Source organism: Xenorhabdus sp. PB62.4, assembly GCF_014467285.1.
In the GTDB taxonomy this organism is placed as follows: Bacteria; Pseudomonadota; Gammaproteobacteria; order Enterobacterales; family Enterobacteriaceae; genus Xenorhabdus.
This window is the reverse complement of sequence record NZ_NKHR01000004.1, coordinates 21,037-78,707: the sequence shown is the minus strand read 5'-3', so window position 1 is coordinate 78,707 and position 57,671 is coordinate 21,037. Positions and strand designations below refer to the sequence as shown.

The following is a 57,671-nucleotide window of genomic DNA, read 5'->3' as shown; positions in this document are numbered from 1 at the left end:
CCTACCCGTACCGGCATGCCTGTTGTTTGGCTCAAACGGGAAAAGTTACTGGAAGTAATGACATTCCTGAAAAAGTTGCCTAAACCTTATGTCATGCTGTTTGACTTGCATGGCGTTGATGAGCGTCAGCGCTCTCACCGGCACGGCTTGCCTGCTGCCGACTTTTCAGTGTTTTATCACTTGATCTCCATTGAGCGTAACCGCGACATCATGTTGAAAGTCGCGCTTGCTGAACAAGACCTGAATATCCCAACAGTGACGTCAATTTTTCCGAATGCCAATTGGTATGAGCGTGAAACTTGGGAAATGTTTGGCATTACCTTCAAAGGCCATCCAAATTTGCGGCGCATCTTAATGCCGCCAACATGGGAAGGTCACCCGTTACGCAAGGAATATTCTGCTCGTGCCACGGAGTTCGATCCTTTCATGCTGACCAAGCAGAAAGAAGATCTGGAAATGGAAGCGCTGACTTTCAAACCAGAAGAGTGGGGCATGAAGCGGGGTACCGATAATGAGGATTTTATGTTCCTCAACCTCGGCCCTAACCATCCTTCTGCTCACGGTGCATTCCGCATTATTCTGCAACTTGATGGCGAAGAAATCGTCGATTGCGTTCCCGATATTGGCTACCACCACCGTGGTGCTGAAAAAATGGGTGAACGTCAATCATGGCACAGCTATATCCCTTATACCGACCGGGTTGAATATCTGGGGGGATGCGTCAACGAAATGCCTTATGTACTGGCAGTTGAGAAACTAGCAGGCATTGAGGTGCCGGATCGTGTGAAAACCATCCGTGTTATGCTGTCCGAGTTGTTCCGCATCAATAGCCACCTGCTGTATATCAGTACCTTTATCCAAGACGTTGGTGCGATGACTCCCGTCTTCTTTGCCTTTACTGACCGACAGAAAGTTTACGATGTGGTTGAAGCAATCACAGGTTTCCGCATGCATCCGGCATGGTTCCGTATTGGCGGAGTTGCCCATGACCTGCCACGCGGCTGGGATAAACTTCTGCGTGAATTACTGGACTGGTTACCGAAACGTTTGAACTCCTATGTTAAAGCCGCGCTGAAAAACAGCGTATTGAAAGGACGCTCTGTGGGTGTTGCTTCCTATAATTCGAAACAGGCTTTGGACTGGGGTGTGACTGGCGCGGGTCTGCGTGCAACCGGTATCAGTTTTGACGTGCGTAAATGGCGTCCGTATTCCGGTTATGAAAACTTTGATTTCGAAGTACCGACCGGTTACAACGGCGATTGCTATGACCGTGTGATGCTGAAAGTGGAAGAAATTCGTCAGAGTATGCGCATCCTTGAACAGTGTCTGAAAAATATGCCAGAAGGCCCATTCAAGGCTGATCATCCGCTGACTACCCCACCACCAAGAGAGCGCACTTTGCAGCACATCGAAACCATGATTAACCACTTCTTGCAGGTGTCATGGGGACCGGTCATGCCTGCCAATGAATCATTCCAGATGATCGAAGCGACTAAGGGTATTAACAGTTATTACCTGACCAGTGATGGTAGCACCATGAGTTACCGTACCCGTATCCGCACACCAAGTTTTGCTCACTTGCAGCAAATTCCGTCGGTGATCCGCGGCAGTCTGGTTTCTGACCTTATCGTCTATCTGGGCAGTATCGATTTTGTTATGTCTGATGTGGATCGCTAACGATGCAAAGTGAATTTAACGCAAACAAGCAAGCACGCCTTGATGTGGTTAACGTAACGGACGCTCAGACACCGGATAAATTTGTGCTGAGTGCTGAAGAACGTGATGCTATCGAGCAAGAAAAACACCACTACGAAGATCCGCGTGCGGCGTCAATTGAAGCACTGAAAATTGTGCAAAAACACCGTGGCTGGGTACCGGATGGTGCCATTTATGCCATTGCTGAGGTGTTAGGCATTCCAGCCAGTGATGTGGAAGGTGTGGCGACATTTTACAGCCAGATTTACCGTCAGCCAGTAGGTCGCCACATTATCCGTTATTGTGACAGCGTGGTATGTCACATCACGGGCTATCAGGGCGTTCAGGCAGCGATAGAATCGCACCTGAACATTCGTCCGGGGCAAACCACGGCAGATGGGCGTTTTACTCTGTTGCCAACCTGCTGCTTGGGTAATTGTGACAAAGGGCCGACCATGATGATCGATGAGGACACCCATAGTTACGTGAAACCAGAAGAAATTGAAAAATTACTGGAGCAGTATCCATGACAACGCATTCAGGAGTGAAAGAAATTATCCGCGGAGCGGAAACTCATCCCCTGACATGGCGGTTGCGTGATGACCAACAACCTGTCTGGTTGGATGAATACCGAAGCAAAAATGGTTATAAGGGAGCTGAAAGAGCACTGAAGGGCATGGCTCCTGATGACATTATTGCCTTGGTAAAAGATGCTGGCTTAAAAGGTCGTGGTGGTGCGGGTTTCTCTACCGGCTTGAAATGGAGCCTGATGCCAAAAGACGAAAGCATGAACATCCGTTACCTGCTGTGTAATGCGGATGAAATGGAACCCGGCACTTACAAAGACCGCCTGCTGATGGAGCAACTGCCGCACTTGCTGGTGGAAGGGATGTTAATCAGTGCATTTGCGCTGAAAGCCTATCGTGGCTACATCTTCCTGCGGGGTGAGTATGTCGAGGCGGCTGTTCATTTACACAAAGCGATTGAAGAGGCAAAAACGGCTGGCCTGCTTGGCAAGAATATTTTGGGCAGTGGCTTTGATTTTGAACTGTTTGTTCATACCGGTGCGGGACGTTATATCTGCGGGGAAGAAACCGCATTGATTAACTCCCTTGAAGGGCGCCGTGCAAACCCTCGCTCAAAACCTCCGTTCCCTGCGACATCCGGTGTGTGGGGTAAACCAACGTGTGTCAATAACGTCGAGACGCTGTGTAATGTTCCGGCCATTCTCGAACATGGGAAAGAGTGGTACATCGGTCTGAGTGAAGGCAAAAGTAAAGATGCCGGCACCAAACTGATGGGCTTTTCTGGCCGGGTCAAAAATCCGGGGTTGTGGGAGCTGCCTTTTGGTACGACGGCTCGTGAAATTCTCGAAGATTACGCGGGGGGAATGCGGGATGGCCTGAAATTCAAAGCATGGCAACCGGGTGGTGCCGGAACCGACTTTCTGACAGAAAATCACCTTGATTTGCCTATGGATTTCGAAAGCATCGCTAAAGCGGGCAGTCGGTTAGGAACTGCGCTGGCGATGGCCGTGGATCATGAGATCAACATGGTTTCCCTGACTCGCAATCTTGAAGAATTCTTTGCCCGTGAATCTTGTGGCTGGTGCACACCATGTCGTGATGGCTTGCCGTGGAGTGTAAAAATCCTCCGTGCCATTGAGAATGGTAAAGGCCAACAGGGCGATATCGAAACATTGGAACAACTCTGCCGCTTCCTTGGCCCGGGTAAAACTTTCTGTGCCCACGCCCCCGGAGCGGTAGAGCCTTTGCAAAGCGCTATCAAATACTTCCGTGAAGAGTTTGAAGCGGGGATCGTCACTAAAGACTACGGCAATACCAGCCTGATTGCGGGCATTCAACCAAACCTGCTTAAGCAACGTTGGTAAAGCTGGCTTTGCAAGCAAAAACAGTGCTAAAGCAGAATTTTGATTAACGCCTGCCACGGCAGGCCATTGGGAAGCATGCTGACTATGGCTACGATACATGTAGACGGCAAAGATTATGATGTAAACGGGGCTGATAACCTGTTGCAAGCCTGCCTCTCATTGGGGCTTGATATACCTTATTTTTGCTGGCATCCAGCGCTGGGAAGCGTTGGCGCTTGCCGCCAGTGTGCGGTCAAGCAATATCAGAACGCGGAAGATACGCGCGGTCGTCTGGTGATGTCTTGTATGACACCTGCATCAGATGGCGCGTATATCTCCATTGATGATGAAGAAGCAAAACAATTCCGCGCAAGTGTTGTTGAATGGTTGATGACCAACCACCCTCATGACTGTCCTGTTTGTGAGGAAGGTGGCAACTGTCACTTGCAGGATATGACGGTAATGACAGGGCACTCATTCCGTAAATACCGTTTTACCAAACGTACTCACCAAAACCAGGAACTGGGGCCATTCATTGCTCATGAAATGAACCGCTGTATCGCCTGCTATCGTTGCGTTCGCTACTACAAAGATTATGCGGATGGGACGGACTTTGGCGTTTATGGCGCTCATGACAACGTCTATTTTGGCCGTCCTGAAAGTGGCACGTTGGAAAGTGAATTTTCTGGTAACCTTGTCGAAATTTGCCCGACAGGGGTATTTACCGATAAAACCCATTCAGAACGCTATAACCGTAAGTGGGATATGCAGTTTGCGCCAAGTATCTGCCAGCAATGCAGTATCGGCTGTAATACCAGTCCCGGTGAACGTTACGGTGAATTGCGCCGAATCGAAAACCGTTATAACGGCACTGTTAACCACTACTTTATGTGTGACCGCGGACGCTTTGGCTACGGTTATGTCAATCGTGACGACCGTCCTCGCCAGCCGCAACAATTGCGTGGCGATCAATGGATCTCACTGAATGCCGAGCAGGTTATGCAGGGGGGTGCAGATATCTTGCGTCAGGCAAAAAATGCCATTGGTATCGGTTCACCGCGCGCCAGCATTGAAAGTAACTTTGCCTTGCGTGAATTAGTCGGAGCGGAAAACTTCTACAGCGGCATTTCAGCGGAAGAACAACATCGCCTTGATATGATGCTGGAAATTCTCCAACAAGGTGGAGTTCACACCCCATCATTACGTGATATTGAGGGGTACGATGCCGTATTGGTATTAGGGGAAGATCTGACTCAAACTGCTGCCCGCATGGCATTATCTGTGCGTCAGGCAGTGAAGGGCAAGGCTCGCGAAATGGCCGCCGCCCAGAAAGTGGCAGACTGGCAAATCGCTGCTGTTATGAATATTGGTCAACACGCCAAATATCCTCTGTTCTTGACCAGTGTCGATGAGACCAGACTGGATGATGTTGCAGCATGGAGTTACCGTGCGCCTGTTGATGATCAGGCCCGTTTTGGTTTTGCGGTGGCACACGCATTGAACAACATTGCTCCTGCTGTCAATGACCTGCCGGATGAGCTGAAAGCAAAAGTAGAAATCATTGCCCAAGCACTGCGCGAAGCGAAAAAGCCGTTGATTATCAGTGGCAGCAACCCGGGTAGTGATACTTTGATTCAGGCTGCCGCCAATATCGCATGGGCACTGAAAGATAAAGGTGCCAATGTTGGGCTTTCCTATGTTGCGGCTTACGCCAATAGCCTGGGTCTGGCGATGATGGAAGCGCAGCCATTGGATGCTGCTTTACAGCGTATTGGCAGAGGGGATTCAGATACCGTTATTGTGATGGAGAACGATCTCTATCGTCACGCACCTGCGGATAAAATCGATAGCGCACTTGATAGCCTGAAAAATTTGATCGTCGTTGATCATCAACGCACCGCTATTATGGATAAGGCACATTTGATTCTGTCGGCGTCCAGCTTCGCTGAAAGTGATGGTACGTTGGTGAATCAGGAAGGTCGTGCACAGCGCTATTTCCAAGTCTATGAACCTGCGTTCTATGACAAATCTATCGTTATGCTGGAAAGCTGGCGCTGGATGCACTCTCTGTATACCACGTATACACAATGCCAGACTGACTGGACACAACTTGACCACGTCATTGAAGCTTGTGTCAAAGCCATGCCGCAGTTTAAAGGCATTGTTAATGCAGCACCGGATGCTACTTTCCGTATTCGTGGGCAAAAATTGGCCCGCTCACCTCATCGTTACAGTGGTCGTACCGCGATGCTGGCTGATGTCAGTGTTCACGAGCAACGTCAACCACAGGATATCGATACAGCATTTGCCTTCTCAATGGAAGGAAACAACAGCCCATATGCACCTCGCCAGCAAATCCCGTTTGCATGGGCACCGGGTTGGAACTCACCACAGGCATGGAATAAATTCCAGGCCGAAGTCGGCGGCAAACTGCGTTTCGGTGATCCGGGAGTTCGTTTGATTGAAGCGATTGATGGTGGGTTGAACTACTTTGACAGCATTCCAACTGCATTCACTGCACAAAAAAATCAATGGCATGTTGCGCCTTACTTCCATCTGTTCGGCAGCGATGAGTTATCACAGCGTTCTGATGTTATACAGGAGCGCATTCCTGAGCCGTATGTGATGATCAATCATAAAGATGCGGAGCATTTGAATGTGACAGAAGGAACCGTGATGGAATTTGATTGTGAAGGACAGCAACTGCGCTTGGCAGTGCGCTTGAGTGGCAATCTGGCTCAGGGGCAAGTGGGTCTGCCGCTAGGTATGCCGGGTATTCCACCGATTCTGGCTGGCAAGTCAATCAATAACTTACGGGAGGCTGCATAATGAGTTGGCTTACTCCCGATGTGATTGAAATCCTAATAGCTGTTCTGAAAGCCGCTGTCATTCTGTTGGTGGTGGTTATCTGCGGGGCATTCATGAGCTTCTTTGAACGCCGCATTCTTGGTCTGTTCCAGAACCGTTACGGGCCGAACCGTGTGGGTTGGGGTGGTTCATTACAGCTCGTTGCAGATATGATCAAAATGTTCTTTAAAGAAGACTGGGCACCACGCTTCTCTGATCGGGCTATTTTCACCTTAGCCCCGGTCATTGCGTTTTGTTCACTGCTTCTGGCCTTTGCGATCGTGCCAATAAGCCCAACGTGGATGGTAGCAGACCTGAATATCGGTATCCTGTTCTTCATGATGATGGCCGGTCTGGCAGTTTATTCCGTGCTGTTTGCAGGTTGGGCGAGTAATAACAAATATTCCCTGTTGGGTGCGATGCGCGCATCAGCACAGACATTGAGTTATGAAGTCTTCCTTGGCCTGTCCATGATGGGGGTTGTGGCACAAGCCGGCTCCTTTAACATGGTGGATATTGTTAACTCACAGCAACATGTGTGGAATATCATTCCCCAATTCTTTGGTTTCTTGACTTTTGCCATTGCAGGCGTGGCGGTTTGTCACCGCCACCCTTTTGACCAGCCGGAAGCCGAGCAAGAATTGGCTGATGGTTATCACATCGAATATTCCGGCATGAAGTTCGGCTTGTTCTTTGTCGGGGAATATATCGCTATCGTGACGGTATCTGCCTTAATCGTCACACTGTTCTTTGGTGGCTGGAATGGGCCTCTCTTGCCTCCGTTTATCTGGTTTACGCTGAAAACGGCATTTTTCATGATGATGTTCATCCTGATCCGTGCTTCATTGCCGCGCCCTCGTTATGACCAGGTGATGTCGTTTGGCTGGAAAGTCTGTCTGCCGTTAACGTTACTTAATATGCTGGCGACTGCCGCAGTGATTTTATACAACGCTCAATAAAGGGGTGATTGAACCATGACATTGAAAGAGTTAGTGGTCGGTTTCGCCACCCAGGTACGCAGTATTTGGATGATAGGGCTTCATGCCTTCCATAAACGCGAAACAAAAATGTATCCGGAAGAGCCGGTTTATCTGCCACCCCGTTACCGTGGGCGCATCGTTCTGACGCGTGATCCAGACGGTGAAGAGCGTTGTGTTGCCTGTAACTTGTGTGCGGCGGTGTGCCCTGTAGGGTGTATTTCCCTGCAAAAAGCCGAGCATAAAGATGGTCGTTGGTATCCTGAATTCTTCCGCGTTAACTTCTCTCGTTGCATCTTCTGCGGCTTGTGTGAAGAAGCGTGCCCAACTACCGCTATCCAGTTGACGCCGGATTTTGAGTTGGGTGAATTCAAGCGTCAGGATCTGGTGTATGAAAAAGAAGACCTGCTCATTTCAGGGCCGGGCAAATATCCTGACTATAACTTTTACCGTAAGACAGGTATGGCGATTGACGGCAAAGATAAAGGTGAAGGCGACAACGAAGCCAAGCCTATCGACGTTAAAAGCCTGTTGCCATAAGGAGCGATATTCATGGAATTTACATTTTATGTCGCAGGGCTGGTTGCTATTCTCGCAACACTCAGAGTGGTAACCCATACCAATCCGGTACATGCGCTGTTGTACCTGGTTATCTCCTTGCTGGCACTGTCTGTTGTGTTTTTTTCACTGGGTGCTTATTTCGCTGGTGCACTGGAGATCATCGTTTACGCGGGTGCGATCATGGTGTTGTTCGTTTTCGTTGTAATGATGCTGAATTTAGGGAAATCGGTTGTCGAGCAGGAGCGGGCATGGTTACAGCCCCGGGCTTGGATCGGCCCGTCTATTCTCTCTATCGTACTGCTGATTGTGTTGAGTTATGCCATCAGTACGCTGCCATCTGCTGAAATTAGCGGTGAAGTGGTCAGTGCTAAAGAAGTGGGCATCAGCTTGTTTGGCCCTTATGTTCTGGCCGTTGAGCTGGCATCTTTGCTGCTTCTGGCGGGAATGGTGGTGGCTTACCACGTTGGCCGTGAAAATAGACAAGGTGAAGTGCTCAGCAATCGAGTGGAGGACCAACAATGATAGCGTTACACCATGGTCTTATTCTGGCGGCTATTTTATTTACGTTGGGCTTCGCTTGCCTGATTATCCGCCGCAACCTGTTATTCATGCTGATCGGGCTGGAAATTATGATCAATGCTTCAGCGCTGGCATTTGTGGTTGCCGGCAGCTACTGGCTCCAGCCTGATGGTCAGGTAATGTACATTTTGGCCATTACTCTGGCAGCAGCCGAGGCGAGTATCGGTTTGGCACTGTTACTACAGTTGCACCGTCGTCGCCAGAACCTGAATATTGATACAGTCAGTGAGATGCGCGGATGAACTTACTCTATTTAACAATTCTGTTGCCACTGCTGGGGTTTTTGCTATTAGCATTCTCCCGTGGCCGCTGGTCTGAAAATCTGTCAGCCACTATTGGGATCGGTTCTGTTGGGCTGGCAGCTCTGGTTACGCTTTGGGCAGGGATCGATTTCTTTTCCCAAAATAGCCTTTCCCAGAATGAAGCAGGGGGGCTGGTTTACAGCCAGACATTGTGGAACTGGATGGACGTGGATAATTTCAGCATCCCCGTGAATCTGGTACTGGATGGGCTGTCACTGACTATGTTGGGTGTGGTGACCGGCATTGGTTTCTTGATCCACATTTACGCCTCATGGTACATGCGTGGTGAAGAGGGTTATTCTCGCTTCTTCGCGTATACCAACCTGTTTATCGCCAGCATGGTGGTATTGGTGCTGGCAGATAACATGCTGTTAATGTATCTCGGTTGGGAAGGGGTAGGTCTGTGCAGTTACCTGCTGATCGGTTTCTACTACAAAACCCCGGCCAATGGTGCTGCGGCAATGAAAGCCTTCATCGTGACCCGTGTGGGTGACGTGTTCCTTGCCATTGGGATGTTTATCCTTTACGACCAATTGGGGACGTTGAGTTTCCGCGAACTGGCGGTATTGGCTCCACAACATATTGAAGCAGGTTCCACGGCGATCACTTGGGCAACCCTGATGATTCTGGGTGGTGCTGTCGGTAAATCAGCGCAATTGCCATTGCAAACATGGTTGGCAGATGCGATGGCTGGCCCGACCCCCGTTTCTGCACTGATCCATGCGGCTACGATGGTAACCGCGGGTGTTTATCTGATTGCCCGCAGCCATGCCTTGTTCTTAATGGCACCAGATGTTCTGCATTTGGTCGGTGTGATTGGTGCAGTGACTTTGTTACTGGCTGGTTTCGCTGCGCTGGTACAGACGGATATCAAACGGGTACTGGCTTATTCAACCATGAGCCAGATTGGTTACATGTTTTTGGCGCTGGGAGTACAAGCCTGGGATGCCGCTATCTTCCACTTAATGACCCACGCATTCTTTAAGGCATTGCTGTTCCTGGCTTCCGGCTCTGTGATTCTGGCCTGCCACCATGAACAGAACATCTTCAAAATGGGTGGCTTGAGCAAGCGCATTCCGTTTGTTTATGTCTGTTTCCTTGTCGGTGGATCGGCACTGTCGGCATTGCCATTGTTAACCGCAGGTTTCTACAGTAAAGATGAAATCTTGTGGGGCGCACTGGCAAATGGTCATATGAACCTGATGCTGGCAGGGTTGGCTGGGGCATTGATGACCTCCTTGTACACCTTCCGCATGATCTTCATTGTGTTCCACGGTGAAGAAAATACCCATGCTCATCCAGTTAAAGGCATTACCCACACTTTACCATTGTCAGTATTGTTGGTGCTGTCCACCTTTGTTGGCGCGTTAATTGCGCTACCTCTGACGGGCGTTTTGCCAGAAAGCAATGCAGGACATGATGGCAAAGTGACACTGGAAATTGTTTCTGGCGTCGTTGCCGTTGTCGGTATTTTGCTGGCGGCAGCGCTGTATCTTGGCAAACGCAATGTGGTCAATGCCACTGCAAACAGTGCGCCGGGGCGTTTCTTTTCCACATGGTGGTTCCATGCTTGGGGATTTGATGCGCTGTATGACTGGGTATTCGTGAAACCATTCAAAGGTATTACCCGCTTGTTGCAGAATGATCCTTTGAACTCACTGATGAACATTCCAGCCATATTATCCCGTTGGGGTAATAAAGGGCTGCGTTGGAGTGAGAACGGACAAGTCCGTTGGTACGCTACCTCTATGGGGTTGGGTGCAGTGCTGGTTTTAGCTCTGCTGCTTTTGGTTTAATTAAGGGACACATTGCGCCATGCTATTACCTTGGCTAATTCTACTGCCCTTCATCGGAGGCCTGCTGTGCTGGCAGGCGGAGCGCTTCGGCACTCGTATGCCGCGTTGGATAGCGCTTCTGGCGATGGGGCTGACGTTGTTACTTTCCCTGCAACTGTGGTTACAGGGCGGTTATACACTCACCAACCCTCAGGGTATTCCACAGTGGCAATCAGAGTTCCTGCTTCCGTGGATCCCACGTTTTGGCATTAGCATTCATCTGGCACTGGATGGTCTGTCCTTGCTGATGGTGGTATTGACTGCATTACTGGGGTTGATGGCTATCCTCTGTTCGTGGAATGAAAACCAGCCATACCAAGGGTTCTTCCACCTGAACTTGTTGTGGATACTCGGTGGTGTGATGGGGGTCTTCCTTGCCATCGACCTGTTCCTGTTCTTCTTCTTCTGGGAAGTGATGCTGGTACCGATGTACTTCTTGATCGCACTTTGGGGTCATAGAGGTTCAGAAGGTAAAACTCGTATCACGGCGGCAACGAAATTCTTCATCTATACCCAAGCCAGTGGTCTGGTGATGTTGATTTCGATTCTGGCGTTGGCCTTCATTCACCATGATGCAACGGGTGAATGGTCATTCAACTATGAAAAACTGTTGAATACGCCGATGTCATATACCATCCAATATTTGTTGATGTTGGGCTTCTTCATTGCATTCGCAGTGAAAATGCCGGTTGTTCCTTTGCACGGTTGGTTGCCGGATGCCCATAGTCAGGCTCCAACAGCGGGTTCAGTTGACCTCGCGGGGATCTTGTTGAAAACCGCGGCATATGGTCTGTTACGTTTCAGTTTACCCCTGTTTCCACAAGCTTCTGCGGATTTTGCGCCGATTGCGATGTGGTTGGGTGTCATTGGCATCTTCTACGGTGCATGGATGGCCTTTAGTCAGACTGACATCAAACGCCTGATTGCTTATACCAGTGTTTCCCATATGGGATTCGTACTTATCGCTATCTATACCGGTAGCCAACTGGCTTATCAGGGAGCGGTAATTCAGATGATTGCACATGGCCTATCGGCTGCCGGTCTGTTCATTCTGTGTGGTCAGTTATATGAACGCCTGCATACTCGTGACATGCGTCAAATGGGCGGTCTATGGGGAAGAATTCAACTTCTGCCTGCGATATCCCTGTTTTTCGCGGTAGCGACGTTGGGTATGCCGGGAACCGGTAACTTCGTCGGTGAATTCATGATCCTGTTTGGTAGCTTCAGCAAATTCACTCTGATTACTACGGTATCCGTATTTGGTTTGGTTTTTGCGTCTGTTTACGCGCTGTATCTGATGCAGAAAGCTTATTACGGAACGCCGAAAACCGATAAACCCTTGCCGCAGATGGATGCTCGTGAAATCTCCATTTTGCTGCTGCTGGTTGTCTTGCTGGTGATTTTGGGTGTTTACCCGCAGCCAGTCCTTGATACCTCTGCCGCAGCGATGAGTAACATCCAGAATTGGTATTCAGCTTCACTTTTAACTACAAGGCCGTAATTCGCCATGACAATAACTTCTGAACAATTGATCGCACTGTTGCCGCTATTAATCGTCGGATTGACGGTGGTGGTTGTGATGCTGTCCATTGCGTGGCGACGCGATCATTTCACCAATGTCGCCTTGACGGTAATTGGTCTTAATCTGGCTCTGCTTTCTCTCTATTTTGTGGGACAGCAGGAGCCAATGGATGTCACGCCCCTGATTCATGTAGATCGTTTTGCGATGTTCTATACAGCACTTGTGCTGATTGCGAGCCTTGCAACGGCGACATTTGCCTACTCATGGCTGGAGAACTACCCCGATAATAAAGAAGAGTTTTATCTGCTGGTGCTGATTGCTGCTGTCGGAGGAATTCTGCTCTCTTCGGCTAATCATATGGCGTCACTGTTTATCGGGATTGAACTGATTACCCTGCCACTGTTTGGTTTAGTGGGCTATGCGTACCGCCAGAAGCGTTCTCTGGAAGCAAGTATCAAATACATGCTGCTGTCTGCGGCAGCATCTTCGTTCTTGCTCTTCGGTATCGCGCTGCTGTATGCAGAATCTGGTGACTTATCCTTCGCATCACTGGGTAAGAGCCTGAGTGACAGCAAGCTGCATGAGCCTCTGGTTCTGGCAGGGTTGGGCATGATGATTGTGGGATTGGGCTTTAAACTTTCCCTTGTGCCTTTCCAACTGTGGACGCCGGATGTTTATCAAGGTGCGCCAGCACCGGTATCGACCTTTCTGGCGACGGCAAGCAAGGTTGCTATCTTTGCTGTGGTTATGCGTTTATTCCTTGAAGCACCAGTGACGGATAGCGCAACTCTGCGTATTGCGCTGACGGTAATTGCTATTGCCTCTATCCTGTTTGGTAACTTGCTGGCTCTGACACAAAGCAATATCAAGCGACTGCTGGGTTACTCATCCATTGCACATCTGGGCTATTTACTGGTGGTGCTGGTTGCCATCAAAGATCACGCATTGGCAGAAGAGACGGCGGGTGTCTATTTGGTGGGGTATCTGCTTGCCAGTATCGGGGCATTTGGTGTTGTCAGCCTGATGTCCAGCCCGTACAGAGGGCCGGATGCGGATTCACTTTTCTCATATCGTGGCTTGTTCTGGCATAAGCCAATCCTGTCAGCCGTTATGACTATCATGATGTTGTCACTGGCAGGGATACCATTAACCTTTGGTTTTATCGGTAAATTCTACGTTATCGCGACGGGTGTTGAAGCAAGGTTGTGGTGGTTGACTGGCGCAGTTGTTTTGGGTAGTGCGATTGGACTTTACTACTACCTACGTGTGATGGTGAGTTTGTACCTGCCGGCACCGAAAGCGCTGAACCGCGATACACCACATAACTGGGCATTTACCTCTGGCGGGATTGTTGTATTGCTTACCGGATTACTGGTACTGATCCTCGGTGTATGGCCACAACCGTTAATTGATATTGTTCAGCTAGCGAAAAGCGGTTTGTAAGATAATAATCTGAAAATGAAACTTTAAAGACTCAGTCATGGTTGGCTGGGTCTTTTTTTTGAGGTTTGTTGTTTACTTTCCAATGATGATACGAACCAAAATAAATAAAAGAAAAAAGATAAGTAAGTAAAAAATAGATTTGCAAAATCCGTAAAAAGCACATGGACTTCGCGTACCATTGACAAATTGCTGCATCCCTTTTTCTTGAAGACGAGAAGATAATCTGCGAAATATCCATGTATAAATGAGGATATAAACAGGCCAAATAATGAGAATAATTTTAGCAAGTTCTTTTCCTCCGATAAGATAAAGTATCAGAGGGATCGTGAAAAATATTATAAGCGCACAATTGTCTAATTTACGCAATTCACTGAGTATTTTCTTATCATGTTTTTTTATTTTATATCTGGACAAAATAATTACGCCAAATGGATTTAAATTAACGTGAATCTTGAATGAGTAATTTAACTAACTAATTGTTATAAAACCAGATTTTAAGCACATTTTTGTGATGTTCATAATTTTTCTGATTTTCATTCTATCATAGAAATTTCCTTCATCACCATTCGATATATCCCTCTGTAAGTACAGTTGCTTTTATTTTTATGTTAAGGTGACTCGTTATGTGAATTGAGTTAATTATGATCACAAGATACCTGCACGGTATATAGCCCTTGATTGGGTTTATATGTAACCTATAGAAATCTCTACAAAAATTGCTTATTAGAGTAAATAGGAGATAGTGTCGAACATTAATTTTGAAGGATAATTATGAGTCAAGATAATACTGGTCAGGTAAAGACTAAAACTTCCATTAACCCACCAGTTTTTTTCTTCTCGGCGTTTTTAGTCATTGCACTGGTGACATTCGCTGGTTTGAAACCCAAACTTGCCGACCGATGGTTTAAGGCCTTACAGCAGGACATATTTGTTAATGCCAGTTGGTTTTATATCCTTGCTGTTGCTTTAATTTTACTTGCGGTCACCTATCTGGGGTTGTCCAGATACGGCAATATAAAACTCGGCCCCGACCATGCTGAACCCGATTTCAGTTATTTTTCTTGGTTTGCCATGCTGTTCTCTGCGGGCATGGGGATCGGGCTTATGTTTTTTGGCGTGGCTGAACCTGTCATGCATTATTTATCCCCTCCGGTGGGAACGCCTGAAAGCATTGCTGCTGCCAAACAAGCGATGAAATTGACTTTCTTTCATTGGGGGCTTCATGCCTGGGCAATTTATGCGATTGTGGCCTTAATTCTGGCATTTTTTAGTTATCGGCACGGTTTACCTTTAACACTGCGCTCTGCTTTGTATCCGATTATCGGCGATAAAATTTATGGGCCGATTGGTCATGCCGTGGATATCTTTGCTGTGATTGGCACTGTATTTGGTGTTGCCACCTCTTTGGGGTATGGCGTTCTTCAAGTCAATGCGGGCCTTAACCATCTGTTTGATTTACCTATTAATGAAACAGTGCAGGTGGTATTGATTATTCTGATTACTGCACTGGCTACCCTTTCCGTTGTTTCCGGTCTGGATAAAGGCATTCGCATTTTATCTGAATTGAATTTGGGTTTAGCGGTTTTATTATTGGTTCTGGTCGTGGTTTTGGGACCAACCGTGCTCTTGCTGAAATCCTTTGTGGAAAACACGGGGGGTTACCTTTCGGAAATTGTCAGCAAAACGTTTAACCTTTATGCCTATGAGCCCAAATCCAGTAATTGGTTAGGCGGCTGGACATTGCTGTACTGGGGATGGTGGTTATCGTGGTCTCCATTCGTTGGCATGTTTATTGCGAGGGTTTCCCGCGGCCGGACAATCAGAGAATTTGTGACAGGTGTTTTGTTTGTACCCAGTGGATTCACGCTGATGTGGATGACGGCATTTGGTAATAGCGCCATCGATCTGATTGCCAATAAAGGAGCAAAGGAGTTAGCCCATATCGTGCAGACAGATGTCTCTCTGGCGCTATTTAACTTTTTGGAACATTTCCCGTTTCCTGCTGTTTTGTCATTCATTGCTATGGTCATGGTGGTCATGTTTTTTGTTACCTCAGCGGATTCAGGCGCAATGGTGGTTGATACACTGGCTTCTGGTGGGGCGAGTCATACACCTGTCTGGCAAAGGATCTTTTGGGCAGGGCTAATGGGGGTTGTTGCCATTGCATTATTGGTTGCAGGGGGCTTGTCAGCCTTGCAGACTGTCACGATCGCCAGTGCGCTTCCTTTCTCGGCCATTTTATTGATATCCATCTATGGCTTACTCAAAGCTTTACGGATTGACGCATACAAGAAAGATAGCCAGCAAATGACCACAATCGCGCCGCCAGCCAGCCGCAATCCAATTCCGTGGCAACGGAGATTGAGAAACATCGTCTATTATCCTAAATGCTCGCAGGTGAAACGTTTTATGAATGAAATCATCCAAAAAGCAATGGAAATGGTAGCCGAAGAGTTGGAGAAGCAGAACAAAATTGTTGTGATCAATGATGAAATGGATGATCGCATTCATTTTGAAGTGGACTTTGGCGAAAACCTCAATTTTGTGTATGAAGTGCGTCTAAGGGGTTATATCCAACCTGCATTCGCCTTGGCTGGCTTTGAAGATGATGAAAGAAGCGAGGAGCAGAAATATTATCGTGCGGAAGTTTACCTTAAAGAAGGTGGGCAGGATTACGATTTAATGGGCTGGACTCAAGAGCAGATCATTCATGATATTTTGGATCAATACGAAAAACACATTCACTTTTTGCATTTGGTTCGTTAACAAAATCGATCATTAACAAAAAAGCCAGCAATCCCCAGGCGATTCCGTTTGGGGATTTTTTTATCCGATGCTTTATTAAGCATCAGCTTTTAGGATGGGAAAATATCAAAATGTGATTTGCTCCGTATTACTGTGCTTTTTATCGCCTTCCATCGGTTCAGTGACTATTCTTTTTATACATTGGGCTATTTCGCTGAGGGAAACTGAGTGCTGAAAACTTTACTGACTTCTGACGTTATCCAATGGGTTTCCTGTGCAAAAGATTGGCGTGAAGCTATTGCGATCGCATGCCAGCCACTGATTGATAACGGCGCGATTGAACCGAGCTATGTTGAAGCCATTTACCGTTCCCATGAAGAAATTGGCCCGTATTATGTCGTTGGCCCGGGTATTGCGATCCCACATGCAAGGCCCGAACAAGGGGCTAATCGCCTTGCTTTAAGTTTAACCGTATTTCATCAAGGTGTTGCGTTCGGCTCTGAAAATAATGATCCCATTAAATTATTAATCGTATTCGCGACAACAAACAGCAACAGCCACATTGAAGTGTTGGCTGAGCTGGCTGAACTTTTTGATGACCAACAAGAAATCAATCAATTAATGTATTCCGGTAGCCGGGATGAAATTTTTTCGATCGTTCAAGGTTACTGACCCATATCTACCCACATGGCGGGCAATATCATGAAAATTACAGTCGTTTGCGGTAATGGTTTAGGCACGAGCTTGATAATGGAAATGAGCATCAAAAATATCCTGCAAGAATTAGGTGTAGAAGCCAGTGTTGAACATGTTGATTTAGGCTCAGCCAAAGGAACCGTGAGTGATATTTTTGTTGGCACGAAAGATATTGCTGAGCAACTGATTATTCAGAATGCAGATAGAAAAATCATTGCGCTGGAAAATATGCTGGATAAATCTGCAATGAGAGTGCGTTTATCTGCGGCATTGGCTGAAATGGGCAAATTGTAATTGGAGGCGAGTATGGGTTTCTTCCGCTTTCTGATGAACGATGTGTTGTCAGAGCCTGCTGTTCTGGTCGGATTGATCGCCCTGATTGGTTTAGCCGTTCAGAAAAAAACGATAACAGAGTGTATCACCGGAACAGTAAAAACGATTCTGGGATTTGTCATATTAGGTGCCGGTGCGGGGTTAGTTGTTAATGCGTTGGGAGGATTCGCGACTATCTTCCAACATGCTTTTGGGATTCAGGGGGTAATACCCAACAATGAAGCGATTGTATCGATCGCTCAGAAAAGTTTTGGCAGAGAAATGGCGTTGATCATGTTCTTTGCCATGATTATCAATATCCTGATTGCTCGTTTCACACCGTGGAAATTTATTTTCCTGACGGGTCACCATACCTTATTTATGTCGATGATGGTGGCCGTTATCCTTTCCGTAGCCGGAATAAAGGGGATAACGCTAGTCGTTATCGGTTCGCTTGTCGTTGGGATTTCAATGGTCTTTTTTCCTGCCATTATCCACCCTTACATGAAAAAGGTTACAGGGGCTGATGATGTGGCTCTTGGGCATTTCTCGACGCTCTCTTATGTTTTGGCGGGTTTTATCGGCAGTAAACTGGGGAATAAAGCGCATTCCACAGAAGAAATGAACGTACCGAAAAGTTTATTGTTTCTGCGTGATTCGCCTGTTGCGATCTCTTTTACCATGGCGATTATCTTTATCATCACTTGCCTGTTTGCGGGTGACGATTTGGTCCGGCAAGTCAGTGGTGGGAAAAATAGCTTCATGTTTGCGGTGATGCAATCCATCACATTTGCGGCAGGAGTTTATATCATCTTACAAGGTGTCAGAATGGTGATTGCCGAGATTGTGCCTGCATTTAAGGGGATCTCTGATAAATTGGTGCCAAATGCCAGGCCCGCATTAGATTGCCCGGTCGTTTTTCCTTATGCACCTAATGCCGTCCTGATTGGTTTCTTGAGTAGCTTTGCCGCCGGTATTATTGGCATGTTTATTCTCTACATACTGAACATGACGGTCATTATTCCGGGTGTCGTGCCGCATTTCTTTGTTGGTGCAACCGCCGGAGTTTTTGGCAATGCGATGGGAGGGAAAAGAGGGGCGATACTAGGGGCTTTTACACAAGGCATGTTAATCACTTTTCTGCCCGTATTCCTGTTACCGGTATTAGGAAACATCGGCATTGCCAACACTACATTTAGCGATGCTGATTTTGGGATGGTAGGAATTTTATTAGGCATTATTGTGACTCACTGAAATTCGGGAAAACATCTTGTTTTTGCAGTTCAGTTTGTCAGGAAAACCAGAAGTATCTCTGGTTTTCCTGAAGTGTTATGACGACTTATCCCAATAGATTTTTAGTCTTTTTTGCTGGCATAAGGGCGAACATATTTCATAATACACTCAAGTTTTTCGCAAGTTTCCTGCCATTCTCTTTCTGGTTTTTTTGATTGAATAGGTCAGATATAAGCTGACGCAGCGAATCAGGAGAGAGAAAGTCCGTGTGCATGAAGAAATCCTATAAAAATGGCAGTAACGTAATAAGTCAAAGAATGGATGGGGTACATCTACACCTTATTCGGGTGTAAGTGCCTATTTGGGTTTAAGTGCCAATGCTCTTCTGAACCAAGGTGATTTTTCCAAAGAGACTGATAAAGCAGGCAACGTTTCAGTAATTCATCATGGGTGCCGCTATCACAAAGACGGTTTTGTTCTGAATAAGAGAATCAAACGCTTCTTGTACCAATCGCTCATTTTCGGGGTCCAGAGAAGCGGTTGCTTCGTCCAGAAATAAGACGGGAAACTGTTTCAGAATAGCGCGGGTACCCGCTTGCGTGACAGCTCAAATTTATGATTGCCAATATAATATGATTAACGGTTTGCAGCGCCGCGCTGTTTCCACCAATATCTGGAAAACGTTCGTATGACTACGGCTGAAGATTTATTGAAGAAAGGGATGAGTGTCATTGAAGTCGCTGTCGCAGTGGGTTATTCTAGCCCAAGTCATTTTTCCAAGCGTTTCCGGCAACATTATTTGATCAATCCCAAAGCATGGCAGGCGAAATATGCTGTCAGCCATACATCACTGGCAGAAAATATTGTAGCGAAAAGTCAGTAAAAGTTTTAGTGATGACAATGGATTATTGATTGATAGAGTCGGGTAAGCATAGATAGAGGAAAAATGATTCAGGATGGAAAAAACTGAGTCAGAATATTCTGACTTATTTTAAATAAACATCAAAATGAAGGGAATAATATGGCAAAAGGAAATTTTCTGACAGTTGGTGATAAAACAACGTGTGGCGGTGCAATTCTTACCGGAACCGACAACATTAAATTTTATGGAAAACAAGCAGCTATTGAAGGTTCTACTGTGACTTGTGGCAGATACTCAGGAAATTATGCCATTGTCGGAGGTGTTGCCTCTTTTCTGGATAAAGGAACAAAATTGGCGGGAACGTTGGATAGTCGGACAACCTGTCCTTGTCATGCCGGTCTTATACATTCCATTCCTGATAGTTATGAAAGTTAGGTAATTCAATTTGATAGCTTCTGTTTACTCCACTTTGACGTCACTTGAAATTTCTGGTGATAAGTTTGTGGCAACAGTGGAATACCATGTTCAAGATCATTTTGGTCTTGATGGTGATGATATTTTGAATTTGACTTATAAACAGTTCCGAATTTTTAGAGTTTGGTTTGTTCTACAGAGATGGGATAGATTGAAATTTAAGCCATTTATTACTGATATGAATGTAACGGAGGTTATAGAAGGTCAAAAATGATGAAAAACATTAACACTAAGAGGAAGTTATTGTTTTTTATAACCGTTATTAGTGTTTTTTCTGTTCTTTATTTTTTTATTAAGAACAGTGGAAATAATTGGTGTTCATAGCTTAACCCCAGGAAGTGGATATAGAGTTGTCTTAGTGAAAAACTTCCCATTGACCAGCTGGGGAAAAGTACATTGGTGGAATAAAAACAAAGAGCTGCTAAAGGAAAAGTATGATGTTCCATGCTCTTCTGAAGATGGAAGTTATGATATTGTTTTCGTTGATATAGGAAATGGATATAAGGTTGATCGTGGAACAGATGAAGATTCCGATCTTCTTTGTTTTGATGATATGAATGTAGACGCTAATTGTGTTGAAAAGAAATTTGTTTTTGAAATCTCAATGTCAGAAAATTTGGATCTTGAATATCATTGAAAATGATTTTTTCTAATTACTCTATATTGAATTTATGTTTGGCTGAAAATCTATCGGGTATATAGGCGGGTCAAAACAAGAGGATAAACCTCAGATGCTGTACCCGCCAATTCTTAATTTTATTGCATTTGTTAGTATAATATCTTTCTTATTTTTGAATAGTAAGATGATATTATTTGGTGAAAGAATTTTGATTATTCTTGAAGTGCTGATTCTATGCGCTTAAATGAAGCCAAAAATGCCTTTAAATAAGGTGGAAAGGTCAGGTTATTTTATGTATTGTTAATCAATATATTGGATAAGCCAAAGGTAAGTAGTATGGAAAGCTATAAAAAATATACAATGGATAAAGCTGATTTGATATTACGTCCTATTATTGGTGGAGAATTGATATTACTAAATTACGTCGGATTTGCACAAGAAAGCAGGTTTGAATTTTTGAGCAAGATAGACAATTGGGATAAGATGGAGGATTCAGAAATACTGGATCTAATTAATTTCAGGAAATACCTTTCGGGTGATATTTTTATCATCAATGAAGATTCCTATACAAAAGATCACGTTTATCTAATGGATGCCAATCATATTGATGATTTTGTTGGGAATTACTTAAAGTTAAATTCAAGTTGTTTTTTTGATGGCGATACTTTTTTCATATCTTCTTCCAATAAAATTATGATTGAATTTCAACATGATGGTTATGTTTTTTTACATAAATTACCAATCATGTTGAATAAACACAGTAATTTATTAATTTCAAATAAAGCAGCATGTTATATTTGATCTTTCATATCATTCAGGATTTGGATAGTTAATTTTATTTTCGTAAGCTTAAGTCTGATATAAAAATGTTACTATAGTGGCAATTTTATCGTGAATTTACTATATTATTGTCATAATAGTAACAGAGGCTATTCTCATGTTTTCTCTCTATACTGCCTATGATGTGCAGCATGAATTAAAAGATTTTATCAAGCGGCAACGTAAGCAACAAAAAATGTCCGTCGAAGATTTAGCTGAGCGTTCCGGCGTGCCCTATAGCACCATTAGGAAATTTGAGCGTACAGGTAATATCTCATTACGGCAGTTTCTTATGTTATTGGAAGCAATTGGTGAGTTACAGCCACTTCATGAACTCACTAAAGAGCGTAAGAGAGAACCCACCACGATTGCTGAGGTATTGAAAAATGCTTAATACTTCGCTGAATGTTAAAAGAAGATTTTCTGATGGAAGCTGTCGTTTTCAATCGATTGCCAATGAGTTGGGAATTGATAAATCATTAGTGACGGCCATTGCTCAGCATATGGAACAGAAATGGTTGGATCTAAAAATTTGACACAATAGTATCAATAATGGCGAAAAATCGTTAAAAATTGTCATTATAGTAACAGTGTTGTGAAAGCTGAGCGTATTGGAGGATTGTTTTTACAGGGGAAACCTCCGTCATAACCATTTCCTGACAAACTCTTCCAACAGCATCGGGCGGTCAAAATAGTACCCCTGTAAATAATCAACAGAATAGTTTTTGAGTTGATTTAGCTATTTCTGATTTTCAATGCCTTCTGCCATAATTTCTAAATTTAATTGCAGAGCAAGGTCAATGATATTCTCTACGAGTTCCTTGATAGGTAGTTTAGTTTTGTTATATCAGCAACATACCAGCCACCGCCTCGTTGTTTAATGTGGTACATAGCTGCATCAGCTTCTGACAAAAGTTGTTCCGCTGTTAAGTCACCGTTGGATAAGGCAATACCAATACTGAGAGTGATACGCAGGTGCTGGCCGTTAGGGAGAAGAATGGGGGTATCCATGGCATGAATGATATTTTTTGCAACGCGTTCTGCATCTTTCAAATCAGCGGAAGGCAGTAAGATAGCGAACTCATCCCCGCCAAGTCGGGCGACGGTATCTGTTTTCCTTACCCTTCTTTTTAAAGTGGCTGCTATAGTGACAAGAACGTGATCACCGGCTACATGCCCATAGATATCGTTGACATATTTAAGCCTATTGCCATCAATAAACAAGATTGCTGCACTTTCGCGCATGAATTTATCATTCATGACGGTTGAAAGTACGCGCTCAAAGGTGGCCCGGTTTGGTAAGCCGGTCAGGGAATCATGTTGTGCCTGCCAGGTTAAAACCGCTTTTTCTGTTTGTAAATGATGTTGCCACTCTTCCAATTCTTCGAGCAGGTGGTTAAAAACCTGGCTTAATTCATGCAGTTCAGCAATGTGGGCAGAAGGCACTCGCTGTGAAAACGCTCTCCGCTGACGGACGTCATGGGCGACGAGGGTAATATTCTGCAATGCCCTGACAATACCATCGTGCATGCGTAAGGAGAGGTAAAGGGAAATCACGGCACTGAACAGTAGGCAGGCGAACAGCACCAACAATGCCTGATAAATAAATTGGATGATATGGTCGCTGTTGCCAACTAACCAGACTGATCCTACTTTTTGTTGATGATGATAGATTGGCAGGATAAGAGGTTCAGGGAAAAGCCAATGTTCGACCAACATCTTAAAGTTACCCGTGCTGGATTCCTGATTTGCTTGCCAACTGGCCAATACTTGCTGTTTGGCATCAAAAATTTTGGCCTCGGTAAAACCATTATGAACCGCTATCATTTCTAATATTTCTGTTGCGGCAGTTTTATCCTGAAAAACCACGGCAGCTTGTGCTGTATGGGCGATGGTTGTGGAGAGCAGTTTCAGGTTGTTTTCGGCATATTTTTGCATGGCAAGCAGTGCCAATAAAGATAGGAATAATCCCACGACCGACAATATGATGAATGTAATGGTCAGGTGGATCCTGTGAAAGGCCTGGCGTAAGGTAGGGCGTGATGACATCAGTGAATAGCGCTTTTTCATACAGATTATTCCACCTTACGCGCCAATTGCAGGACATTCGGATTTATGCGCACTCCGCTGCGCGCCAGAATATCAAGGTTAAGGCCGAATGTTGCCTGAGTACTGGTTATGTTGAGGCAAAATGCGCTACCGGTTTCACAGTGTGGGTTATTTTCAGCAATCGTAAGCAGGGGTTTGTTATTTTTCTTGCTAATCACTTGCTGTTGAAGCTTCGGATCGACCAGACCATAATAAATAATGTCACATTTTTCTATTAATTGTCCTACGTTGAAATTCAGCGTTTCTATTTGTAATTCTGTGTAATCAGAAATCATATTAATGTGAGTTAACACGCTAATGTAATTGGACGGGGGGACCAGACATAAATGCAGCGTCGTCGGTGTAGCAGGCCAGTGTGTATAGCTGATGATTCCAGAAACTACCCGTGCAACATTTTCATTGATCTTCTCATTGACCTCAGGCATAGCCATTGCTACTGAATGACATATTACGTTAATTAAGAACAAGGTCGTCAGCACCCGTAGAAATAATCTGGAAATACAATGTCTAAAAATAATACGTCTAAAAATAATACGTCTAAAAACAATACGTCTAAAAACAATACGCTTACAAAGATGATGCGTCCTTTCAATCACTTGCATAACAAGTTCCAGTATTTGCCTTTCATATAGTCTAAATAATCGTGTTGAGATTATTAATAAAGTAAGAGCCTGCCCCATCATGGCATTAGTAGCACCAGTTGAGACAGGCTGTAAAATCTATTGCTAACCAAATACTGTATTTGGAGTTAATTTAATAACTAAAAGGTATAATATCTTTGGTTATTAATAGGTTGCTATCTCTATGTTGATAGTTTTTCATTGATACCCATTATATGTCCATGATTGTCATAAGTGATACTGGAAACTTTGCTTTGCCTTAAGACATCTAATAATTTTTGTTCCAAAGTAAGACTTTTTGCCACTTCTGCATGGGTTAGGGCAGGGCGATGATGGCTAAAAAAACCTCATAAACGATAAGTGCTTTCATAATTTTTGATGGTTCGTATAATTCTTTTTTTATTATGTTGTTAATGGGGAAAGATGTGAATCAAACTGCTGATGTCATCGCGGGGGTATGCGAATATCTCAATGCCGGAAATGTTAGTGAAACCGGCATTCAATCATTCTCCTTCACATTGCCGGCTGGCAGTAGCGTTCACTGGCTGGCATGGCTCTCTGTCCAGCCCCATTATCCGCAGTTTTATTGGCAACACCGGGATGGCCATGAAGAGGTTGTCGCATGTGGGAAAATTCGTTTGTTCAACAATATTGCTGGTGCCGAAAAATTTCTACAGCAATATCACCAAGTTTCGCAAATGCGGCTGTGGGGGCTGAATGCGTGGGATAAGATGGATTCTGAACATTGTCACCACCGTTATTTTTGTCATGACAATGTATGGCAGGATAAGCACAAAAATCAGGATAACCACGAAAATATCGCGGGTGGAGAAAGCTATCTGTTTTTGCCGAGGCTGGAATTGCGTCGCCATCGCGGTGAAAATCGGTTATACATTAACGTCGATGGAAAAGCCGATATTAAAAATGCCTGCCGGTTTCTCCGCCAACTTCTTCCGCACCAACCTTTCCTGCCACTACAAACGACCGTTTTAGAGGCAAAACATGTGCCTGAAAGTAAGCAGTGGCATATTCTGTTGGAACAAGCACTAGAGGCCATCACCAAGAGTAAAATGGAAAAAGTGGTCATTGCACGAAAAACTGAACTGACGTTAAATTCTCCATTGCAGGCTGCCCAATTTATGGCTGCCAGTCGTGAAGTAAACCATCGTTGTTATCATTTCATGCTTGCATTTAGTGCCAACCATGCTTTTCTTGCTTCGACACCTGAGCGGCTTTACTACCGAAATCAATTGCAGTTTTGTACCGAAGCATTGGCAGGGACCGTTGCAAATTCTGAAGATGATCAGGAAGCCGCTAAATTGGCGCAATGGTTATTGGACGATAAAAAAAACCAGCATGAAAATTTGATTGTTGTTGATGATATTTGTCAGCGCCTGCAAGGTGGCATTGCTTCAGTGGATGTCACTCCGCCTGATGTGATCCGTTTAAGAAAAGTCCAACATCTGCGCAGGCACATCCGTGGCGTATTGAGCCATGTATGTGATAGTGATTGCCTGCGTCGTTTGCAGCCAACAGCCGCCGTTGCAGGTTTACCCCGTGAAGCAGCCCGGCAATTTCTGTCAGACAATGAACCTTTCAATCGTGGCTGGTACGCTGGATCTGCGGGGTATTTATGTTTGGAACAGAGTGAATTTGCCGTTTCGTTACGTTGCGCGCATATTTATGACAATCTGCTGTCGTTATATGCAGGGGCGGGTATTGTTGCTGGTTCTGATCCGGAACAGGAATGGCTCGAAATAGAAAACAAGGCTGCTGGATTACGTACATTGTTGGTCAATTGAAATCCATCGGGCACATCGACAAATCTTGGATTTATTTTAACCAACTGGGGCCAGGTTCTTAGTAAAAGAATTTGGTTTCCAACGTTATTGTAATCACTGATTTAATCAATTAAGAAATAAATTATTTGATATCCAATCATTCAGGAAATATTTTTCTGATGGTTTTTAAATCAAATAATGGGTTTGTTTTTATATATAGAGTTCTTTCTTCTTATTAATACTTGATTGAATTAAAAGGAATAAATTAATTTTGAAGGTATTTTGTAAAACATGTGAAATATAACTATGTAAATTATTCCGGTTTGGAAAATAAACCATAGTCAAAATCTATAGAATGATAATAATTATTAGTTTGCTAATTATATATTATTTTTTAATTTCTTAATTTTTAGCATGATATTCATTGATTTCATCTATATATAATGTCATTTAGTAAACATTTAGAAAAATTACAGAATAAAACTCCAAATCAATATATAATTCAGTTTATTGTGTTGATCTATATCAGATAACCGCTATTATGATCTCGTCTTATCCGAAATGTGCGAACAAACCTTACAAGGCCACGTAAGGGGCTAAAGCCTGTTTTATTTGGATGCAAGACAATTGCTGTAGGTGCGTGATGTATCGCATTGAAACGGTCTATCAAGTAAGTGAACTTATTTCCATATCGTCTGTAATCAGTCGAGGGGATTTTTTGGTATATTGACTAATGGGGTTTAATTTAAATGAAATCTAAGCTGCTTATTTCTTCTCTTTTTGTATCTTCATTATTTTCTGCAACCGCAAATGCAGCTAATGGGACAATTAAATTTGAAGGAGAAGTAATACAGAATGCTTGTAAGGTTCATGGTGACTCTGCGGATCAAACTGTTGAGATGGGCGTCGTTAGTGCAGATGCCTTTAAAAAGGTAAATGACACTGCTGCACCAACAAGCTTCCAGATTAAATTGGTTGATTGTCCGGCAGATATGAAAGAAAAGAATGTCACTATTAAGTTTGATGGCCCAAGTGATAGTGATAACAGAGATCTTTTATCTTTGACTAAAGTAGATAACGCTGCAACGGGTGTCGCTATTGGCATTTATGAAGCTGATACTCAAGCTCGGGTTTCTGTCGCGGGAGCTTCTGAGCAAAATCTCCTTCATAAAGGCGCTGATCAAGAATTAAGATTTATTGCTAAGTATGTTGCTACTAAAGAAAAAGTAGGCCCGGGCTCTGCTAATGCAGTGACTAACTTTACAGTAGCTTATAATTAATAGTCCGATATTCTTAATATTATATCCACAATATTTCAAGCTGCAGAACTGTCAATCAATCTGCAACCTGAAAAATGAAGAGTATAAAACCTAGCAAGGATGCTCGGTTATTTAATTGAATATGACTAATCATGATTGGGCGGAGAAAATACCGTGTCGTGTTATCGTTTGTTTTTTTATGTTTTTTTATATTTTCTTGGTTGTAATGTTGCAATGGCAGGCGTCATTGTTGGTGGAACCCGAGTTGTTTATTTAAGTGATAAAAAAGAAGTTTCTATTTCTATTAATAATCCTGAAAAAGAAGCTGGTTATCTTATTCAAAGCTGGATACAAGATGAGAATGATAAAACAAAAACGCCTTTTATTGTGACACCGCCTTTATTTCAACTTCCGGCAAATAATGAAAATATTTTACGTATTGTCAAAGTTGACAATCAATTGCCAATGGATAGGGAATCTGTATTTTGGCTTAATGTTAAGTCTATTCCTGAAACGAAAAGCTCTGATCCAACCGTAAACCAGTTGCAGATTGTCGTTAACTCACGTTTAAAGCTGTTTTATCGCCCCGTGGAACTGAAAGAAAAGGCAGCAACGGCTTATAAAGAAATAAAATTCAGGCAAGAAAATGGTTTATTATTGGCCAAAAATCCGACACCTTATTTTATCTCTTTTTCATCTCTTAATGTGGATAACCATGATATCAAACATGCAGGCATGATTAAGCCGTTCAGCCAATCAAGTTGGCCTTTGTCATTCAAAAATGCCAAAAAAGTAAGCTGGAAAGTTATCAATGATTATGGCGGCATAACGCAGGCTGAGTTTGCTGATCTTTAGTATTTGTTAATGACCTATTCATATTATTAGAAAATCAAATATGTCAAAAAATATCAATCGTAACCCTGCGAGAATATTATATTGTGATAGGAAAGGTAAATTTTTACTTTTCATATTGGTAATAGCCGGGAATTTTCTTTGTTATTTCACTGCGTATGCGGAACATAAATTTAATATCCATGCTCTGAAAATGGGTGGAAACTTGCCTGATGATGTTGATCTCTCAATTTTTCAATCTGGTTTCCAGCCATCTGGTATTTATTGGGTGAATATCTTTCTGAATAAAAAAGAGGTAAGTGAAGAACATATTGATTTTATTTTACAAGATGGCAAGTTACAGCCAAAAATCACACTCAGGCAATGGAAGGATATGGGAATTAAGGTTGATTCTTTTCCTGAATTAGCTGAATTATCCCCGGATACAGTGATTACAGATATCGGTAAATACATTCCTTCGGCCAGTACAGATTTTGATTTTAATCGACAGAGGTTGAATATCAGTATTCCTCAGGCAGCATTGAATTATCGTTACAGAGATTATGTTTCCCCTGAATTGTGGGATCAGGGATTAACTACGTTGTTGATTAATTACAGTTATAGTGGTTCGATAAATTGGCAGGATCAACGCAATTCAACACAGAATAATTATCTGAATTTAAGATCAGGAATTAATTGGGGAGCCTGGCGTTTACGTAATAATTTGACTTATTCTGATCCAAACCAGAACTGGAAAAGCCTCAGCACATATTTGCAGCGTGATATTCATCCTCTTAAGGGACAATTGACGATAGGTGATAGTTTCACCTCTGGCGATCTGTTTGATAATGTTGAGTTTCGTGGGTTTTTACTTACTTCTGATGAGAATATGTTGCCGGATAGCCAGAGAGGTTTTGCACCTATTGTACGGGGTATTGCGCAAAGTAATGCACAAGTGACAATTAAACAAAATGGTTATGTCATTTACCAGACTTATGTTCCTTCTGGGGCATTTGAAATTAGCGATCTTTATCCAACCGTTTCCAGTGGTGATCTGGAAGTTATCATCAAAGAGGCTGATGGTCGGGAGCGCAAGTTTATTCAGGCAATTACAACCGCACCTATTATGTTACGGGAGGGAAATGTCAGGTATTCGCTGGCAATGGGACGTTATCGCTCTGCCGGTAGTCACAGTCGCAAACCTCATTTTTCTCAGGGTACGTTGACCTATGGCCTTCACAATAGGTTCACTGCTTACGGTGGTACTATTTTATCCCCTGATTATCAATCTGCTTTATTAGGTTCTGGTGTGGATTTGGGAAATATCGGGGCGGTTTCTTTTGATATTACCCATGCCAAAGCTGAATTGGCATCCGGCAAACAGTCCTCCGGGCAATCCTATCGCTTGCGGTATGAGAAAGATTTTTCACGGACCGGGACACATTTGACGTTGACGAGTTATCGCTATTCAACAGAAAGGTTTTATGATTTTGCTGATGCTAATCGCTTTGAGGATGCCCGCCGATTGTTTGCGCGTTTTAATCCCAGAAGTAAGTTGCAGCTACAATTTAACCAAACATTAGGCAATTTGGGTGAGATTTATGTTATGGCGTTGCAGCAGGATTATTGGCAACAAAATGGTCGTGAGCGTTCACTGAATGCGGCTTATCACGTTAGTTATCAAGGGATCAATTATGGTCTGAATTATTCTTATAATTTGCGGCCACATGCTGATGAGCATGATCAAATATTCGCATTCAGTATCCATGTGCCTTTTGATCGTTTGCTGAAAAACAGTTGGGCCAATTATAGTGTCAATCTCAACAGGAATGACCGCATTTCCCAGCAAGTCAGCCTGAATGGGACAGCGCTTGAAGATAATAACTTGTTCTACAGTCTGCAACAGAGCTATGTCAACAAAGGGGAAGGCGGGAGTGGCAATATTCATGGGGAATATAAGGGAGCCTATGGTCGGATTAATGCTGGCTATAACTATCAATATGCGAACAAACAGCAACATGATAACAAACAACTAAACTACGGCATTCATGGAGGCATTGTCGTTCACCCTTATGGAGTGACCTTATCGCAAGAATTCGGTGATGCTGCGGTATTGGTTCAGGCAGAAGGGGCAAAAGGCATCAAAGTTACTAACAATACTGCGGTAGCCACAGACTGGAATGGTTATGCGGTTGTACCGTATGTGAGCAGTTATCGTAAAAACCGGGTTGCACTGGAACCACACTCATTTGCCGATGATGTCGATATTGATGTGAATACACAATCGGTCGTGCCAACAAAAGGCGCTCTTGTGCTCGCCCGCTTTCAGACACGAATGGGAAATAGAGCATTGATGTACCTGACTTATCGTGGCAGGCCAGTACCTTTTGGCGCTAAGGTCACTTTGGGAAAATCAAATGAAGGTGGTGAAAACAATAGCGCGATTGTCAGCAATGAAGGGCAGGTTTATCTCACGGCACTGCCGGATAGTGGCAGGTTACGGGTCAAATGGAGAGCATTGGATACCAAAATCTGTATGGTCAATTACACGTTGCCAAAAGAAAGACCTCAATCTGGCGTGTACACCTTGAACATGAATTGCGAGTAGGATCAGGCTTATCTATGTTTATCACCCATAAAACATACGTCCATAAAACATACGCCCATAAAAAATATCGGTTGCTATTGGCAATCAGCAGTATGCTGATAATTCTGTCAACTAATGCTTACAGCCACGCAAATTCCTGTCGTTTTGATATTAAATCTGTAGCCGAAAGCATTCCCATCAGTGAAGGCCAATTCCTGGTGAATCGGGAAATTAGAATTGGTGAAGTTATTGGCGCTTATCCCGTCAGGCAAGTGAACAGGAATGAATTCCATTGTGATGACTCGGAGAAGATAGAATGGGAGTTCACGGGATACCCCTTTAGCTTGACGAATAGCAGCGGGGGTATTCATGATTCGGGCGTACCCGGTATAGGAATCAGGTTCAATGACCAACCGAATGAAACCAAGATAGAGTTTGTGAAAACAAAATCTGAAACGGGTTCTGGCATGATAAAAAACGGTGTGATCACAGCACGTCTGGCCGGAACAGCTATATATTCCTATTCTCTCAGTAAAATACGCTTTATTACGCCCGCGTGTTCTCTGCAAGAAAAGAATATTCGTATTTCAATGGGCAAGATAGGAAGCTCGCAGTTTTCAGGGGCTAACAGCACGGCGGGAGAGCGTCATTTTGATATTGATTTGGCATGCAATGCCAATGTCCCTATTGAATTGGTCTGGAGCCCGATTATTCAGGGCAACGCGGGTGATATTCTGGGACTTGACTACGACAGAAACTCAGCAAGTGGGATTGGCCTTCAGGTTTTGTATCAGGATCAACCTATCGTATTCAACACATCAGTCAAATTAGGTAACAGTATGAATGGAATTTACTCTATTCCTTTCAAGGCGCGTTATATCCAGACCGATAACCACATTACGGCGGGTAAGGCCAATGCAACTGCAACATTGAATCTCATCTATCCTTAAATCTTCCCAATCAGAAAACCAGTCATAATTTTTTTTTATGACTGGTTTTATCTTTCTTATTACGCAATTGCATTTTTTAATGCGGAAATCTCTTTCCCTGTTGCCAACTAAATGACAATTCCTTGAACTAAGATAAGGAAATCGTTTTTACAGGCATTAGTATTAAAGAATACTTATATAATATCTCTTAATTATTACATTTTTTGAAAAGACGTTCTTGAGCATCATATGTCAAACAGCGCACTGAACCGCCGTTGGGCGGAACTTTTATTGGAAGCATTGACCCGCCACGGATTACGTCATGTTTGTATCGCCCCTGGTTCCCGTTCAACACCATTGACATTGGCCGCTGCAAAAAATCACAAGTTGATCCACCATACGCATTTCGATGAACGTGGGTTGGGGCATTTGGCTCTGGGATTGGCAAAAGCAAGTAAAGAACTCGTAGCCGTGATTGTCACATCGGGAACAGCGGTGGCTAATTTGTATCCTTCCTTGATTGAAGCTGGATTGACGGGAGAACGATTGGTGTTTCTCACTGCGGATCGACCGCCAGAATTGATCGATTGTGGCGCGAATCAGGCGATTCGTCAGATAGGTATTTTTGCTTCCCATCCTGACCAAACCCTTGCATTGCCACGCCCAACTACAGAAATTCCCGCTAATTGGCTGGTTTCTGCTATCGATAATGGGATGTCAAATCTGAAACAAGGGGTATTGCATATTAATTGCCCGTTTGCTGAACCCTTGTATGGTAATGATATGACGGCATATCAGGATTGGCAGCAAACGTTGGGGAAATGGTGGCAGGGACATGAACCTTGGCTGACCCAGACAGAGATGCTCACTACAGCGAAGGTAGCAGATTGGGATCACTGGCGACAAAAGAAAGGAATTGTACTGGCTGGCAGGATGAGCGCTGAAGAGGGCGAACTTGTCGCGCAGTGGGCAAAAGAAATGGGCTGGCCATTGATTGGCGATGTGCTGTCCCAAACAGGGCAACCTTTACCGTGCGCTGATTTGTGGTTGAATCATCAACGAGCACGGGAGATTTTGTCTCAGGGGCAATTGGTGATTCAATTTGGTGCCAGCCTGACAGGAAAACGGCTGTTGCAATGGCAGAGTCACTGCCAACCGGAACAGTATTGGATTGTTGATCCGGTTGCAGGCCGGCTTGATCCGGCAAATCACCAAGGCCGTAAATTTAATTGCCATGTGGCTGATTGGTTGCGGGAGCATCCGGCATATTGCCGAACATTTTGGGCTGATGAATTAAATTTATGGTCAAAAAAAGCGCTTAAATGTGTTGAAACAAAATTAGCAGGAAAATTCAGTGAGGCGGCAGTGGCGCATCAACTGCATCAATTATTACCGGAGCAGGGACAGTTATTTGTCGGCAATAGTTTGGTTGTCCGCCTGATTGATGCCCTGGGGCAGCTACCCGCGGGTTACCCTGTTTACAGTAACCGTGGTGCGAGTGGGATTGATGGATTAATCGCGACCGCAGCAGGGGTACAACGGGCAGCCAACAAACCGACACTGGCAATTGTCGGCGATCTCTCCGCTCTCTATGATCTGAATAGCCTGGCCTTATTGCGCCATCTTTCCACTCCCATGCTGTTAATTATCGTGAATAATAATGGCGGGCAGATTTTTTCATTGCTACCAACACCACAGGAAGAACACCAGCGTTTCTATTGTATGCCGCAAAATGTTAATTTTGACCATGCTGCTGCCATGTTTGGCCTGAACTATGCTGCGCCAGAAAATTGGTCGGAATTAAAGCAATACGCTGAGCAGGCATGGAAGAGTGAGGGAGCAACATTGATTGAATTAAAAGTAGCGGGCAGTGATGGAGCACTGAATTTACAAGCGCTGCTGGAACAGGTGGCTATGCTGTGAAACTGAATTGTCAGACGTTTCATTCAGATAACCCGGGAACATGGCTGGTTTGGTTGCATGGTCTATTGGGCAAAGGTGACGATTGGTTGCCTACAGTGGATGCTTGTGAGCACTACCCTTCATTGGTTATTGATCTACCGGGCCACGGTCATTCTGCCGGCATTACGGTGGCGGGAGGTTTTACTGAAATGGAGGAATTGCTGAGTGCAACCTTATCTGAGTATCAGATTGATGATTATTGCCTGATGGGTTACTCGTTGGGAGGACGCATTGCTATGTATCATGCGACTCACGGTAACCATAAAGGGTTGAGGGGATTGCTGGTGGAAGGGGGAAACCCCGGTTTACTTTCCCAAAAGGATCGCGATGTGAGATTGCAGCATGATCAGCACTGGGCACAACGTTTTCGTCAGGAACCGATAGAGGCTGTTTTGGCGGATTGGTATCAACAACCGGTATTCGCTGATTTAACGACGGCACAACGTAAGCAGCTTATTCATCGTCGCAGTAAAAACAGAGGAAAAAACATTGCCGGCATGCTGGAAAATACTTCTTTGGGTATTCAACCTTACTTGATTCCTGATTTACAGCAAATGACAATACCTTTCTCCTATTTGTGTGGGGAAAATGATCATAAATTTCAGAGCATAGCCAGACAATATACATTGCCATTAAAAATCATCCCACAGGTTGGACATAATGCCCATTATGGCAATCCTGCGGCTTTTTCTGCCGCAGTGAACCATTTTTTATCACTCTTTGGTTAAGGAAATTCAATAATGCGTTATCCAAGCGAAGAAAAACTATACGCTCCGGTTGAATGGCAAGATTGTTCTCAAGGGCTTGAAGATATTCTCTACCATAAATCTACAGATGGGATTGCTAAAATTACAATTAATCGCCCGCAGGTACGCAATGCGTTCCGTCCTCTGACTGTCAAAGAGATGATGCAGGCGCTGGCAGATGCCCGTTATGATGATGAAATTGGCACTGTCATTCTGACGGGAATGGGAGAAAAGGCTTTTTGTGCCGGAGGGGATCAGAAAATTCGTGGTGATTACGGTGGTTATCAAGATGACAGCGGGGTACATCACCTGAACGTATTGGATTTTCAGCGCCAGATCCGCACCTGTCCAAAACCAGTTGTTGCTATGGTCGCAGGTTATGCCATTGGTGGTGGGCATGTGCTGCATTTGATGTGTGATCTGACTATTGCCGCGGATAATGCCATTTTCGGCCAAACCGGCCCTAAAGTCGGCTCCTTTGATGGCGGTTGGGGCGCATCTTATATGGCGCGGATCGTAGGCCAGAAAAAAGCCCGCGAAATTTGGTTCCTTTGCCGTCAGTACAATGCCGAGGAAGCATTAAATATGGGGCTGGTTAACACGGTTGTGCCTTATGCCGAGTTGGAAAAAGAGACAGTGCGCTGGTGCCGTGAAATGCTTGAAAACAGCCCAATGGCATTGCGTTGCCTGAAAGCGGCACTGAATGCCGATTGTGATGGTCAGGCTGGTTTGCAGGAATTGGCGGGGAACGCCACCATGTTGTTCTACATGACGGAAGAAGGGCAAGAAGGGCGCAATGCCTTCAACGAAAAACGCCACCCTGATTTCGGTAAATTCAAGCGTAATCCATAATGCGTAAAGCGACTTTATATCGATTCAGCCTGCCAATGGAGGCAGGCGTTATCTTGCGTTATCAACGCCTAAAGACCCGTGATGGGTTTTTGGTTCATTTACAGGAAAACGGGCGGGATGGTTGGGGGGAAATATCCCCGTTACCAGAATTTAGCCATGAAACCCTCGAACAGGCGAAAACCGCAGTCGTAGACTGGTTGCAACAATGGTGCCTAAATCGGTGCCTGAATCAGAGCCAAAGTTCTCAGCCAGAAGAAAGCGCACTTCCATCCGTTGCTTTTGGTCTCAGTTGTGCATTAGCTGAATTGCGGGGAGAATTACCAGAAGAAGCCGATTATCGTAAGGCGCCGTTATGCACAGGCGATCCCGACGATGTGATTCTACGACTGGGAAATATGGCAGGGCAAAAGATTGCCAAAGTCAAGGTTGGCTTATATGAAGCGGTCCGTGATGGCATGGTAGTGAATGTGATGCTGGAAGCGGTTCCCGAACTTCAGCTACGGTTGGATGCTAATCGCAGTTGGACACCGGCCAAAGCAGAGGGTTTTGCTAAATATGTCAGTCCCGATTATCGCCAGAGGATTGCTTTCCTCGAAGAGCCTTGCAAAACCCGTGAAGAATCTTTGGCGTTTGCCCGTGAAACCGGTATCGCTATTGCGTGGGATGAAAGTGTACGGGAAGACGATTTCATCGTGGAGGCACAAGAAGGTGTTTCTGCCATCATCATTAAACCGACATTGGTAGGTAGTATCGCCCGCTGTCGGCAGCTGATCTCTGAAGCGCATCAGCTCGGTTTAGACGCGGTGATTAGCTCCAGTATTGAAACCAGTTTTGGTTTGACGCAGTTGGCTCGTCTGGCGCATTGGCTGACACCAGATACACTTCCGGGTTTAGATACATTGGATCTGATCCAATCACAACTCATTCGTTGTTGGCCTGATAGCGCAATGCCTTGTGTGACGCTGGATAAGCTGGAAACAGTGTGGAGCCATGAATGTCAGTCATAGAATGGACTCGGTGGCCGTGGCAGCATTGGGCGGTTATCCATCCCCAAAAGCAAGCTATTCAGTTACATGATGAGCAATTAAACTGGCAGCAATTAACCAAGAAAATCAATGCCATTGCTACCCATTTCCACCAGCAGGGGCTTTCTGAAAGCAGTGGTGTGATCCTGAGGGGAAAGAACAGTGGCGGGCTTCTTTTGTGTTATCTGGCCGCCTTACAATGTGGGGCAAGGGTATTGCCCCTTAATCCTCAACTCCCCGATCGGTTGTTGGCAGAATTATTGCCTCACCTCAACATCTCTTATGGCGTAGATTTTACAGGCTCACCTTCTCCGGTTATTCAGGTCAAGGAACTCGATTGGCAACAAAAACGGTCATCCATATCCGAACAACCGATATTATGGGAAACCGTATCATGGAAAATTGAACGCCCCGCCAGCATGATTCTGACCTCAGGATCGTCCGGATTACCCAAAGCCGCAGTACATTCCATCGGCGCTCATCTTGCCAGCGCACAAGGTATTCTTTCCTGCATGGATTTTCAGCCAGATGATAGCTGGTTACTTTCTCTACCCTTATTTCATGTTTCCGGTCAGGGAATTCTTTGGCGTTGGTTGCAGAAAGGGGCAAAACTGGTGTTGCGGGACTTACATCCATTTGAGCGTGCGCTATCTGGTTGTACCCATGCCTCACTTGTACCGACTCAGCTTTGGCGTTTATTGGAACAGCCTCTTAAGCATCCATTAACATTAAAAGAAGTCCTGTTGGGAGGTGCTGTGATACCAACAACCCTGACCCAACGGGCTGAACAGTTGGGCATTCGTTGTTGGTGTGGTTATGGGCTGACAGAAATGGCTTCAACTGTCTGCGCAAAACGAGCTGATGGTTTGTCTGGTGTCGGGAATCCGCTTCCGGGAAAATCTATTCGTCTGGTGGATGAAGAAATACAGATCCGTGCCGACAGTATCGCAAGTGGTTATTGGTTTGATGGAAAATTGAATCCACTGACAAATAAAAAAGGATGGTTTTCTACTCGTGACAGAGGCGTATTTGAGCAGGGAGAGTTACGGATCCTGGGACGTCTCGACAACCAGTTTTTCAGTGGCGGTGAAGGCATCCAGCCAGAAGATATTGAGAAGATCATTAATCAACATTCAAAGATAGAGCAAAGCTTTGTTGTTCCCATTCCTGATGTTGAATTTGGTCATCGCCCTGTGGCTGTTATTGAAACAAAATATCCTGAACTGATAGAAACTCTGAGTGATTGGCTTTCGGATAAATTCGCTGCTTTCCAAATCCCTGTAGCTTACTATTTGTTGCCGTCACAGTTAAAAGATGGCGGGATAAAAATTTCACGCCAACAGGTTAAACAATGGGTAGCGGAAAAAATCACTATCTTCAATAATACAAATAATAAATAGTCGCAATGTTTACATATCTTGATAAATCTAGAGATTTCATTGCTTCCGCTATCTGTAGGCGTCTCTCTGATTTCAGTAAAATATCTTAAGTGGTATTGGCATTCACCAATTGAGAAGAGAGAAGAAAAATATGAAAGGTCTTATTGCTATCAGCGCAGCCAGTTTGCTCTTTTTGACTGGTGCAGCAAACGCTATTTCCATGGATGTACAAATGGGAAAGCACAACACCAGTACATCTGTAGGGATTGGTGATAAAAATGCGGGTCTATCTTTTAATGGCAACTGGACTCGCAGTGACCATAATGGTCAACTTGGTAGTTTAGGCGCCGCTTTTGGCTTACCTGTTGGGCCATTTACGGCAAGTGTTGGTGGCAAGGCACTCTATCTGTCGCCAAAAGAGGGTAAAGATGGGGCTGCATTGGCTGGTGGCGTTGGCCTCAGTTGGGCGGTAATACCTTCTTTGTCCCTGTATGGTGAGGCGTATGGTGCTCCATCAAGCTTAACGTCGGGAGTGGACTCTTACACTGAGGCCGCAGGGGGAGCGCGTGTTACGCTCATTAAGCCATTGACTGTTGATGTAGGTTATCGTGTCATTGATATAAAAGGAAAAAATGGTAACCGTAGTAATAAAGTCTCTGATGGTTTTTACATTGGGGCAGGTTTAAGCTTCTAAATCAGTATCATCAAGATTATCCGCCTCTGCTATATCGAGGCGGATAATCTTAAACAGGATAGAAATTATCCGACTTGGGGCAGTATTCCTGCCACAATGCCAATTTGAATTGCAATGATCGCAATCCCACTCAAGAAGACAAGGACTAAAGCCGGTTTCCCTCCCCTGACACGATATCCTCCCTCATTTTCCTGACGACTGCGCCAAACCAGCAGGCAAGGTAATAACAGTGCCAGAATGGAAAGGGCAACGGCAGCATACGTCAGTGCCATAACAAAATTAGGGTAATACAGAGCGCATAACAATGGAGGAACAAACGTTATCAATCCTGTTTGTAACCGCCCTTTCGCATGATTGTTGCGTTTCAGAAGGTCAGCAAGATAATCAAACAGACCTAAAGCAACCCCAAGAAATGAAGTCGCCAGAGCGAGATCCGCGAAAAGATGGACGGCAAGGACGATTTTGGGTGACACGACAACTTCTTTGACTGCTGCCAATAGGCCATTCAGCCCAGACTGCTGTGCAAGAATATCAACAAAGGTATTTGAAGAAATTGCACCAAGAGTCACTAATTGCCACAGGATATAGGCGCTCAGAGGAATAGCACTACCGATGATAAAGATCTTCCGTAGTTTGTTGGTATCTCCCCCCATATAGGCAACAATGCTTGGTATACTTCCGTGAAAGCCGAATGAAGTAAAAATGACCGGAATGGCGGATAGTATTAGCCCTTGTTCAACAGGCATGGACATCAGGTTGATTTTATCAACATGGGGCATCATCACACCAAGTACAACTACCAGAAAAACGATTTTGGCGGTAAACAGTAAGCGGTTAATTAAATCGACAGAGTGGGTACCGATACAGACGACTCCGCCAGCAATAATGGTAAAAATAATAATTCCGGCAGAGATAGAAATCGGCTTATCTAACCAAGAAGAAAGACTGGCTGACAGTAATTCTCCTGCACCACTAATATAAGCTGTTGTCAGGGCATACATCAGGAAAAGCATACTGAAACCCGTTAATGCTTTCCCGCCAACACCAAGATAGCGTTTTGCGATGGTTCCCAAGCCAGTATTAAACTTATTATATTGATAAACTTCTACGAGCAGGAGCGCGGTATAACTCATTAATGCCCAAAGGGCGACCAGCATAACAAATATGGTTCCAAACCCCACACCTGCTGCTGCCAATGGCATTGCCAGCATCCCTGCTCCAATCGTCGTTCCTGCAACGATAAAAATACTGCCAACAGTGCGATTTTTCACGCTACCCTCGTTTCTGAATATGTTGAAAAAATAGTTATAAGATTAGCAGGTTAAATGAATGACTTATGGCTGTCAAATCAGTGGTACACATGATGTAAATAAATAATTACACTTAGTTTATTATCAGATGAGGATAAAATAACTTCATACCTCAATCTTGTTCCATCTAAAAGACACAACTATGCCTAACAGACTTTAATTTGTAGTGTGGGAATAAGGAAGTAAATTCCAGAATGTATAGAAAATATGTGATTAGTCAAACAGCAAATACAGCAGCAGCTTAAAAGATGAAAGGGAAGCGTATTCAGATGCAGGGCGTTAATTTGCCTGAAAATGGAAAGTAAAAACCCGCTATCTCACCGGATGGTTACGAGAGATAACGGGTTCTTGTATGGTGCCGGCTACCGGAGTCGAACTGGTGACCTACTGATTACAAGTCAGTTGCTCTACCAACTGAGCTAAGCCGGCTAAATTTGGCGGAAGGATAGAGATTCGAACTCTAGGATGGTTTCCCATCGGCGGTTTTCAAGACCGCTGCCTTCGACCGCTCGGCCATCCTTCCATGGCGCGAGATTATGCCTATATTGATTTAATGTGTCTAGCCCCTAAAGAAAAAAAATGGCTTTTTTCTTACTGATTGCTCAATCTTTGATCTTTAATGGTCTTTTGATTTGCTAACCTGCTAGTATAAACTAGGTATTCTGGCTTATTTATCTACGGGTTGATGTTGCATTGACCAAAATATATTCATACTAAAGGCAATTAATCCAAGAATGTATAAACAACCACCTATCAAGCCTTCAACTATTCCTCGTTTTTACACGCTATTTGTTACTTTGCTTTTTACGTCTCTATTTTTATTCGGGTATAACTATTTTGATATTTGGCTGATGGAGAAAAAATATGCTATCAGTAGTGTAACAGAGAAGATGAGATTGCAGATTAAAGATTACCGTTACTACACAAATCATATCTTTGAACAGTCTAATACTTTACCAATCTCCTCTCAGGAGACACCATCGTTGCTAAAACTAGGTCCAGATGTCTATTGGTTAGAAAATCGCTATCAGGCCGTTGATGCAATTATTTTTGGTCAATACAGCGATTTTAGTATTCGACTGGCTCAGCAATTGTCTAACTATCTGGAAATTCTCTGGGGGCCTCGCAATGAATACTTGTCGATGTATTATCTTAATGGGAAGGAGAATAATTTATTATTGATAACGAACCATTCACTCTTAAAACCGGAAATAAGGTTCAAGGACAGTTATCTGACCTTGAATTATGATGCCAGACGCACTGAGATGTTAGACCAGTTCATCACATTGGATGAAAAGGAGAATATATCACCCATCAGTGTCTTACGCGGTGAGAATATTTATTTTTATACTTATAAAGCTGGGTTTAATGTAACTGGTCAATTAACCACCATTATTGCCTTTGATTTGCCTATCAATAATCTTTTGTCGGTTGATATGCTGCCCGCAAATTTTCGGTTGAATGCGATTAGCTCACATGAGGCTGATAACTCAGATAAAGTTGAGGTTTCATGGAACGGATTTTGGCTGGAGTTCTCCCAGTCTCTTAATATCGTGCCATATAAATTGTCTTATCAGGTTCCATTGAAGACTCTGATTGTAGATTTATTGTTCAGAAATTCCTGGCTTCTGCTTTCAATATTGCTTTTCTTTTTATTTTCGTTAAATGGGTTATTTTATATCCGTCGGCGATATATTGCACCAAATGCCTCTATGAGTAATGAGTTAAAGATTAAGGACTCTTTGAGTAACGATATTATTTCTAATATTCCCACTGGATTGGTGCTCTACGATTTTGCTGCGAACCAAATAATAATGAGTAATAAAATCGCAGAGCGGTTGATGCCTCATATAGATTTGAATAAAGTTAGAATCATGGCGCAACAGCATCATGGTGTAATTCAAACATCCATTGATGAGGCGATTTATGAAGTGAAAATGTATAGCAACAGCTTATTACCAGAGTCTTACCTGTTTTTACTACAAGACAAAGATCAGGAAGTCATGGCAAATAAGCGATTGCAATTTGCTCATCAGGAATATGAGAGAAGCATTCAGGCTAGAAGGTCAATGCTTTCGAATATTAATAAAGAAATAAAGCAACCGGTTAAGAACTTAAATGATATTGCTGACCAATTGAAACAACTATCACAAGATGAGAATGAGCAGAAGTTGCTGGAGAAATTATTAGCCAAATCCAAATATATTACTGAATGGGTTGAAAACATTTCATTGCTCAATAGCTTGGAGTTTAATGATTGGCAGCCAGCGAATGAAGTATTTTCTCTGTCTTCATGTTTGGAAGATATTCTGAAAATATCTCTACCGACCTTGAATGCTAAGGGACTGAGAATTTATTATCATTTTAATATATCCCGTGAATCTTTATTCATTGGGGATGGAGTTACGTTAAGTAAAGTTGTCACGTTGTTATTTAACTATGCAATGACAACGACCAGCTATGGAAAAATATCGTTGGCCGTTAATAGTTCTGGTAAATATGACAACCATATTCAAATTGAGCTCATGGATAGTGGCTCTGGTTTAGGTGAAAAAGATTTGACCAGTTTGAATTATCCTTTCCTATACAAATCAACAGAAGATAAGTACTCTACCAATTCAGGCATGGCTTTTTATTTATGTAACCAGTTATGCAAAAGAATGGGAGGAAGTCTTGATATTAAAAGTAAGTTGGGTTTAGGCACTCATTATGTTATCAATCTGCCTTTATCACAGTATGATGATGAAAATGGTGAAACCCCTCAGCTTTTGGAAGGAATTACGATCTTAATTGATATCAATAACCCCGAGATCAGCAAAATCATCCATACTTATCTCAGTAATTACGGTGCAACTTATTTCGATAAAAGCAAAGGGAACATTACGGAAGAATACGATATTATCCTTACGGATAAACAGTACAAAGAGGAAAAACCAACTATATTATTAGTGGGCAATTTACTAGAATTCAAGCAGATGAAGCCCGGTTTGGTTCAGTGCAATTACAATCTTGTTGATGCTGTTATCAATGCAATATCGTTTCTGATTGAAGAGAATTTCAGTTTAGAAGAGTCAGAAGAAATTTTTGAGAGCCCTGAACCAGTATGCAAACTCACTGAAAATGTTGATTCATGTGAGGATATTGATAGTGATATCTGCAATATTCTCAAAAATTATCAAATTCAGTTGGAAAACAGTGAGTACAGGAAATTATTTATAGAGACGGTACCTATGGATATTACTAAACTGTATACTGATATGGAACGACACGATTTGGTATCACTTTCGCAAACGGTACACCGCCTTAAGGGTGCGTTTGCTATGTTAGATTTAGAGTTTCTTAGGTCATCATGTGAGGCATTGGAAAAACACATAGCAGACAATAATGAAGTAGAAATCAAAAGTAGCATCAGCCTCATTGATTCCTTTATCACAAAGCTGTTGCAACAAGGTAACCAATAATATGAATAACCTTAATGTCATTATTGCCGATGACCATCCCATTGTTTTGTTTGGCATCCGCAAGTCTCTTGAACAGATTGAGTGGATTAATGTGGTGGGGGAATTTGAAAATTCAACTACTCTCATTAATAGCTTGCCACATATAGAGGCAGATGTTCTGATAACGGATTTGTCAATGCCTGGGGATAAATACGGTGATGGCATCACCCTGATAAAATATATTAAACGCCATTACCCAACATTGGCAGTTATTGTCCTTACAATGAACAATAACCCGGCTATTTTAAGCGCTATACTTGAGCTTGATATTGAGGGAATAGTGTTAAAACAAGGAGCACCAACTGATTTGCCCAGAGCTCTTTCTGCTTTGCAGAAGGGGAAACAATTCACACCTGAGAGTGTTTCCAAGTTACTGGAAAAAGTAAATGCCAATGGTTACGGGGATAAACGTTTATCTCCTAAAGAGAGCGAGGTTCTGCGCTTATTTGCCGAAGGCTTTCTTGTTACTGATATTGCTAAAAAACTTAATCGTAGTATTAAAACTATCAGTAGCCAGAAGAAATCAGCGATGCTAAAACTGGGAGTTGATAACGATATTGCGTTACTTAACTATTTATCCTCTGTCACGATTGACAAAGATATTGGTAAATAACCAATTGGTTATCTTTCCTGTAGAAAATCGGTAGTTGGCGTTACCGATTTTCTACCTTTCAGCAAGCCAATATATTATTTAACGGATTAATGTATTTGGCTTTGAATATTACTATATTCTATTATTACTTCTTTTAGTATTGCCAGTGATACAGGTTTCGATAAACAGTTATCCATGCCCACATTAGTACAACGCTGTTTTTCTTCTGCCAATGCGTTGGCAGTAATACCAATAATGGGTTTGGTATAGCCTCTGTTTCGCAAGTATTGTGTCAGTTCATATCCATCCATATTGGGCATATTAACGTCTGTCAAAAGAATATCTGTTGAATTGTTTTTTAGATATTCAATCGCATCAATACCATCATTTGCCATTGATACGCTAAACCCTATTGAGGTTAATTGATCGACCAATAAATGACGATTAATGGGATGGTCATCAACAACTAATACTTTTATTGTATTAAGGCTGCTGTTAGTTTGCATCACTTTTGTTGGAGTAAGCGGTGATGACAGCGAAATAGGCAAGGTTGATGCGAGAGAGTGTTCTGCCAGCAGAGTATCCAGCACACTACCCAATTCACTCAGCTCATAAGTATTATGCAGCCAATAATTTTCTCGGATTTGTTCTGGTGGACCAATATGTTTTTCTGATATTTCTACCTGATAATGAACCGAAATAGTTGGCTCGTTAGGTCGATCACTGATGAGTAATTCTGTGCCATCTATTTTTTCTTCGTCGTATAGAGTAACTTGGAAATGATTCTGTGAAAGTAAATTCTGTAAATATCTTTCAAGGAAGTCATTACAAATAGCCAACACTATCTTTTGCTGATGATGTTGATTAGGTACTTGTTTTGCATAAAACTTAACGCCATAAAAAGGAATACGGATGGAAAAGATACTACCAATACGTTTTTGTGAAACGAATTCAATATCACCATCCATCAAATTGATGAGTTTTTCACAAATAGCCAGCCCTAACCCTGTGCCTTGTATAGAACTTTCTTTATTGGTGCTGATCTGGAAAAACGGCTCGAATAATTGAAATTGTAATTTATCCTCAATGCCAAGCCCTGTGTCTTTGATACTAATATACAAATAACCATGTTTTGATGTAATTTCAATCACAACACAGCCAGAAGCCGTGAATTTGATGGCATTGTTTAATAAATTAGAGATGATTTGTTGTAACCTTACGGGATCATTGCGGATGATATCAGGAACATTTGCATCAATATAGCAGTATAATCCCAACCCTTTCTTTGTAATTAGAGGAAGATAGTTTGAAGTCACATGAGATATTACTTCCCGACAACTAAAATCCCTGGGTTCAATTTTTAATTGTTTGGATTCTATTTTAGAGAAGTCGAGAATATCGCTGATAATTTTCAACAATAGCGATGATGAATTATTCATTGTTGCCAATAATCGTGCGGATTCTGATGGCAATGAATGAGATTGGATAAGCTCTAGGTTACCAATAATACCATAGAGTGGTGTTCTTAATTCATGGCTAACTGTTGCAAGGAACATCGATTTCGCCTGATTGGCTTGCTCTGCGGCTGAGGCCATTTCTTGCAAGGATTTTTCCATTTTTACGCGGGTACTGACATCTATCAACACACAGATTGCAACTTCTTCATTACGATAGCGTGAGTGTACAAAACTAATTTGCAGGTGATTATTATCGCTGGTGACGACATCAATATAGCTGCTGGTTTTATCGCAAATGATATCGACAATACGTTTTTGATCTTCATATGTCAGCATTCGAGTGTAATTATGTGCCAGTTCATTACTTAGAATATTGACACCATCACTGACTCTTAAAATACTAATTCCCACCGGAGCCGAAGCAACAATTTTATGGTTAAACTGTTCATGTTCTTCAAGGCGGATTGCATTGTCTTCAGCCGGAGCAAACATTTTACGTTCAAACCGCCAGACAAAAAAGGTAATGGCGATTGCAGAAATAATATTTAATATGGCGCTATTAATCAGGCTGGCTTTGAGTTCAACGTAAATTTGTTTTATTGGTATTGAATAAGCAACGTATAATGAAGCGGGTGATAATCGTCGCAGTAGTAACAAACTGGTAAAATTGTCATCGTAACCGAAGTAAGTCGATTGCATATTGAAATTTATAGTGGTCTGTTTATTGATGCTTTTTGTCGGATAAAATAATTCGGGCTGTTTAAACTCGTTTAACAGTGTGATATGTAGAGGTCTATATGTAGCTTGTTTAAAATATTCCAGAGTAAGGTATTGGTCAATAATGATGATCCCTTTAATGTGTCCATCAATATAAAGGGGTGAAAAAATATAAAAATTCCCCCCATCCGCTCTTGAGTCGGGTTGTATCGTAAAGATGGCTCGTTCTCTTCCCTGATCTTTCATATTGATTACCCTCAGGCTACTTTCATAGATCATTTTCTTAACTGCATCAGAGTCTACGATGTTGCCACGATAGGCTAATTTCACCATGCACATGCTTTTCGCATCAACAAAAAGAATTTGGGTTACATGATGTATAGGAGAAGTATTCTCATTCCGAAATGATAACGATTGATCCAATGACTCTAAATGATTATGTGAGCTTTTTTGTAAAAGCTCACAATCGGAATTTGAATTCAAAGGAATGTACGGCAGAATATTGTCATATTGCGGTAGAGTAATTGTTGGATCTTTATCATTCTTTGATGAAAATTCTTTCTCCACAATTACTTGAATATCTCGCAAGATACCGGAAAGGATCCGCACATTAGCAAATGCAACATCAAAATTAGAATTAAATTCTTGTCGCATATCTGCTTTGACTGTATTGAAAAGATTTATCAAATAAAAGCTGGTTAACAAGGCGCCGAGTGCCCATAACATAAATCCGAGCACCCGAAAAAGATAACGGGATATCTTTAATGACGTCCGAAAAGAAGATAGATATCTCAAGAGATCGCCTGACGAAAAACATGATTAATATTAACTGTTCACAGCATATACTAGTGTAGCAGGGAATACAAAGCAGCATTTGACTCTTTAATGCTTCGTCAAAAGATTATGCAAAAAAGCAGACACCGAAGTGCCTGCTCTATTATTGATGGTATGCAACAAGATTAGAATAAAATTAAAACGTATTACTCTTTATCTTCTGGCTCAGCATGCCCTTCAACAGAAGGGGCTGCTGTATTGTCATCCTCATCATCGTCATCAGGTTCAGCTACACGTTGTAAGCCAACCACTTTTTCGTCTTCTGATGTACGGATCAGGGTGACGCCTTGCGTATTACGACCAACAGTGCTGACTTCAGAAACACGGGTTCTTACCAATGTTCCTGCATTAGTAATCATCATGATCTGATCAGTCGGTTCAACTTGAATCGCGCCGATCACGTTACCATTACGTTCGCTGACCTTGATGGAAATAACACCTTGTGTAGCACGGGATTTTGTTGGGTACTCTTTTTCAGCAGTACGTTTGCCGTAACCATTCTCGGTGACGGTCAGGATTTCTCCTTCACCACGAGGAATGATCAGTGAAACGACTTTATCGCCTTCACCAAGTTTGATACCACGAACCCCAGTTGCGGTGCGTCCCATCGCACGAACGCCTTTCACGCGAACAGTACCATCTTCCAGCGTTTCTTCCTCTTCTTCGAGGAAACGAACGACTTTGCCCTGAGCGGAGAACAGCATAACTTCATTGCTGCCATCTGTCAGGTCAACGCCGATCAGCTCATCACCTTCATTCAGGTTCACTGCAATGATGCCGGCACTGCGCGGGCGGCTGAATTCGCTGAGTTTAGTCTTCTTAACAATACCGCTTGCGGTCGCCATGAAGATATTCAGCCCATCTTCATATTCACGCACTGGTAAAATGGCTGTGATGCGTTCGTTTTGATCCAATGGCAACAGGTTGACAATTGGACGACCACGGGCACCACGGCTTGCTTCCGGCAACTGGTATACTTTCATCCAGTACATCTTGCCCTTATTTGAGAAGCAGAGAATGGTATCGTGGGTATTCGCCACCAGCAAACGCTCAATGAAGTCTTCTTCTTTGGTGCGCGCGGCTGATTTTCCTTTGCCGCCACGACGCTGAGCTTCGTAGTCGGACAATGGTTGGTATTTAACGTACCCCTGATGGGACAGTGTTACCACAACATCTTCTTGATTGATCAGATCTTCAATATTGATATCTGCTGAGTTTTCAGTCAATTCAGTCCGGCGGACATCATTATACTGTTCTTTAATGGCCAGCAATTCTTCACGAATGACTTCCATCAAACGTTCAGGGCTTTCCAAGATGAACAGCAGCTCCGCGATGATTTTCAGCAGGTCACGATATTCATCAAGCAGTTTTTCATGCTCTAGTCCGGTCAGTTTTTGTAGGCGCAGATCCAAAATGGACTGTGCTTGCTGTTCGGTCAGGTAATATTTACCATCACGAATGCCATACTGTGGTTCCAGCCATTCAGGACGGGCAGCATCGTTACCTGCCTGCGCCAGCATGGCAGCAACATTGCCCAATTCCCACGGCTGAGAAACCAGACTGGCTTTGGCTTCCGAAGGCGTAGAAGCACGGCGGATCAATTCAATGACAGGATCGATATTCGCCAGTGCAACAGCCAGTGCTTCAAGAGTATGCGCACGTTCGCGGGCTTTTCTCAGTTCAAAGATAGTCCGGCGCGTGACAACTTCACGGCGATGGCAAACAAACGCAGAAAGAATGTCTTTCAGGTTAAGTAACTTGGGTTGTCCTTGGTGCAGGGCAACCATGTTGATACCGAATGAAACTTGCAACTGAGTCAGTGAATACAGGTTATTCAGGACAACTTCACCAACGGCATCCCGTTTTACTTCGATAACGATGCGCATTCCATCTTTATCGGATTCGTCACGTAATGCACTGATCCCCTCAATCCGCTTCTCTTTTACCAGTTCAGCTATTTTTTCGATCAGTCGGGCTTTATTGACCTGATAAGGTATTTCACTGACGATAATGGTTTCGCGGCCATTTTTTTCATCAGTTTCAACTTCTGCGCGGGCCCGGAGATAAATTTTGCCGCGACCTGTGCGGTAAGCTTCCTGAATACCGCGACGCCCATTGATAATGGCGGCTGTCGGGAAATCAGGGCCAGGAATGTATTCCATCAGGCCTTCAATACTGATGTTTTCATCATCAATATAAGCCAGACAGCCATCAATCACCTCAGATAAATTGTGAGGTGGAATGTTGGTTGCCATACCTACCGCAATCCCTGATGAGCCATTCACCAGCAGGTTGGGTATACGGGTTGGCATGACCTCGGGGATTTGTTCTGTGCCATCATAGTTAGGCACAAAGTCGACAGTTTCTTTTTCCAAGTCCGCCAGCAATTCATGGGCAATTTTCGCCATGCGTACTTCGGTATAACGCATCGCAGCCGCAGAATCGCCGTCTACTGATCCAAAGTTCCCCTGACCGTCAACCAGCATGTAACGCATAGAGAAGGGTTGAGCCAGACGAACAATAGTGTCATAAACAGCGCTGTCACCATGTGGATGGTATTTACCAATAACATCCCCAACAACGCGGGCAGATTTCTTATAGGGTTTATTCCAATCATTTCCCAATACATTCATCGCGAAAAGTACGCGGCGGTGTACCGGCTTCAGTCCATCCCGAACATCTGGCAGTGCACGTCCAACAATAACGGACATCGCATAATCCAGATACGAGCTCTTCAGCTCTTCTTCGATATTGACCGGTGTGATTTCTCTGGCAATGTCGCTCATGGAGCCACTGTCCCTCATACTCCGAATTCAAAGGCTTAAATTATACCACAAATTGACAGTTTTATAAAAACCAGATGCGGGTATTTCGAGATTAAGGCATGTATAATAGCTTTCTGTCACACATCCCCATAATACTGTTACATTTTCTGTGAATCAGTTTTCTGTGAACCAGTTTTCTGTGAAGCAGTTCCTAGGAGCGATATTGCTGATGAACATAAAAACCCCCGATTCACATATTTTGACCCATGCGAATGTGGATCAACAGGAAATCGAAAAATTTGAAGCCGTTGCTTCCCGTTGGTGGGATCTTGAAGGTGAATTCAAGCCCTTGCACCGTATCAATCCACTGCGTTTGAACTACATCCTGCAACATGCTGACGGCCTTTTTGGTAAAAAAGTATTGGATGTTGGATGTGGTGGAGGCATTTTGTCAGAAAGCATGGCGCGTGAAGGTGCGGAAGTGACAGGGTTGGATATGGGGTTTGAGCCCCTTGAGGTTGCCCGCCTGCATGCACTGGAATCCGGCATTTCCGTCTCTTATGTTCAGGAAACAGTTGAAAACCACGCTGAACAGCATCAGTACGCTTATGATGTCGTGACATGTATGGAGATGCTTGAGCATGTACCTGATCCTGAATCTGTGGTTCGCGCCTGTGCCAGACTGGTAAAACCTGGCGGCCATGTTTTCTTCTCAACTATTAACCGTAACCGGAAAGCTTGGTTAGTGGCTGTTGTTGGTGCTGAATATATTTTGAACATGGTGCCAAAAGGCACGCATGACGCGAAAAAATTCATTCGTCCTTCTGAATTGATTAATTGGATTGATAAGACCTCTCTGAAAGATCAACATATTATTGGTTTACATTACAATCCGTTAACAGATAAATTTCGACTTGGATACAATGTAGACGTGAACTATATGCTGCACACTCAATCAGTCTGACTGAAGTAACGGAGGGATTAATAAAGCGGCAACTAAATATTATTTTTAAGATTTTATTTTCCCTGTTTCGCCGATAGCCTTATGAAAGTAACATCAAGTAACTACGCAGGTTATCGGCTTTTTGGCAAAATTAATCCTCAAGTTATCCACAAAACTTCCCGATTTTGTACACTTGATAAAACGCGAAATTAACATTATCTTGTTATTACCGTTTTAATCACCCCCTATATATTGTGTTTCTTACCATCTGACACTAACAATACAGTTGCGATAGAGCAAAGGAAAAGTAACAACGTACCCAAGCTGACCCTTGGTCATTCTGGGCGTATCGTGCTGTCAATAGGTCAGACCAGAAAAAACGATATAGGCGAGATACGAAAAGAGAGAAGGTGTATTTCCCCATGAACCAGAGTCTGCTAGTTACCAAACGTGATGGACATAAAGAACGAATTGATCTTGATAAAATTCACCGGGTTGTTACCTGGGCTGCCGAAGGTCTGAAAAATGTCTCAGTGTCACAAGTAGAACTGCGTTCCCAGATTCAATTTTACGATGGCATCAAAACATCCGACATCCACGAAACCATGATCAAAGCTGCGGCTGACTTGATCTCTGGCGATGCACCTGATTACCAGTATCTGGCTGCGCGTCTGGCGATCTTTAATCTGCGTAAAAAAGCTTATGGTCAGTTTGAACCCCCTGCACTGTATGACCATGTTGTACGCATGGTAGATTTGGGTAAATACGACAAACATTTGCTGGAAGACTATTCCAAAGAAGAATTCGAGCAAATGGACAGTTTTATTAACCACTTGCGTGATATGAATTTCTCCTATGCGGCGGTCAAACAGCTAGAAGGGAAGTATTTGGTACAAAACCGTGTTACCGGTGAAATTTACGAAAGCGCCCAGTTTCTCTACATGCTGGTTGCTGCGTGTCTGTTTTCCACTTATCCAAAAGAAACGCGCCTGGATTATATCCGTCGTTTCTATGATGCGGTTTCCACCTTTAAAATTTCATTGCCAACGCCAATCATGGCGGGGGTTCGCACACCAACTCGCCAGTTCAGCTCTTGTGTGCTGATTGAGTGTGGCGATAGTCTGGATTCCATCAATGCGACATCCAGTGCGATTGTTAAATATGTTTCCCAGCGTGCCGGCATTGGCGTAAATGCGGGCCGTATCCGTGCCTTGGGTAGCCCAATCCGTGGTGGTGAAGCTTTCCACACGGGCTGTATCCCATTTTATAAACACTTCCAGACTGCGGTGAAATCCTGTTCTCAGGGTGGTGTTCGCGGTGGTGCAGCAACATTGTTCTATCCGTTGTGGCATTTGGAAGTAGAAAGCCTGCTGGTACTGAAAAATAACCGTGGTGTTGAAGGCAACCGCGTTCGTCACATGGATTACGGTGTGCAAGTTAACAAACTGATGTATGAGCGCCTGATCAAAGGGGAAGAAATTTCTCTGTTCAGCCCGTCTGATGTTCCTGGATTGTATGATGCCTTCTTTGCCGATCAGGATGAATTTGAACGTCTGTATACGCAGTATGAAAATGACAGCAACATCCGTAAAGAGCGCATTAAAGCCGTTGAATTGTTCTCACTGATGATGCAGGAGCGAGCTTCCACTGGCCGTATTTACATCCAGAATGTTGACCACTGCAATACACATAGCCCGTTTGATCCGGCTGTTGCCCCTGTACGTCAGTCAAACCTGTGTTTGGAAATTGCATTGCCAACCAAGCCATTGAATAACATTAACGATGAAAATGGCGAAATTGCACTGTGTACACTGTCTGCTTTCAATTTGGGCGCTATCGAAAATCTGACTGAATTGGAAGAACTGGCGGAATTAGCCGTCCGTGCTCTGGATTCTCTGTTGGATTATCAAGATTACCCGATTATTGCCGCGAAACAAGGCTCAATGGGGCGTCGTACTCTGGGTATCGGTGTGATTAACTTCGCTTATTATCTGGCGAAAAACGGCGTGCATTATTCCGATGGCAGTGCAAATAATTTAACTCATAAAACATTTGAAGCCATTCAGTATTACCTGCTGAAAGCCTCAAATACGTTGGCGAAAGAGAAGGGTGCTTGCCCATGGTTTAGTGAAACCACTTATTCACAGGGTATCCTGCCGATTGATACTTATAAGAAGACCCTGGATACATTTACCAACGAACCTCTGCACATGGATTGGGAAGCGCTGCGCCGTGATATCCAACAGCATGGCCTGCGTAACTCGACATTGTCTGCATTGATGCCATCAGAGACTTCTTCGCAAATCTCTAATGCGACCAATGGTATTGAGCCACCACGTGGTTATATCAGTGTCAAGGCATCGAAAGACGGTATTTTGCGTCAAGTTGTACCGGATTATGATCTTCTGAAAGGTGCTTATGAGCTGCTGTGGCAGATGCCGAGCAACGATGGTTACTTACAGTTAGTCGGGATCATGCAGAAATTTATCGATCAGTCGATTTCTGCCAATACCAACTATGACCCGGCACGTTTCCCTAATGGCAAAGTTCCGATGAACCAATTGCTGAAAGATTTACTGCTCGCTTACAAATATGGTGTGAAGACACTGTATTACCACAACACCCGTGACGGTGCGGAAGATGTTCAGGGTGATTTGGAAGAAGTCGTTGAATCTGCTGATTCCGACTGTGAAGGCGGCGCGTGTAAGATTTAATTTGAGGAAGCTATGTCCTATACCACTTTTTCGCAAGTAAAAAATGACCAATTACAGGAGCCGATGTTTTTCGGCCAGTCTGTTAACGTGGCGCGTTTTGATCAGCAGAAATATCCTATTTTTGAAAAGCTGATTGAAAAACAACTCTCCTTCTTCTGGCGTCCGGAAGAAGTAGACGTTTCCCGTGATCGCATCGACTATAATGCGCTGCCGGATCATGAGAAACACATTTTTATCAGTAACCTGAAATATCAGACGCTGCTGGATTCCATTCAGGGCCGTAGTCCGAATGTGGCTTTCCTGCCGTTGATTTCCATTCCAGAATTGGAAACATGGGTTGAAACGTGGTCGTTTTCGGAAACGATTCACTCGCGTTCTTACACGCATATTATCCGTAACATTGTGAATGATCCTTCTGTCGTGTTTGACGATATCGTGGAAAACGAACAGATTTTAAAACGCGCCAAAGATATTTCTGCGTATTACGACGATCTGATCGAAATGACCAACTACTATCATCTGTTGGGCGAAGGGATACACGATGTTGCTGGTAAAACAGTGACAATTAACCTGCGTGCGTTGAAAAAGCAGCTTTACTTGTGCCTGATGAGCGTTAACGCTCTGGAAGCTATTCGCTTCTATGTCAGCTTTGCGTGTTCATTTGCCTTTGCTGAACGCGAGCTGATGGAAGGTAACGCCAAAATAATCAAACTGATTGCCCGTGATGAAGCGCTGCATCTAACGGGAACCCAGCACATGTTGAATTTGCTGCGTTCTGGTCAGGATGATCCTGAAATGGCGGAAATTGCCAAAGAGTGTGAACAGGAATGTTACGATCTGTTTGTACAGGCAGCAGAACAGGAAAAAGAGTGGGCTGACTATCTGTTTAAAGACGGCTCCATGATTGGTTTGAACAAAGATATTCTGTGCCAGTATGTTGAATACATTACCAATATTCGCATGCAGGCAGTTGGCTTGAAATTACCGTTTGAAACTCGCTCCAATCCGATTCCATGGATCAATGCGTGGCTGGTTTCTGATAACGTTCAAGTGGCTCCACAGGAAGTCGAAGTCAGTTCTTATTTGGTTGGTCAGATTGATTCGGAAGTCAATACTGAGGATCTCAGCGGTTTCGAACTCTGATATGGCTGATTATAAAGTTACCCTGCCGTCAAGGCAGGGTTTATCCGTCCATTATTCTTCAGGTTTCCACGGTAATTTGCTGGAAGCACTAGAACACGGCAAAGTGCAACTTGAATACCAATGCCGCCAAGGGTACTGCGGCTCTTGCCGTGTTCGTCTGGTTAAAGGGAAGGTGGGATACCCTTGTAAACCATTGGCATTTGTTAATGAAGGGGAAATTTTGCCTTGTAGCTGTCATCCATTGACAGATATTGAAATTGAACCGTAATTTCTCGCTTCGCAATTTGAATGCTGTGGGGATTAGACTAATTGTCAACAGATTTTACCGTTGTTTCTGATCTGATTTTTATCAGATGAAAATATGTGAGCTATATTTAAATGACTTATCCCCACCATAGAGGTAGTAACGAATGAACAGAATCCTTATCTCTATGTTTGTTCTTTTTACTTTTCTGGCAACACAAGCTTATGCTGTTGAAGGACAAACGACATCGGTGGGATATGCTTCTGGTCACTTCGATAAAGCGGGTGAAGAAATACCTCGTGGCATGAATTTCAATCACTATTATCAAATGAGTCCTGATTGGGGAGTTGTAGGATCATTTTCTTGGCTAAAAGGTGACAAAAACTGGGATCGTGCCCAGACCTTACTGGCAGGCCCGGCTTATCGAATTAACCATTATTTCAGTCTGTATGGAATCGTGGGTATTGCACGTTTGAAATGGGGTAATGAGGGGAAAAAAGGTACTTACTTTGATGCGTATACTTATTCTGATAAAAATATAGCCTTAGCTTGGGGAACTGGAATATTAATTAACCCATTAGAAAATCTCGGTTTTTATATCAGCTATAAAGAGACACCAATCCAACCTGAAAATGAAAATTATCATGTCAATGGTCTCAATATTGAGGTTGGGTATCATTTTTGAATATGCCATACTTGGTTAAGTAATCATGATAATTTAATGAATTTATATCTATTTAAAATGCTATAAAATAATAACCACTTCATGAAATTTGTCTTTAGTTAAGCTCCTCTGTATATCTATCTCTAATAAAATTATTCCGAAATTAGATATTGGGTAATAATGGTTTTTTATTGGCATATTATTTATTATTTCGTATACCTTACCACAGCGAGCTATTTATCAAAACTAACAATCATTTATATTAGTGATTTGATAGGATCAGATTATTTTTTTATGCCTTAGGCATTTGCCTGACAAGTGTCTTTTTTTGTTAAATTATAGGAGAATTTTAAAGTAAGAGGCCAAGTGCGTTTACATCGTGCTCAAACATGCCTGTTGATTTATCATACCAGCAATATGGAATGCGTTTTTTACAGCGATTTGATATTCACTGCGTTACATCGCAAAACCAATGGGGTAACAATAATGTATAAAATTGATTATGTTTCATATCGTTCAATCAAAAGCTTTAATCGACGTTCCCGCTTTTTAGTTATGCACTACACCGCCCTGAATTTCGAAAGATCCATTCAGGCATTGACAGGGGATCTCGTCAGTGCTCATTACTTAGTTCCGAACCCAGATGATCCAACTTATCAGGCCGCTGGATTTAGAGAAATTCATATTTTCAATCTCGTGGATGAACTTGAAAGAGCTTGGCATGCTGGAGTGAGTTATTGGGCAGGAAGAGAAAGCCTAAATGATACTTCCATTGGTATTGAGATTGTGAATGAAGCTAGTGACGAAAGCGGTGTTCTGACTTTTCCCCCTTATCACCCTGATCAAATTGACGCAGTTAAAGTACTGGCCATTAATATAGTCCAGCGTTATCCAGATATTCATCCAACTCACATAGTAGGGCATTCAGATATTGCCTGGCAGAGAAAAACAGATCCAGGCCCAGCTTTCCCATGGAAAGAGTTATATGATGCAGGTGTTGGGGCATGGTATGACGAAGAGACTAAACAAAAATATATCGAACAATTTTCTTATTACTTGCCGGATACCGCTGCGATTTTAGAACAACTTAAGCGTTATGGTTATGATATTTCAGGTGCAGAAGAAGATGAGAACTTTCGGTCCTTAATCATGGCATTCCAAATGCACTTCCGTCCATCATCTTATGATGGTGTGCCTGATATAGAAACCATTGCCATTTTATATGCTTTAGTCGAAAAGTATTTTGGATAACAAATAACGATTTTCCATGAAGCATATCAAATAAGTTTTGAGTTGCGGCACTGCCAAAAAAGCCATAACTTAAAAGATAAAAGGCATATTAAAGGAGGATGACTTCGTGATAACGGTTTGGGGACGAAAAACTTCATCTAATGTTCAGGCGTTGATGTGGTGCATTGGTGAATTAGAGCTTTCTTTTACTCGCTATGATATTGGGCATAAATACGGTGGCAACGATACACCTGAATTTTTGTCCATGAACCCGAATGGAACTGTGCCTGTTATCAGAGATGGCGAAGGTTCGCCAATTTGGGAGACAGGTGCTATCTTACGCTATCTTAGTAATCGATATGCGAAAGCTCCTTTTTGGCCAGAAGACCTTGAAGCTCGCACTGATATAGATAAATGGGCTGAATGGTCAAAAATAAATATTGCTCTGAATTTTACTGCTCCCATATTCTGGCGAGTAGTCCGTACTGCACCTCAACAGCAAAATCAGGATGAAATAACTAAGGCCATTCATAAGATTAGTAATATGTTGAACATTGCCGAAAAACAACTACAGCAACATCATTTTATTGCCGGTAATCATTTTACTCTTGCTGACATACAGTTTGGTCATATACTTTATCGCTATTTCGATATAAAAATTAATCGTCCATATCATCCGGCATTGATTGATTATTATGCTAAGTTAACAGAAAGGCCTGCATTCAGAGAGCACGTGATGATTTCTTAAGTGCTCAAGAAAAATTAATTGCAAATTGATCACCATAACCTTCCAATAACGTATTTAGCTCATACTCCATGGTATCTTGAGTCCAGGTGATAAAACGTCGCCAGTGATATTTGGCTTGTTTCCAGACGATTTCAATCAAATTCAGCTCTGGACTGTAGGCGGGAAGATAAAGTAAAAGCAGGTTGTGCTCTCGTAACCAGCGATGTCTGGTTTTTTCCGCGATCCCATGGTGGATACGCGCATTATCTAGCACTAAAAATGTCAAACGGTTGTCTCCTTGTTTGGCTACCTGCTCTAAAAAATCAATCACATCAGCTCGTGTGATACTGCCTGACGCTGTCTGGTAAAACAGCGTGTTGTCCGTGTAATTTAACGCCCCCAGAACTGACCATCTGCCATGGGCTTGAGGCTCAGTCTCATGGGGCTTACCCCGTGGACTCCAGCCATATTGCACCGGAGGAGATGCGGCAAAACCGGCCTCATCAAAATAGACCAGACGGTAATGGCCTAACTGTGCCCCGGCCTTAATTTTGCTCAGCAAGGCGGATTTTTTCGCAAACTCCGTTTCGTTGCGCTTTTTTTAAGCGACAGGCGGGTTCGTTTATAGGTCAGTCCCTGCTTTTTCAGGGTATTCGCCAGCGTTTC

Annotated in this window: 48 protein-coding genes, 2 tRNA genes and 1 pseudogene (1 of these 51 running past the window's edge); 42 read left to right on the top strand and 9 right to left on the bottom strand. The window is 43.4% G+C overall.

Translation table 11 applies throughout. The features are described from left to right. The 22 genes from nuoC to Xenpb_RS05060 all read left to right on the top strand — a co-directional run. A protein-coding gene (nuoC, locus tag Xenpb_RS05165) for an NADH-quinone oxidoreductase subunit C/D (RefSeq protein ID WP_187653376.1) crosses the window boundary here: on the top strand, window positions 1–1,677 show its 3' portion. It extends 123 nt beyond the left edge of the window; the window shows 1,677 of its 1,800 coding nt (coding positions 124–1,800); its start codon lies off the left edge, out of view; the stop codon is at window positions 1,675–1,677. A 2-nt stretch (window positions 1,678–1,679) separates the two neighbouring features. Further along, window positions 1,680–2,225: an NADH-quinone oxidoreductase subunit NuoE gene (gene nuoE / locus Xenpb_RS05160; protein ID WP_187653375.1), complete on the top strand. Its 546-nt coding sequence runs from the start codon at window positions 1,680–1,682 to the stop codon at window positions 2,223–2,225. Beyond that, window positions 2,222–3,586 (top strand): NADH-quinone oxidoreductase subunit NuoF, encoded by a 1,365-nt coding sequence (nuoF, locus tag Xenpb_RS05155; RefSeq protein ID WP_187653374.1) that lies wholly within the window; start codon window positions 2,222–2,224, stop codon window positions 3,584–3,586. The genes nuoE and nuoF overlap by 4 nt, the downstream gene beginning before the upstream one ends. Before the next feature lie 84 nt (window positions 3,587–3,670). Further along, window positions 3,671–6,394, top strand: coding sequence for an NADH-quinone oxidoreductase subunit NuoG (gene nuoG, locus Xenpb_RS05150; protein ID WP_255523025.1), 2,724 nt, complete (start codon window positions 3,671–3,673; stop codon window positions 6,392–6,394). Next, window positions 6,394–7,371 (top strand): NADH-quinone oxidoreductase subunit NuoH, encoded by a 978-nt coding sequence (gene nuoH, locus Xenpb_RS05145; RefSeq protein ID WP_099113147.1) that lies wholly within the window; start codon window positions 6,394–6,396, stop codon window positions 7,369–7,371. Before nuoG ends, nuoH begins: the two co-directional genes overlap by 1 nt. 15 nt (window positions 7,372–7,386) lie before the next feature. After that, a complete protein-coding gene (gene nuoI, locus Xenpb_RS05140) occupies window positions 7,387–7,929 on the top strand; it encodes an NADH-quinone oxidoreductase subunit NuoI (RefSeq protein ID WP_047961374.1) in 543 nt (180 codons plus the stop codon). Between the two features lie 12 nt (window positions 7,930–7,941). After that, window positions 7,942–8,472 carry an NADH-quinone oxidoreductase subunit J gene (gene nuoJ, locus Xenpb_RS05135; protein ID WP_187653372.1) on the top strand — a complete coding sequence of 177 codons (531 nt, stop codon included), beginning with the start codon at window positions 7,942–7,944 and terminating at the stop codon, window positions 8,470–8,472. Then, complete coding sequence (nuoK, locus tag Xenpb_RS05130) at window positions 8,469–8,771, top strand: NADH-quinone oxidoreductase subunit NuoK (RefSeq protein ID WP_047961372.1); 303 nt, start codon at window positions 8,469–8,471, stop codon at window positions 8,769–8,771. The genes nuoJ and nuoK overlap by 4 nt, the downstream gene beginning before the upstream one ends. Continuing rightward, on the top strand, window positions 8,768–10,627 hold the full coding sequence (gene nuoL / locus Xenpb_RS05125; RefSeq protein ID WP_099113149.1) for an NADH-quinone oxidoreductase subunit L: 1,860 nt from the start codon (window positions 8,768–8,770) through the stop codon (window positions 10,625–10,627). The genes nuoK and nuoL overlap by 4 nt, the downstream gene beginning before the upstream one ends. A gap of 19 nt (window positions 10,628–10,646) precedes the next feature. Then, window positions 10,647–12,167 carry an NADH-quinone oxidoreductase subunit M gene (nuoM, locus tag Xenpb_RS05120; RefSeq protein WP_047961370.1) on the top strand — a complete coding sequence of 507 codons (1,521 nt, stop codon included), beginning with the start codon at window positions 10,647–10,649 and terminating at the stop codon, window positions 12,165–12,167. A 6-nt stretch (window positions 12,168–12,173) separates the two neighbouring features. Next, window positions 12,174–13,631 carry an NADH-quinone oxidoreductase subunit NuoN gene (gene nuoN / locus Xenpb_RS05115; RefSeq protein WP_187653371.1) on the top strand — a complete coding sequence of 486 codons (1,458 nt, stop codon included), beginning with the start codon at window positions 12,174–12,176 and terminating at the stop codon, window positions 13,629–13,631. Between the two features lie 771 nt (window positions 13,632–14,402). After that, on the top strand, window positions 14,403–16,397 hold the full coding sequence (gene betT / locus Xenpb_RS05110; protein ID WP_187653370.1) for a choline BCCT transporter BetT: 1,995 nt from the start codon (window positions 14,403–14,405) through the stop codon (window positions 16,395–16,397). A 207-nt stretch (window positions 16,398–16,604) separates the two neighbouring features. Continuing rightward, window positions 16,605–17,048 (top strand): PTS sugar transporter subunit IIA, encoded by a 444-nt coding sequence (locus tag Xenpb_RS05105; RefSeq protein ID WP_187653369.1) that lies wholly within the window; start codon window positions 16,605–16,607, stop codon window positions 17,046–17,048. Between the two features lie 30 nt (window positions 17,049–17,078). Next, a complete protein-coding gene (locus tag Xenpb_RS05100; RefSeq protein ID WP_187653368.1) occupies window positions 17,079–17,366 on the top strand; it encodes a PTS sugar transporter subunit IIB in 288 nt (95 codons plus the stop codon). A gap of 12 nt (window positions 17,367–17,378) precedes the next feature. Next, window positions 17,379–18,638: a PTS ascorbate transporter subunit IIC gene (locus tag Xenpb_RS05095; protein ID WP_187653367.1), complete on the top strand. Its 1,260-nt coding sequence runs from the start codon at window positions 17,379–17,381 to the stop codon at window positions 18,636–18,638. 667 nt (window positions 18,639–19,305) lie between these two features. Next, window positions 19,306–19,500 carry a helix-turn-helix domain-containing protein gene (locus Xenpb_RS05090; protein ID WP_255523024.1) on the top strand — a complete coding sequence of 65 codons (195 nt, stop codon included), beginning with the start codon at window positions 19,306–19,308 and terminating at the stop codon, window positions 19,498–19,500. A 138-nt stretch (window positions 19,501–19,638) separates the two neighbouring features. Then, window positions 19,639–19,914, top strand: a complete 276-nt coding sequence (locus Xenpb_RS05085) for a PAAR domain-containing protein (RefSeq protein WP_187653366.1) — start codon at window positions 19,639–19,641, stop codon at window positions 19,912–19,914. Between the two features lie 10 nt (window positions 19,915–19,924). Beyond that, on the top strand, window positions 19,925–20,167 hold the full coding sequence (locus Xenpb_RS05080; protein WP_187653365.1) for a DUF3289 family protein: 243 nt from the start codon (window positions 19,925–19,927) through the stop codon (window positions 20,165–20,167). A 51-nt stretch (window positions 20,168–20,218) separates the two neighbouring features. Next, window positions 20,219–20,590: a DUF943 family protein gene (locus Xenpb_RS05075; protein WP_187653364.1), complete on the top strand. Its 372-nt coding sequence runs from the start codon at window positions 20,219–20,221 to the stop codon at window positions 20,588–20,590. Between the two features lie 318 nt (window positions 20,591–20,908). Further along, window positions 20,909–21,373 carry a hypothetical protein gene (locus Xenpb_RS05070; RefSeq protein ID WP_187653363.1) on the top strand — a complete coding sequence of 155 codons (465 nt, stop codon included), beginning with the start codon at window positions 20,909–20,911 and terminating at the stop codon, window positions 21,371–21,373. A gap of 136 nt (window positions 21,374–21,509) precedes the next feature. Beyond that, window positions 21,510–21,785, top strand: a complete 276-nt coding sequence (locus tag Xenpb_RS05065) for a helix-turn-helix transcriptional regulator (protein WP_187653362.1) — start codon at window positions 21,510–21,512, stop codon at window positions 21,783–21,785. Beyond that, window positions 21,778–21,927 (top strand): hypothetical protein, encoded by a 150-nt coding sequence (locus Xenpb_RS05060; protein ID WP_187653361.1) that lies wholly within the window; start codon window positions 21,778–21,780, stop codon window positions 21,925–21,927. Before Xenpb_RS05065 ends, Xenpb_RS05060 begins: the two co-directional genes overlap by 8 nt. Before the next feature lie 274 nt (window positions 21,928–22,201). On the opposite strand, the gene Xenpb_RS05055 is transcribed toward Xenpb_RS05060, so the two are convergent. The 3 genes and pseudogenes from Xenpb_RS05055 to Xenpb_RS05045 all read right to left on the bottom strand — a co-directional run. Next, the gene (locus tag Xenpb_RS05055; protein ID WP_187653360.1) at window positions 22,202–23,461 is read right to left on the bottom strand and encodes a diguanylate cyclase; all 1,260 of its coding nucleotides are present in this window, start codon (window positions 23,459–23,461) and stop codon (window positions 22,202–22,204) included. A gap of 5 nt (window positions 23,462–23,466) precedes the next feature. Beyond that, the gene (locus Xenpb_RS05050) at window positions 23,467–23,925 is read right to left on the bottom strand and encodes a YfiR family protein (RefSeq protein ID WP_255523023.1); all 459 of its coding nucleotides are present in this window, start codon (window positions 23,923–23,925) and stop codon (window positions 23,467–23,469) included. 377 nt (window positions 23,926–24,302) lie between these two features. Next, a pseudogene (locus tag Xenpb_RS05045) lies at window positions 24,303–24,443 on the bottom strand (PgaD family protein); the annotation flags it as partial. Window positions 24,444–24,545: 102 nt separating this feature from the next. On the opposite strand from Xenpb_RS05045, the gene Xenpb_RS05040 reads away from it, so the two are divergent. The 11 genes from Xenpb_RS05040 to Xenpb_RS04990 all read left to right on the top strand — a co-directional run bounded on the left by Xenpb_RS05040 (window position 24,546) and on the right by Xenpb_RS04990 (window position 38,165). Further along, window positions 24,546–25,922: an isochorismate synthase gene (locus Xenpb_RS05040; RefSeq protein ID WP_368666799.1), complete on the top strand. Its 1,377-nt coding sequence runs from the start codon at window positions 24,546–24,548 to the stop codon at window positions 25,920–25,922. 728 nt (window positions 25,923–26,650) lie between these two features. Continuing rightward, the gene (locus Xenpb_RS05035) at window positions 26,651–27,181 is read left to right on the top strand and encodes a fimbrial protein (RefSeq protein WP_187653357.1); all 531 of its coding nucleotides are present in this window, start codon (window positions 26,651–26,653) and stop codon (window positions 27,179–27,181) included. A 153-nt stretch (window positions 27,182–27,334) separates the two neighbouring features. Beyond that, a complete protein-coding gene (locus Xenpb_RS05030) occupies window positions 27,335–28,015 on the top strand; it encodes a molecular chaperone (protein WP_368666798.1) in 681 nt (226 codons plus the stop codon). 40 nt (window positions 28,016–28,055) lie between these two features. Continuing rightward, window positions 28,056–30,599: a fimbria/pilus outer membrane usher protein gene (locus tag Xenpb_RS05025; RefSeq protein ID WP_187653356.1), complete on the top strand. Its 2,544-nt coding sequence runs from the start codon at window positions 28,056–28,058 to the stop codon at window positions 30,597–30,599. Further along, window positions 30,500–31,528, top strand: a complete 1,029-nt coding sequence (locus Xenpb_RS05020; protein WP_255523022.1) for a fimbrial protein — start codon at window positions 30,500–30,502, stop codon at window positions 31,526–31,528. Before Xenpb_RS05025 ends, Xenpb_RS05020 begins: the two co-directional genes overlap by 100 nt. 228 nt (window positions 31,529–31,756) lie before the next feature. Further along, the gene (gene menD, locus Xenpb_RS05015; protein WP_187653354.1) at window positions 31,757–33,430 is read left to right on the top strand and encodes a 2-succinyl-5-enolpyruvyl-6-hydroxy-3-cyclohexene-1-carboxylic-acid synthase; all 1,674 of its coding nucleotides are present in this window, start codon (window positions 31,757–31,759) and stop codon (window positions 33,428–33,430) included. Next, complete coding sequence (gene menH / locus Xenpb_RS05010; RefSeq protein WP_187653353.1) at window positions 33,427–34,197, top strand: 2-succinyl-6-hydroxy-2,4-cyclohexadiene-1-carboxylate synthase; 771 nt, start codon at window positions 33,427–33,429, stop codon at window positions 34,195–34,197. Before menD ends, menH begins: the two co-directional genes overlap by 4 nt. Window positions 34,198–34,209: 12 nt before the next feature. Then, window positions 34,210–35,067 carry a 1,4-dihydroxy-2-naphthoyl-CoA synthase gene (gene menB / locus Xenpb_RS05005; RefSeq protein WP_187653352.1) on the top strand — a complete coding sequence of 286 codons (858 nt, stop codon included), beginning with the start codon at window positions 34,210–34,212 and terminating at the stop codon, window positions 35,065–35,067. Then, window positions 35,067–36,074 carry an o-succinylbenzoate synthase gene (gene menC / locus Xenpb_RS05000; RefSeq protein ID WP_187653351.1) on the top strand — a complete coding sequence of 336 codons (1,008 nt, stop codon included), beginning with the start codon at window positions 35,067–35,069 and terminating at the stop codon, window positions 36,072–36,074. Before menB ends, menC begins: the two co-directional genes overlap by 1 nt. Then, a complete protein-coding gene (menE, locus tag Xenpb_RS04995; RefSeq protein WP_187653350.1) occupies window positions 36,062–37,492 on the top strand; it encodes an o-succinylbenzoate--CoA ligase in 1,431 nt (476 codons plus the stop codon). Before menC ends, menE begins: the two co-directional genes overlap by 13 nt. A gap of 130 nt (window positions 37,493–37,622) precedes the next feature. Further along, window positions 37,623–38,165: a YfaZ family outer membrane protein gene (locus Xenpb_RS04990; RefSeq protein ID WP_099113171.1), complete on the top strand. Its 543-nt coding sequence runs from the start codon at window positions 37,623–37,625 to the stop codon at window positions 38,163–38,165. A 65-nt stretch (window positions 38,166–38,230) separates the two neighbouring features. Here Xenpb_RS04990 and tyrP read toward each other — a convergent pair whose 3' ends face one another. The 3 genes from tyrP to Xenpb_RS04975 all read right to left on the bottom strand — a co-directional run bounded on the left by tyrP (window position 38,231) and on the right by Xenpb_RS04975 (window position 39,998). Further along, entirely contained in the window at window positions 38,231–39,376 is a 1,146-nt protein-coding gene (tyrP, locus tag Xenpb_RS04985; RefSeq protein WP_255523038.1) for a tyrosine transporter TyrP, read from the bottom strand. A 452-nt stretch (window positions 39,377–39,828) separates the two neighbouring features. Further along, window positions 39,829–39,904: transfer RNA gene (locus tag Xenpb_RS04980), tRNA-Thr, on the bottom strand. 6 nt (window positions 39,905–39,910) lie between these two features. Beyond that, window positions 39,911–39,998, bottom strand: a tRNA-Ser gene (locus tag Xenpb_RS04975). Window positions 39,999–40,209: 211 nt separating this feature from the next. On the opposite strand from Xenpb_RS04975, the gene rcsD reads away from it, so the two are divergent. Both rcsD and rcsB read left to right on the top strand, forming a co-directional pair. Beyond that, window positions 40,210–42,936, top strand: a complete 2,727-nt coding sequence (gene rcsD, locus Xenpb_RS04970; protein ID WP_187653348.1) for a phosphotransferase RcsD — start codon at window positions 40,210–40,212, stop codon at window positions 42,934–42,936. A gap of 1 nt (window position 42,937) precedes the next feature. Next, window positions 42,938–43,588 carry a response regulator transcription factor RcsB gene (rcsB, locus tag Xenpb_RS04965; RefSeq protein WP_187653347.1) on the top strand — a complete coding sequence of 217 codons (651 nt, stop codon included), beginning with the start codon at window positions 42,938–42,940 and terminating at the stop codon, window positions 43,586–43,588. An 86-nt stretch (window positions 43,589–43,674) separates the two neighbouring features. On the opposite strand, the gene rcsC is transcribed toward rcsB, so the two are convergent. Then, entirely contained in the window at window positions 43,675–46,536 is a 2,862-nt protein-coding gene (gene rcsC, locus Xenpb_RS04960; RefSeq protein WP_187653346.1) for a two-component system sensor histidine kinase RcsC, read from the bottom strand. Between the two features lie 185 nt (window positions 46,537–46,721). After that, window positions 46,722–49,361: a DNA topoisomerase (ATP-hydrolyzing) subunit A gene (gene gyrA, locus Xenpb_RS04955; protein WP_187653345.1), complete on the bottom strand. Its 2,640-nt coding sequence runs from the start codon at window positions 49,359–49,361 to the stop codon at window positions 46,722–46,724. A 208-nt stretch (window positions 49,362–49,569) separates the two neighbouring features. Between gyrA and ubiG the strand changes: the two genes are divergently transcribed. The 7 genes from ubiG to Xenpb_RS04920 all read left to right on the top strand — a co-directional run bounded on the left by ubiG (window position 49,570) and on the right by Xenpb_RS04920 (window position 57,026). Further along, window positions 49,570–50,304, top strand: coding sequence for a bifunctional 2-polyprenyl-6-hydroxyphenol methylase/3-demethylubiquinol 3-O-methyltransferase UbiG (gene ubiG, locus Xenpb_RS04950; protein WP_187653344.1), 735 nt, complete (start codon window positions 49,570–49,572; stop codon window positions 50,302–50,304). Window positions 50,305–50,705: 401 nt separating this feature from the next. Further along, complete coding sequence (gene nrdA / locus Xenpb_RS04945) at window positions 50,706–52,997, top strand: class 1a ribonucleoside-diphosphate reductase subunit alpha (protein WP_187653343.1); 2,292 nt, start codon at window positions 50,706–50,708, stop codon at window positions 52,995–52,997. A 12-nt stretch (window positions 52,998–53,009) separates the two neighbouring features. Beyond that, the gene (gene nrdB / locus Xenpb_RS04940) at window positions 53,010–54,140 is read left to right on the top strand and encodes a class Ia ribonucleoside-diphosphate reductase subunit beta (RefSeq protein WP_187653342.1); all 1,131 of its coding nucleotides are present in this window, start codon (window positions 53,010–53,012) and stop codon (window positions 54,138–54,140) included. Window position 54,141: 1 nt separating this feature from the next. Then, a complete protein-coding gene (gene yfaE, locus Xenpb_RS04935) occupies window positions 54,142–54,408 on the top strand; it encodes a class I ribonucleotide reductase maintenance protein YfaE (RefSeq protein WP_099113179.1) in 267 nt (88 codons plus the stop codon). Window positions 54,409–54,550: 142 nt separating this feature from the next. Then, window positions 54,551–55,069 (top strand): Ail/Lom family outer membrane beta-barrel protein, encoded by a 519-nt coding sequence (locus Xenpb_RS04930; protein WP_187653341.1) that lies wholly within the window; start codon window positions 54,551–54,553, stop codon window positions 55,067–55,069. Between the two features lie 465 nt (window positions 55,070–55,534). Beyond that, window positions 55,535–56,299: an N-acetylmuramoyl-L-alanine amidase gene (locus Xenpb_RS04925; protein ID WP_187653340.1), complete on the top strand. Its 765-nt coding sequence runs from the start codon at window positions 55,535–55,537 to the stop codon at window positions 56,297–56,299. Window positions 56,300–56,405: 106 nt separating this feature from the next. Beyond that, the gene (locus tag Xenpb_RS04920; RefSeq protein ID WP_187653339.1) at window positions 56,406–57,026 is read left to right on the top strand and encodes a glutathione S-transferase family protein; all 621 of its coding nucleotides are present in this window, start codon (window positions 56,406–56,408) and stop codon (window positions 57,024–57,026) included. A 4-nt stretch (window positions 57,027–57,030) separates the two neighbouring features. On the opposite strand, the gene Xenpb_RS04915 is transcribed toward Xenpb_RS04920, so the two are convergent. Next, window positions 57,031–57,567, bottom strand: a complete 537-nt coding sequence (locus Xenpb_RS04915) for an IS630 family transposase (protein ID WP_187653338.1) — start codon at window positions 57,565–57,567, stop codon at window positions 57,031–57,033. Window positions 57,568–57,671: the final 104 nt, after the last annotated feature.

Excerpts from the sequence above, each read along its gene's own strand:
- nuoE (WP_187653375.1), top strand. The coding sequence starts at position 1,680 with ATGCAAAGTGAATTTAACGCAAACAAGCAAGCACGCCTTGATGTGGTT.
- nuoF (WP_187653374.1), top strand. The coding sequence starts at position 2,222 with ATGACAACGCATTCAGGAGTGAAAGAAATTATCCGCGGAGCGGAAACT.
- nuoG (WP_255523025.1), top strand. The coding sequence starts at position 3,671 with ATGGCTACGATACATGTAGACGGCAAAGATTATGATGTAAACGGGGCT.
- nuoH (WP_099113147.1), top strand. The coding sequence starts at position 6,394 with ATGAGTTGGCTTACTCCCGATGTGATTGAAATCCTAATAGCTGTTCTG.
- nuoI (WP_047961374.1), top strand. The coding sequence starts at position 7,387 with ATGACATTGAAAGAGTTAGTGGTCGGTTTCGCCACCCAGGTACGCAGT.
- nuoJ (WP_187653372.1), top strand. The coding sequence starts at position 7,942 with ATGGAATTTACATTTTATGTCGCAGGGCTGGTTGCTATTCTCGCAACA.
- nuoK (WP_047961372.1), top strand. The coding sequence starts at position 8,469 with ATGATAGCGTTACACCATGGTCTTATTCTGGCGGCTATTTTATTTACG.
- nuoL (WP_099113149.1), top strand. The coding sequence starts at position 8,768 with ATGAACTTACTCTATTTAACAATTCTGTTGCCACTGCTGGGGTTTTTG.
- nuoM (WP_047961370.1), top strand. The coding sequence starts at position 10,647 with ATGCTATTACCTTGGCTAATTCTACTGCCCTTCATCGGAGGCCTGCTG.
- nuoN (WP_187653371.1), top strand. The coding sequence starts at position 12,174 with ATGACAATAACTTCTGAACAATTGATCGCACTGTTGCCGCTATTAATC.
- betT (WP_187653370.1), top strand. The coding sequence starts at position 14,403 with ATGAGTCAAGATAATACTGGTCAGGTAAAGACTAAAACTTCCATTAAC.
- Xenpb_RS05100 (WP_187653368.1), top strand. The coding sequence starts at position 17,079 with ATGAAAATTACAGTCGTTTGCGGTAATGGTTTAGGCACGAGCTTGATA.
- Xenpb_RS05095 (WP_187653367.1), top strand. The coding sequence starts at position 17,379 with ATGGGTTTCTTCCGCTTTCTGATGAACGATGTGTTGTCAGAGCCTGCT.
- Xenpb_RS05090 (WP_255523024.1), top strand. The coding sequence starts at position 19,306 with ATGACTACGGCTGAAGATTTATTGAAGAAAGGGATGAGTGTCATTGAA.
- Xenpb_RS05085 (WP_187653366.1), top strand. The coding sequence starts at position 19,639 with ATGGCAAAAGGAAATTTTCTGACAGTTGGTGATAAAACAACGTGTGGC.
- Xenpb_RS05070 (WP_187653363.1), top strand. The coding sequence starts at position 20,909 with ATGGAAAGCTATAAAAAATATACAATGGATAAAGCTGATTTGATATTA.
- Xenpb_RS05065 (WP_187653362.1), top strand. The coding sequence starts at position 21,510 with ATGTTTTCTCTCTATACTGCCTATGATGTGCAGCATGAATTAAAAGAT.
- Xenpb_RS05060 (WP_187653361.1), top strand. The coding sequence starts at position 21,778 with ATGCTTAATACTTCGCTGAATGTTAAAAGAAGATTTTCTGATGGAAGC.
- Xenpb_RS05055 (WP_187653360.1), bottom strand. The coding sequence starts at position 23,461 with ATGAAAAAGCGCTATTCACTGATGTCATCACGCCCTACCTTACGCCAG.
- Xenpb_RS05050 (WP_255523023.1), bottom strand. The coding sequence starts at position 23,925 with ATGCCTGAGGTCAATGAGAAGATCAATGAAAATGTTGCACGGGTAGTT.
- Xenpb_RS05035 (WP_187653357.1), top strand. The coding sequence starts at position 26,651 with ATGAAATCTAAGCTGCTTATTTCTTCTCTTTTTGTATCTTCATTATTT.
- Xenpb_RS05025 (WP_187653356.1), top strand. The coding sequence starts at position 28,056 with ATGTCAAAAAATATCAATCGTAACCCTGCGAGAATATTATATTGTGAT.
- Xenpb_RS05020 (WP_255523022.1), top strand. The coding sequence starts at position 30,500 with ATGGAGAGCATTGGATACCAAAATCTGTATGGTCAATTACACGTTGCC.
- menD (WP_187653354.1), top strand. The coding sequence starts at position 31,757 with ATGTCAAACAGCGCACTGAACCGCCGTTGGGCGGAACTTTTATTGGAA.
- menB (WP_187653352.1), top strand. The coding sequence starts at position 34,210 with ATGCGTTATCCAAGCGAAGAAAAACTATACGCTCCGGTTGAATGGCAA.
- menC (WP_187653351.1), top strand. The coding sequence starts at position 35,067 with ATGCGTAAAGCGACTTTATATCGATTCAGCCTGCCAATGGAGGCAGGC.
- menE (WP_187653350.1), top strand. The coding sequence starts at position 36,062 with ATGTCAGTCATAGAATGGACTCGGTGGCCGTGGCAGCATTGGGCGGTT.
- Xenpb_RS04990 (WP_099113171.1), top strand. The coding sequence starts at position 37,623 with ATGAAAGGTCTTATTGCTATCAGCGCAGCCAGTTTGCTCTTTTTGACT.
- tyrP (WP_255523038.1), bottom strand. The coding sequence starts at position 39,376 with ATGCTGGCAATGCCATTGGCAGCAGCAGGTGTGGGGTTTGGAACCATA.
- rcsD (WP_187653348.1), top strand. The coding sequence starts at position 40,210 with ATGTATAAACAACCACCTATCAAGCCTTCAACTATTCCTCGTTTTTAC.
- rcsB (WP_187653347.1), top strand. The coding sequence starts at position 42,938 with ATGAATAACCTTAATGTCATTATTGCCGATGACCATCCCATTGTTTTG.
- gyrA (WP_187653345.1), bottom strand. The coding sequence starts at position 49,361 with ATGAGCGACATTGCCAGAGAAATCACACCGGTCAATATCGAAGAAGAG.
- ubiG (WP_187653344.1), top strand. The coding sequence starts at position 49,570 with ATGAACATAAAAACCCCCGATTCACATATTTTGACCCATGCGAATGTG.
- nrdA (WP_187653343.1), top strand. The coding sequence starts at position 50,706 with ATGAACCAGAGTCTGCTAGTTACCAAACGTGATGGACATAAAGAACGA.
- nrdB (WP_187653342.1), top strand. The coding sequence starts at position 53,010 with ATGTCCTATACCACTTTTTCGCAAGTAAAAAATGACCAATTACAGGAG.
- yfaE (WP_099113179.1), top strand. The coding sequence starts at position 54,142 with ATGGCTGATTATAAAGTTACCCTGCCGTCAAGGCAGGGTTTATCCGTC.
- Xenpb_RS04930 (WP_187653341.1), top strand. The coding sequence starts at position 54,551 with ATGAACAGAATCCTTATCTCTATGTTTGTTCTTTTTACTTTTCTGGCA.
- Xenpb_RS04925 (WP_187653340.1), top strand. The coding sequence starts at position 55,535 with ATGTATAAAATTGATTATGTTTCATATCGTTCAATCAAAAGCTTTAAT.